Genomic DNA, 55813 nt, shown 5'->3' with positions numbered 1-55813 from the left:
ACCCCCTCCTCGAAAGGATCTCCGCCGCATGAACGCCCTGCGTGGCATCAAATGGCCGTACGCGCTGATCGCGCTGGTCGCCGTGGCCGCAGCCGCCTTCGGCCTGCTGCACCCGGCCGCCGCAGCATCGTCCGCCAAGAAGAAGAAGCCCGGGGCCACGGCGCGGATCAAGCAGAGCCCGCCGCCCCAGCTCTTCACCGACGCCGAGATCGCCAAGATCGGCAAGGCGGCCTCCGACCAGCGCAAGAAGGCCGACGCGCTCTTCGCCAAGTGGAAGGCCGAGCACGGCACGGGCCGCGACGACAAGGCGTTCGCCGCCTGGGTCGCGCAGCAGGTCCCGGCCGGGCCGTCCGCCGACCAGCGCAAGGCCGAACTCAAGGACGTCCAGGCCCTGGCCAAGACCCGCACGGCCGCCGGCAAGAACGCCGCGACCTGGCTGGAGCTGCACGGCAAGAAGGACATCTGGAAGCTCTACCTCCACGACCAGCGCGAACTGATCCCCGCCGCGCAGGGCAAGGCGGAGAAGGCCCAGCTCAAGGCCGCCCTGAAGCTGGCCAAGACCGTCAGTGACCAGGTCGCCGCCAAGGACAAGCAGCCGGCGCCGTTCGTCATGGACCCGACCCTGCGCCCGGAGAAGCACATCAAGCCCGGCGCCAAGGGCCCGTACTCCTACCCGTCCCGCCACGCGGCCCGCTCCGCCGCCGCCGTCACCTTCCTCAGCGCCCTCTCCCCGCACCGCGCCGAGGACTACGAGTGGATGCGCGCCGAAGTCCTGTACTCCCGCCTCTACATGGCCGGCCACGTCAACAGCGACCTCACCGCCGGCACCCTCCTCGGCGACCTGATCGGCGACTACGAACTCGCGATCAACGGCCACTGACCGACTCCGTCGGCCCGGCGGCATCCCCCTTGCGCGTAACGCGGTTCGGGGGGTGCCGCCGACGCGTATGCCGGTCCCGGGTGCGCCGCGTAGACATGAAAGGAGACATGAAAACGGCGGAGCCCGAAGGCCCCGCCGAACAATGTGACGCCCTGTAATCCCGGCTCAGGGCCACACCAGGCAGTACGCCTGGTGGCCCGCGTCGTGCAGGCGGTGGCTGAAGTCCTGCCATTCGTGGAGCAGTTGGTACACATTGAACGCGTCGCGCGGGCCGCCGCGGTCCGGGACCGTCGACCAGATGAACGCCGCCGCGCCCACGGCCTCCTCGCCCACGCCGCGCAGCGGGTCGACGACCGTCATCGGGAGCTTCACGACGGCGTAATCGGGGTGCAGGACGACCAGTTCGAGCGGGGGCACCTTGTGCAGGGGTATGCCCTCGATGCCGGTGAGGACCATCGCGGCCATCGTCTCCGGCTTGATCTTGGTGAACATGCCGCCCATGCCCAGCTCGTCACCGCCGAGCTCCTCGGGACGCATCGAGATGGGGACGCGGGCCGCCGTGGCGCCGTCGGGCGCGCCGAAGTATTTGTACGTCACCCCCACCCGGCCACCATTCCTGCCCCCGGTCCCGCCCTGTGTCTGCTCCGCGCCCGCATCCCCCGCTGCTGCTGCCGCTGCCGCCTCCGCGTCGCGCCGGTGCTTTCCGCGCCGGGCACGCCGGGGGCCCAGATCGCCGGTCCCCTCGCCCAGTCCGCCACCGCGATGCATATCTCCACCCGACTGCTTTTCCAGGGCGCCTCGCCCCTTTTCTAGGCCGCGCGGTCAGCACCGCGCAACCCGATCATCGTGTCAGTGACCTCCCCCACGGTCACTCGCCGAAACGTGCGGCGGAACACCTGCGGGCAGGGGCACGAAACCCATGCCGGCGCCGACGTGAACCGTCCGCGAGCCGCCCTCCTCCGGGGAGTTTAGGTAGTCGGTTCGCGCCGTGGCCAGAAATGCAGGCGATGAGCCATCCCGGGGGTCCGGTTCGCGCCAGAAGGACGTGGAGGAAGGGGACGGGGACGTGCGGGGGGAGTGGGTGAGACGTGCGTGATGAGTGGGGGGAGGAGGGGAGGGGGAGGGGCGCGTGCGGTGGTGGGCCGGTACGCGCGCCGGGTGTGAGGGCGCGGCGCGCCGGGCCGCGAGGCTGAGGTGGGCCGGGAGGTGGGCAGAACCCAAGGCTCCGGTAAATCGGGACGTGGGACGGACGCGAGGGCGCGGCGGGACCGGGACCCAAAGGCGACGGCGACCCGGGACGCAAGGCGGCGGCGAGCCGAGGCGTGCGCCGGACCAAGGCCCCGGCGGGCCCGAACCCGCGCCCGACCCAACCCACCCCCCCGGACCAGAACCCCCGCCCGACCCAACCCACCCCCCGGACCAGAACCCCCCGGACCAGAACCCCCGCCCCCGCCCACCCCCGACCCGTCCGGCGTGGACCCGCGAAAGCCTGCCCGTACGCTGAGAGGCATGGCAGAGGCGAACAACATCCCCGGGTCCGCGGCACCTAGCTCGGGCGCGACCGCACCGTACCCCTATGAAGCACCGGTCTCGCAGGGTCTCTTCGACCGCGCGGCCCTCGTGACCCCGGGCGGCGTGAACTCGCCCGTGCGCGCGTTCCGCGCCGTGGGTGGGACGCCCCGGTTCATGGTGTCCGGCACCGGTCCCTACCTGACCGACGCCGACGGCCGCGAGTACGTCGACCTCGTCTGCTCCTGGGGGCCGATGATCCTCGGCCACTCCCGCCCCGAGGTCATCGCCGCGGTCCAGGAGGCCGTCGCGCGCGGCACGTCCTTCGGTACGCCGGGCGAGGGCGAGGTCGCGCTCGCCGAGGAGATCGTCGCGCGTATCGCGCCGGTCGAGCAGGTGCGGCTCGTGTCCTCCGGGACCGAGGCGACCATGTCCGCGATCCGGCTCGCCCGCGGCTTCACCGGCCGCGCGAAGATCGTCAAGTTCGCCGGCTGCTACCACGGGCACGTGGACGCGCTGCTCGCCGCCGCAGGTTCGGGCGTCGCGACCCTCGGGCTCCCCGACACCCCGGGCGTCACCGGCGCCCAGGCCGGCGACACCATCGTCGTCCCCTACAACGACCTCGACGCCGTGCGCGCCGCGTTCGCCGCGAACGAGGGCCAGATCGCCTGCGTCATCACCGAGGCCTCGCCCGGCAACATGGGCGTCGTCCCGCCGGTCGCCGGCTTCAACCAGGGCCTCGCGGACCTGTGCCGCGCGAACGGAGCGCTGTACATCTCCGACGAGGTCATGACCGGTTTCCGCACCTCGAAGGCCGGCTGGTTCGGCGTCGACGGCGTGGTGCCCGACCTGATGACCTTCGGCAAGGTCATGGGCGGCGGCTTCCCCGCGGCCGCGTTCGGTGGCCGCGCGGACGTCATGGGGCACCTCGCCCCGGCGGGCCCGGTCTACCAGGCGGGCACGCTCTCCGGGAACCCGATCGCCACGGCGGCCGGCGTCGCCCAGCTCCGCCTCCTCGACGACGCGGCCTACGCGAAGATCGACGCGGTATCCGAGGAAGTACGCACGCTGGTGAGCGCCGCGCTGACCAAGGAGGGCGTCGCCCACCGCGTACAGACCGCCTCGAACATGTTCTCCGTGTTCTTCACCGAGAACGAGGTCCGCAACTACGACGACGCGAAGCGCCAAGAATCCTTCCGCTTCACCGCGTTCTTCCACTCGATGCTGGAGCAGGGCGTGTATCTGCCGCCGTCGGCCTTCGAGTCCTGGTTCGTCTCGACCGCCCACGACGAGCGGGCGGTCGAACGTATCGCCGCCGCGCTCCCCGGTGCCGCCCGCGCGGCTGCGGAGGCGACGCAGGCATGACCACTGCCGACAAGCCCGCCCGGTCCGACAAGGACATCACCGTCGTCCACGTGATGCGGCACGGAGAGGTGCACAACCCGGAGGGGATCCTGTACGGGCGGCTGCCCGACTACCACCTCTCCGAGCTCGGCCGGCAGATGGCCGACCGGGTCGCCGAGCACCTGTCCTCGCGTGACGTGACGCACGTCGTGGCCTCGCCGCTCGACCGGGCGCAGGAGACGGCGACGCCGATCGCGAAGGCGCACGGCCTCGACCTGGCGACCGACGACCGCCTCATCGAGGCGGGCAACGTCTTCCAGGGCAAGACCTTCGGCGTCGGCGACGGCGCGCTGCGCAGGCCGGAGAACTGGAAGCACCTCGTCAACCCGTTCAAGCCGTCCTGGGGCGAGCCCTACCTCGAGCAGGTCGTGCGGATGATGGGCGCGATCGACGCGGCGAAGGACGCGGCGCGCGGCCACGAGGCGGTGTGCGTCAGCCACCAGCTGCCGATCTGGATCGTGCGCAGCTTCGTGGAGAAGCGGCGCCTGTGGCACGACCCGCGCAAGCGGCAGTGCACGCTGGCCTCGCTCACGTCGTTCACCTACCTCGGCGACAAGATCGTGTCCGTCGGCTACTCGGAGCCCGCGCGGGATCTCGTGCCGGCTCATCTCCTCGCGGGCGCCAAGCCGGTGAAGGGGAAGGACAAGGCTTTCGGCGCCTGACGCACCGTCAGGACATGGGTTCCTCTGTACGCGCGCATTGCCCAAATTTGTGTGACTTGCAGGAACCCCCCTGTTCGTCGCGCCCTCTAAGGGTGTGTCCCTCCCGCCAGGGGATCGGGGCGCGACGAATGGGGCTGTGGAATGCCGGCGATCTCGCGGCGAGGACTGATCGGGCTCGGGGCAGGCGCGGCGGCGGCCGCCGCGCTCTCCGGGTGCGGTACCGACAGTGGCCAAGGCGGCGGTGGGTCCATCCCTCCGGGTGCCAAGGCGAAGGGCGGCGGCGCGGGGATGCCCGAGAAGCCCCAGGGCCGGCTGATCGGTGACGGCTCGACATCCTTCACCGGCAAGCAGCCGAACCAGCCTGCCGCGCCCGTCCCCCTCGAACCCGGCCAGACGCCGCCGCAGTTCGTCGTCTTCTCCTGGGACGGCGCGGGCGAAGTCGGCAACGGACTCTTCCCGCGCTTCCTGAAAGCCGCCGAGGAGACCGGCGCGCACATGACGTTCTTCCTCTCCGGCCTCTATCTGCTGCCCGAGGCGAAGAAGCGGCTCTACCGCCCGCCGAACAACCACGTCGGCGCCTCGGCCATCGGCTACCTCACCGACACCCACCTCGAGGAGACGCTGAAATGCGTCCGCCAGGCGTGGCTCGCCGGCCATGAGATCGGCACGCACTTCAACGGCCACTTCTGCTCGGGCTTCGGCTCCGTCGCGCACTGGACCCCGGCGCAGTGGCACAGCGAGATCGACCAGGCCAAGTCCTTCGTCAAGGAATGGCGCACGAACACGGGCCGCTACGACCTGCCTTCGCTGCCCTTCGACTACGAGAAGGAACTCGTCGGCGGCCGCACCCCCTGCCTGCTCGGCCAGAACAACCTGCTGCCCACGGCCGCCAAGCTGGGCTGGCGCTACGACGCCTCGTCGCCGGGCGGCAAACAGCGCTGGCCGTCCAAGCGGCTCGGTGTGTGGGACCTGCCGCTCCAGTCCGTGCCGTTCCCCGGGCGCAAGTTCGAAGTGCTGTCGATGGACTACAACATGCTGGCCAACCAGTCGGTGCACACGACCAAGGCGCCCGCTTACAACTACCCGGGCTGGCGCAAGCAGTCGGCCGAGGCCTACATCGCCGGCTTCCACCGGGCATACGAGACAAACAGGGCGCCCTTCTTCATCGGCAACCACTTCGAGAAGTGGAACGGCGGGATCTACATGGACTCCGTCGAGCACGCGCTGCGGCACATTGCCGGCAAGAAGGACGTACGCCTCGTGTCCTTCCGGCAGTTCGTCGACTGGATGGACGTCCAGGACCCGAAAGTGCTTGACAAGCTCCGCACGCTCGATGTCGGCGTTCGCCCCCACGGTGGCTGGAACCGCTTCCTCAGCGCCACGGCGTGAGCGACACGCCAGACTCCATTTGACCCCCGCTGAAATGGGCTTTTCCGTACCCAAGGGGGGTGCGGAAGATCCCCTAAACAGACATGCGAAACTTTTCACATGAGTGCCGCCTGCCGCGTTCCCCACCTCGCTGCAACCAAGCGCCGTACCGTCTTCCTCGCCGCAGGAGCCGCCGTCGCTGCGCTGACGCTCTCCGCCTGCAGCTCCGGCGGGACCTCGGGCGGCGGCAACAACACCAACTTCGTGACGAACTCCGGCGGCATCTCCACCGCTGCCAAGGCGGAGCGTCAGCCCGCGCCGAAGCTCGACGGCAAGGACCTGGAGGGCAAGCACCTCGACCTCGCCGACTACAAGGGCAAGGTCGTCGTCCTGAACGTCTGGGGCTCCTGGTGCCCGCCCTGCCGCGCCGAGGCCGACTACTTCGCCAAGGTCTCGAAGGAGACCCAGGCCAAGGGCGTCCAGTTCATCGGCATCAACACCCGCGACGCGCAGACCGAGCCGGCCCTCCAGTTCGAGAAGGACCACGGGATTCCCTACCCGAGCTTCTACGACCCCTCGGGCAAGCTGATGCTTCGCTTCGCGAAGGGCACGCTCAACCCGCAGTCCATCCCCTCCACGCTCGTCATCGACCGCGACGGCAAGATCGCCGCCCGCTCGCTGCGCGCCCTCAGCGAGGACAAGCTGCGCGAGATGATCGACCCCGTGATCGCGGAGAAGTGAGCGACGGTGACCCCCACGTTCACCGATCTCGCCGCTGACGGAGTGAACAGCACAGTCGAAACCGGCACGCTCCTGCTCGCCCTCCCGATCGCCGCGCTCGGCGGTCTGCTCTCGTTCTTCTCGCCCTGCGTCCTGCCCCTCGTGCCCGGCTACCTGTCCTACGTGACCGGGGTCAGCGGCACCGACCTGGCGGACGCCCGCCGGGGCAGGATGGCGCTGGGCGCCACGCTCTTCGTCGCGGGCTTCACCGCCGTCTTCGTCTCCGGCGGCGCCCTCTTCGGCTACTTCGGCCAGACGCTCCAGGAGTACCAGGACACCCTGACCAAGATCCTCGGAGTCCTCATGCTCCTCATGGGGGTCTTCTTCATGGGGCTGATGCCCTGGCTCACCCAGCGCGAATTCCGCTTCCACAAGCGGCCGGTGACCGGGCTGATCGGCGCGCCCGTGCTCGGTGCGCTGTTCGGGATCGGCTGGACCCCGTGCATCGGACCGACGCTGGCCTCCGTGACCGTGCTCTCGTTCAACGAGGCGAGCGCGGGCCGCGGGGCCATACTGACCGTTGCGTACTGCGCCGGGCTCGGCATTCCCTTCGTGCTCGCCGCCGTCGCCTTCCGCAAGGCCCTCGGCGCCTTCGGCTGGGTCAAGAAGCACTACGCCTGGGTGATGCGGATCGGCGGCATCATGATGATCTTGACCGGAATTCTGCTGCTCACAGGAGCCTGGGACATCCTCGTCCAGCAGATGCAGACCTGGTCCGACGGCTTCACGGTGGGAATCTGATCCATGAGCACGACTGAATCCGGCAAGACGAGCGAGGCCGGCGAGACCCGCGAGGCCGGCGAGACACGCGCGGCGGACGACGCGGACGACGCGGGCGACGCGGGCCAGGTGACCGCCGACGAACTCGGCGCAGCCGGCTCGCACCTGTCCACCGCCCCGGAGGAGGACTCCGAGGACCGCGGCCCCAACCTGCCCCGCCTCGGCGTCATCGGCTGGGCCCGCTGGTTCTGGCGGCAGCTCACCTCGATGCGCGTCGCGCTGATCCTGCTCTTCCTGCTGTCGCTCGGCGCGATCCCCGGCTCGCTCATCCCGCAGTCCGGGACCGACGAGCTGAAGGTGCAGACCTTCAAGGACGCGCACACCACGCTCGCGCCGGTCTACGACAAGCTCGGCCTCTTCCACGTCTACAGCTCGGTGTGGTTCTCCGCGATCTACATCCTGCTGTTCATCTCCCTCATCGGCTGCATCGTCCCGCGCACCTGGCAGTTCGTCGGCCAGCTCCGCGGCCGCGCGCCCGGCGCCCCCAAGCGCTTCACGCACCTGCCCGCCTCGACCAGCTGGCGCACCGACGTCGAGCCCGAGGAGGTCCGCGCCGCCGCGCTCGCCCTGCTCAAGAAGCGCCGCTTCCGCGCCCACGCCGAGGGCGACGCCGTCTCCTCGGAGAAGGGCTACCTGCGCGAGGCCGGCAACCTGGTCTTCCACGTCGCCCTGATCGTGATGCTCATCGCCTTCGCCTGGGGCCAGCTCTTCAAGTCCGAGGGCGGCAAGCTGATGGTCGAGGGCGACGGAGGCTTCTCCAACGCCCTGCCGATGTACGACGACTTCAAGTCCGGCAGCCTCTTCGACGCGGACACCGACCTCACGCCGTTCAGCTTCCAGCTCGACAAGTTCGTCGGGACGTACGAGCGGAGCGGGCCGAACAAGGCCACCCCGCGCACCTACCGCGCCGACGTCACCTACAGCGTCGGGGCCGAGGGCAAGGACCAGAAGACCGCGATCGAGGTCAACAAGCCCCTCGAGATCGACGGCACCAAGGTCTACCTCAACGGCCACGGCTACGCGCCCACCGTCACCGTCCGGGACGGCCGCGGCAAGATCGTCTCCCGCCAGGCCGTCGCGCTGCTGCCCATCGACTCGAACGTCACCTCCACCGGTGCCATCAAGGTCATGGACGGCTACCGCGACAAGAACGGCAAGAAGGAACAGCTCGGCTTCAACGCCTTCTTCGTGCCGACCTTCGCGGGCTCCGGCAAGGGCGACATGTTCTCCCAGTTCCCCGCGCTCGACTACCCCGTCCTCGCGCTGTCCGCGTACCACGGCAGCCTGGGTGTCGACTCGGGCATCCCACAGAACGTGTACCAACTGGACACCTCCAAGATGAAGAAGTTCACGGACTCCAAGGGGGAGCTGCTCAAGACGCGGCTGCGGCCCGGCGAGACCATGCAGCTTCCGAACGGTGCCGGGTCGATCACGTTCGACAAGGACATCAAGCAGTGGGCGAGCTTCCAGATCACCGACCAGCCCGGCACCGGCTGGGCCCTCACCGGAGCGATCGCCGCCATCGCGGGCCTCGCCGCCTCCCTGTTCATCCAGCGCCGCCGCATCTGGGTGCGGGCGGTGAAGGGCGCCGACGGAGTCACCCTCGTCGAGATGGGCGGCCTCGGCCGCAACGAGTCCTCGAAGGTGGCCGAAGAGCTCGGCGATCTGGCCGCACACCTCCACGAACAGGCGCCCAGCGCCGCCGATCCCGAACCTGTTCCTGCCGAAGGGGCTGAGAAGTGAATCTCGCCGCCGCAACCAACGAGAATCTCGCGAGCATCAGCAATGTGCTGATCTACTCGTCGATGGCCGTGTACCTCCTGGCCTTCTTCGCGCACATGGCCGAGTGGGTCTTCGGCAGCCGCAGCAAGGTCGGCCGCACAGCCGCCGCGCTGACCCAGCAGAAGGGCGACGCGGCAGCCGCGACCGGCACCGTGAAGGTGCAGGTCAAGGGGAAGGACGGCGGCACCAAGACCCTGGAGCGGCCCGCCGTCGTGACCCGCGCCGTGGCCGGCGCGCGTGACGTCCCGGACGGCCCCGGCGCCTCCGGCGGCGACGCGCAGGGCGACCTCTACGGCCGTATCGCCGTGTCTCTCACCGTGCTCGCGTTCCTCGTCGAGGCCGGTGGTGTCCTCACCCGCGCGCTCTCCGTGCAGCGCGCGCCGTGGGGCAACATGTACGAGTTCAACATCACCTTCTCCACCGTCGCCGTCGGTGTGTACCTCGGCTTCATGCTGGCGAAGAAGAACATCGGCTGGCTCGGCCTCCCGCTGGTCACCACGGTCCTCCTCGATCTCGGCCTCGCTGTCACTGTCTTGTACACCGCCAGCGACCAGTTGGTTCCCGCCCTCCACTCGTACTGGCTGTACATCCACGTCTCCACCGCGATCTTCTGCGGCGCCGTGTTCTACGTCGGAGCGGTCGGCACGCTGCTCTACCTCTTCCGCGACGCGTACGAGAGCAAGCTGGCGAGCGGCGGACAGCCCGGCAAGTTCGCGACGTCCGTCATGGAGCGGCTGCCCGCCGCGGCCTCGCTCGACAAGTTCTCGTACCGCGTGAACGCGGCCGTCTTCCCGCTGTGGACGTTCACGATCATCGCGGGCGCGATCTGGGCCGGCGACGCGTGGGGCCGCTACTGGGGCTGGGACCCCAAGGAGACCTGGTCCTTCATCACCTGGGTCGCGTACGCCTGCTACCTGCACGCCCGCGCCACCGCAGGCTGGAAGGGCCGCAAGGCCGCCTACCTGGCCCTCATCGCCTTCGGCTGCTGGCTCTTCAACTACTACGGCGTGAACATCTTCGTCACCGGCAAGCACTCCTACGCCGGAGTCTGAGCCGGCGGGGTGCGAGCGGCGCGCGGGCGGGCCAGCCTGGAGGTATGAGCCAATCCGCCGCGCCCGTCGAACCCGGCACGAGCAGGACCGAGGGTGATACGCACACCCTCCATTTCACGATCGGTCTGCCCCACCCCGTGGAGCAGGTCTGGGCGGCGGTCGCCACCCCGGAAGGACTTCCGGGATGGCTGGCCGCCGCCGACGTGTTCGAGCCCCGGCTCGGCGGGGCGGTCACGCTGCGGTGGCTCAACAACGGAGGCGCCCACCGAGGCAACGTGACGGCCTGGGACGGCGAGCGCGTCGCCGAGTACACCCTCGAAGGGCTCCACGGCAGGATGCGGTTCCATCTGGAGCCGGACGGCCGGAGCGCGACGACCCTGCGTTTCACGAACGAGTTCGACGGCGACGATGCCCTGCGCCTCGACTGTCTGGCCGGCTGGCACGACCACCTGGAACACCTCGTCGCCGCGCTCGACGGCCACCCGACGGACGAACAGGCCTGGGCGGCCTGGACCCCGGAACGGTGGCAACAGCTCAGGGACTGGTACGTCGCCGCCGCGGGGCGGGATCCGAGCTGAGGCGCAGGGAGCGCGGTACGCGGCCGCAGCTCAAGGCGCCAGCGACCGCCAGATCCGGTCCGGCAGGACCCGCGCCGCCTCGGCGAGATCCACGTCGTCGACGCCGGACAGCCAGCGCCGCGCCACTCCGACGACCGGTCCCAGCACCAGCGCCTCGATCAGCGGCATCGGCAGCGCGGCCACCTCGCCGGACTCGACGCGCGGCCGCAGCCACTCCGCCATCGGCGAGAGCCGGGCCTCCTGCGCGTCCCGCAGCTCCCGCCCCCGCGCCATGCCCGCCCGGTCCGCGAAGGAGGAGTGCATGAGGCGGGACGCGTCCGGGTACTCCTGGACGAAGTCCAGATACGCACGCACGAGAGCCCGTACGCCGGTCCGTGCCGTACGGGACCGGACCAGGGCCGCCGCCAGCTCGTCGAGGAGACGTCCCAGCCAGCGCATCACCAGGGCGCTCATGAGCCCGTCGACGCTGCCGAAGTGGTGGTAGAGGCTGCCGAGACTGACGCCGCTCGCCTTGGTGAGAGCACTGACGGTGATGCCCTGCTCGCCCTCTTCGGCATACACCCGCAGGGCGGCGTCCAGGAGTCGGTCGGCTGTTGCCGCGCCGCGCTGTTGCTTGGGAGCCATGGTGGAAACCAGCCTAGGGCACGCGGATTTATCCGGAGAATCCCCGGAAGCGTGGTTCGTCCCGGCTGGTGCGGGCAGCTCCCGGAGTGAAATGGTTTTCTAGAAAGAACTACCACTCCGAACGGCGGATGGGTCAGACTGTTCCGAGTGTCCGGGCTGATGTCGGTCCGTGCGGACCGGGGGGATCGCACGGCCGGCGACGGTCCGGTCGCGGGCCGGTGAACGGGGAGAGTGTGGGACGGGGGGCCACCCCGGCCAAGGCCGTCGAGCGGAACGGGGGGCCGCTCGACGGCAACCGTTCCCGTACGTTCCCCGGGGCGTCGCTACTCCCCGATGTCCTCGTTCCACAGCTCGGGCCGCGCCGCGATGAACTCCCGCATCAACGCCACGCACTCGGCATCGTCGAGCACCAGAACTTGAACCCCATGTTCCGCCAGCCAGTCATGGCCGCCGTGGAACGTACGCGCCTCACCGATGACCACCCGCGAGATCCCGAACTGCCGTACAAGCCCCGAGCAGTACCAGCAGGGCGAGAGCGTCGTCACCATCGTCGTGCCCCGGTACGAGCGCTGCCGGCCCGCGGAGCGGAACGCGTCCGTCTCGCCGTGCGCCGACGGATCACCGTCCTGCACACGGCGGTTGTGCCCGCGCCCGAGGACCCGCCCGTCCGCCGAGTAGAGCGCCGCGCCGATCGGGATGCCGCCCTCGGCGAGCCCGGCCCGCGCCTCCGCCACGGCCGTCGCCAGCCACTCGCGCGCGAGTTCGGGCCCGAGCGTGCTCACGCCTGTCCCCAAGGCGGACCCACCCGCTCCGGAGAAAAGCCGCCGCTCACGCCTGCTCGCCCCCCTGCTCCCGCTCCCGCTCACGCCGCTTCAGTTCCTCCTCGCGGCGCCGCAGATCGGCCTCCCAGTCCTTCAGGAGCGACTCGTCCTTCTTGTTCTCTTCCCTGAGGGACTGGAGGAACTCGGGATTGTCGTCGGGCGCGACGAACGTGGTGCGGTGGTTGCGGTGCCACTCGGAGGGCGTCGCTCCGCCCGCGGGCGCGCGCCGGTACCGGCCGGCGACGAGCCAGGCGATCGGGCCGACGAGCACCTCGCCGAAGAGCAGGATGATGATCACCCACACCACCTTCGGCAGGCCCCTGACCTCTTCCTCCGGGGTGTTCAGGCAGTCGATGAAGGCGTAGATCCACAACGCCAGGACCAGCAGGAACGGGATGTAGCGCAGCATGGTGGCGGGATCCCCCAAGGAACGGCGTGGAGGCGACGCGGGCCCCCGGTGACCGGGCCAGGGTAGCGGGTGCTCGATACTGGGAGGCATGGCTTACGACGATCTTCGCTCCCTCCTCCGGGCGCTGGAGCGCGAGGGTGACCTGAAGCGCATCAAGGCCGAGGTCGACCCTTATCTGGAGGTCGGTGAGATCGTCGACCGCGTACAGAAGGCAGGCGGTCCCGCCCTCCTCTTCGAGAACGTGCGCGGCTCCTCGATGCCCCTCGCGATGAACGTGTACGGCACCGACCGCCGCCTCCTGAAGGCGCTCGGTCTGAAGTCGTACGACGAGATCAGCGAGAAGATCGGCGGGCTGCTCAGGCCCGAGCTGCCGCATGGATTCGTGGGCGTGCGCGAGGCGTTCGGGAAGCTCGGCTCGATGGTGCACGTACCGCCGAGGAAGGTGAAGGAGGCTCCGGTCCAGGAGGTTGTCCTCACCGGGGACGACGTCGATCTCGACGCGCTGCCCGCGCTGTTCACGTGGCCGCAGGACGGCGGCTCGTTCTTCAACCTCGGCCTGACGCACACCAAGGACCCCGAGAGCGGCATCCGTAACCTCGGTCTCTACCGCCTCCAGCGCCACGACAAGCGCACCATCGGTATGCACTGGCAGATCCACAAGGACAGCCGGAACCACTACCAGGTGGCCGCCCGCAAGGGCGAGAAGCTGCCGGTCGCGATCGCCTTCGGCTGCCCGCCGGCGGTGACGTACGCGTCGACGGCCCCGCTGCCCGGTGACATCGACGAGTACCTCTTCGCCGGGTTCATCCAGGGCAAGCGGATCGAGATGGTCGACTGCAAGACCGTGCCGCTCCAGGTGCCGGCGAACGCCGAGGTCGTGATCGAGGGCTGGCTGGAGCCGGGCGAGATGCTTCCGGAGGGTCCCTTCGGTGACCACACCGGTTTCTACACGCCGCAGGAACCGTTCCCCGCGCTGAAGATCGACTGCGTGACGATGCGGAAGCGTCCGCTCCTCCAGTCGATCGTCGTGGGGCGCCCGCCGACGGAGGACGGTCCGCTCGGACGCGCGACCGAGCGTTTCTTCCTGCCGCTCCTCAAGATCATCGTGCCGGACATCGTGGACTACCACCTGCCCGAGTCGGGCGGCTTCCACAACTGCGCGATCGTCTCGATCGACAAGAAGTACCCGAAGCACGCCCAGAAGGTGATGCACGCCGTGTGGGGCGCCCACATGATGTCGCTGACCAAGCTGATCGTGGTCGTCGACTCGGACTGCGACGTGCACGACCTGCACGAGGTCGCGTGGCGCGCGCTCGGCAACACGGACTACGCGCGTGACCTCACGGTCGCCGAGGGCCCGGTCGACCACCTCGACCACGCCTCGTACCAGCAGTTCTGGGGCGGCAAGGCGGGGATCGACGCGACGAAGAAGTGGCCCGAGGAGGGCTACACCCGGGACGGCGGCTGGCCCGAGATGGTGCTGTCGGACCCGGAGACGGCGGCGACGGTCGACCGCCGTTGGAAGGAGTACGGCCTGTGACCAGCGCCTCCGCCGCGATTCCGCAGCCGGGCCGGACGAAGGCGTTCCTGCGCCTCGTCATGATCGAGCACTCGGTGTTCGCGCTGCCCTTCGCGTACATCGCCTCGCTGACCGCGATGTACGAGCTGGACAGGGACATCCACTGGGGGCGGCTGCTCCTGGTGACGATCTGCATGGTGGGCCTGCGCACGTTCGCGATGGCGGCGAACCGGATCATCGACCGTGAGATCGACGCCCGTAACCCGCGCACCGCGCACCGCGAGCTGGTCACCGGCGCCGTGTCCGTGAAGTCGGCGTGGACCGGCGCGCTGATCGCCCTGGTGATCTTCCTCGGCGCGGCGGCCCTGCTGAACCCGCTCTGCCTCGCCCTGGCCCCCATCGCGGTGATCCCGATGGTCGTCTACCCGTACGGCAAGCGGTTCACGAACTTCCCGCAGGCCATCCTGGGTCTCGCGCAGGCGATGGGCCCGGTCGGCGCGTGGATCGCGATCACCGGGTCGTGGTCCTGGGAGGCGGTGATCCTCGGGCTCGCGGTCGGCATCTGGATCGGCGGCTTCGACCTGATCTACGCCTGCCAGGACGTGGAGACGGACCGCGAGGTCGGCGTGAAGTCGGTCCCGGCCCGCTTCGGCATCCCCGCCTCCATCTGGGGCGCCCGCGCCTGCCACACGGTCACCACGGCCCTGTTCGTCTGGTACGCGCTGGCGACCGGCGCCGGGGTGTTCTTCTGGATCGGCCTCGTCATCGTCGCGGGCGCCTTCCTGTACGAGCACACGATCGTGCGCCCGCACGACCTGTCCCGCCTGAACCGGGCCTTCTTCCAGGTCAACGGATTCATCGGGATCGCGCTGTTCGTGTGCGCCCTGCTGGACCTGCTCGTACGCGGCCTGACTGTCTGACAGTGAGGGCGTGCCGGATAGGCTCGATGGCATGACCGCAGGAGAAAATGGGCGCCGGCCTTGGATCGTGGGGGTCTCCGGTGCGTCCGGGACCCCGTATGCGGCCGCCGTGCTGCGCGCGCTGCTGGAGGCCGGCGAGAGCGTGGACCTCGTCGTGTCGCGGGCCTCACGGCTGACGCTGCTCGACGAGACGGGCATCGCCTTCCGGGACGCGCACTGGCAGGCGGACCTGGGGGAGTGGCTGGCGCGCGGGGCGGACGGGAAGCCGGGCGCCTACGTGGTGGGCGACGCTCTCGACGACGTGCGGTACTGGGCCGCGGGGGATCTCGCGGCCGGGCCGTCGTCCGGGTCGTATCCGGCGAAGGGGATGATCATCGTGCCCGCGTCCACGGCGTGCGTGGCGGGGGTGGCCCTCGGTCTGTCGAAGGACCTGCTCCAGCGCGCGGCGAGCGTGACGCTCAAGGAGGGGCGCAAGCTGGTGGTGGCGGTGCGCGAGACGCCGCTGAACGGGCAGACGCTGAAGCATCTGGTGGCGCTGGACGAGGCGGGCGCCGTGGTGCTGCCCGCCTCTCCGGCGTTCTACGCGGGGGCGACGCACATCCAGGATCTGGTGGACTTCGTCGCCGGGCGGGCGCTGGACGCGGTGGGTGTGCCGCATCGGCTCTACCGCCGGTGGGAGGGAGAGCTGGGTGGCGGCTCTCCGGACCGCTAGGGCTTCGTGCCTGGCGGGACCGCTGAGGCTTTGCGCCTAGGGACCGCCAAGGCTTTGTGTCTAGCGCTTCTTGGCGCGCTCGGCCCGCTTCCGCGCGGCGCGCGCCTTGAGGATGGACCGGTGGGCACGCGAGCGGTTGGCCTCGTCCTGCAGCTCGCGCATACGGGCGTGGACCATCTCGATCGTGTACACGGTGACAGCGCTCCTGAATGATCGTCTTGATCGGTAGTTGAAGATCGTTTGAGTGATCAGTCGAAGGTGAGACGACCGTTCGACTGAAAGGTTCCCAGGGCGAGTACCCTGTGTGCCTTAGATTCTACAGGTAAATTCGTTCAACTCGCAACAATGAAAGGCATGGACCTATGGACGCCGTCGATCGGCAGCTCATCCAGGCCCTGCGCGAGAACGGCCGCGCCTCGTATGCCGAGCTGGGACGCCTCGTCGGCCTGTCCGGCCCCAGCGTCACCGACCGCATCAACCGCCTCGAAGCGGCCGGTGTCATCACCGGTTACCGCGCGACCGTCGACGCGGCCTCGCTCGGCCTCGGTGTCACCGCCCTGATCGGCATCTCGCTCTCCGACGCCGCCGACCACGAGGACGTGGCGCGCCGGCTCAAGGACCTGCACGAGATCGAGGACCTGTGGTTCATCGCGGGTGACGACTCGTACATGCTCAAGGTGCGCTCCAACGACGTGGACGGGCTTGAGCGAACGATCCGCCGGCTCAGCGGTACGAAGGGTGTGTCGCGCACCCGGACCACGATCGTGCTCTCCACCAAGTGGGAGAACCGGGTGGGGGAGCTGCCCGAGGAGGAGTAGGGGAACCGGGTGGGGCTGCCCGAGGGGGAGCAGGGCGGGCCCGACATGCCCGATGAGGGCCCATCAGGCCCGGGGAGTACCGTTACCCGCAGTCTTTGGTGAGGAGCAATGGCAATGGACGTAGGGCTCAAGCGCGAGCTGGAGCAGAAGGTGCGGGACGGCGAGCGGCTGTCCTGTGAGGACGGCATCGCGCTGTACGAGTCGGACGACCTGGCCTGGCTGGGCGGTCTCGCCCACGAGGTGCGGACCCGTAAGAACGGCGACGTCGTCCACTTCAACGTCAACCGTCACCTCAACATGACGAACGTGTGCACCGCGTCCTGCGCGTACTGCTCGTTCCAGCGCAAGCCGGGCGAGAAGGACGCGTACACGATGCGTATCGAGGAGGCCGTCCGCCTCGCCAAGGCGATGGAGAACGAGAACCTCACCGAGCTGCACATCGTCAACGGCCTGCACCCGACGCTGCCCTGGCGCTACTACCCGCGCTCCCTGAAGGCCCTCAAGGAGGCGCTGCCGAGCGTCGCCCTGAAGGCGTTCACGGCGACGGAGATCCACCACTTCGAGAAGATCTCGGGGCTCTCCGCCTCCGAGATCCTCGACGAGCTGATCGACGCCGGCCTGGAGTCGCTGACCGGCGGCGGCGCCGAGATCTTCGACTGGGAGGTCCGGCAGCACATCGTCGACCACGACACCCACTGGGAGGACTGGTCGCGGATCCACCGTCTCGCGCACGAGAAGGGTCTCAAGACCCCGGCGACGATGCTGTACGGGCACATCGAAGAGCCCCGTCACCGCGTCGACCACGTGCTGCGCCTGCGTGAACTCCAGGACGAGACCAACGGTTTCCAGGTCTTCATCCCGCTGCGCTACCAGCACGACTTCGTGGACATGAAGGACGGCAAGATCCGTAACCGCCTTCAGGCCCGTACGACGATGGCGACCGGTGCCGAGTCCCTGAAGACGTTCGCGGTCTCGCGCCTCCTGTTCGACAACGTGCCGCACGTGAAGTGCTTCTGGGTCATGCACGGCGTGCAGACCACGCAGCTCGCGATGCAGCACGGCGCCGACGACATGGACGGCTCGGTCGTCGAGTACAAGATCACGCACGACGCGGACAATTACGGCACGCCGAACAAGCTGACCCGTGAGGATCTGCTCGACCTGATCCGGGACGCCGGTTTCCGTCCCGTCGAGCGCAACACGCGCTACGAGATCATCCGCGAGTACGAGGGCCCTGACCCTGCGCGCCGCGATGCGCCGCAGGCGATGCGGGTTTGATCTTTTCGCCGTAGGGGTTTCGGCTGTGGGCGGCTGCGGGTGATCCGTGGCCGCCCGCGCCGTTCCCCGCGCCCCTGAAATACGCGCTGGGGGAAGGCGCGGCGAAGCCGCGAGCCTTCAGGGGCGCGGGGAACTGCGCGACCCGCCACGACGAGACCCGCACCCGCAGCACGGCGCGCCGTCAGCCAGTTCCGAGCGGCAGCATCATGTGCACGTCGTCCCGGTCGTCACCCGGGGCCACCCGGATCGCCCCCGGAACCCGGCCCACCTCCTTGTACCCGCAGGCCTCGTAGAAGCGGTCCGCGCCCGTGCCGCCCCGGCACGTGAGACGGATCGCCTCGATGCCGTCGAACCCGCGCGCGGCCTCCGCTGCCGCGGCCATCAGCTCACGGCCGTACCCCTTGCCCTGATGCTTCGGGTGGACCATCACCGTGTAGAGCCAGATGTGGTGCTGCATCAGGCGGTGCTGGCTGAAGGAGAAGAAGGCTGTGGCCGCCACGGCGCCCTCCTCGTCGCGTCCGGCGAGCAGCCGGAAGCGGCCCTCCGCCATCTCCGCAAGGTGCTTGACCAGCGACGGGCGTATGTCCTCGGTCGTCACGGGCGGGACGAAGCCGACCGCGCCGCCCGCGTTCGACACATCCGCCCAGAGAGCGAGAACGCCTTCCCGCAGTGCGGGGTCGACGGCCGGGTCCAGCTGAAACGTAAGGGTCATAGGTCGACCCTAGCCCTTACGGGTCATGCCGCTCAATAGCGCCCAGGCGGCACGTGCTTCACTGGGACGAGACCGATTAAGGAACGGAAGAGTGGATTGACATGCTCCGCTACACGCTGATGCGCTTCGGGATCTTCGCGGGCTGCTTCCTCGTCGTCTGGGGCTTCGCCTCGACCGGCATCGTGCCCCGCGGCGTCGGCGGTTCCTACTTCCTGTGGATCGCCCTGCTGGCTCTCGCCATCTCCGCGCCCATCAGTTACGTCGTGCTGCGCAAGGCGCGCGACCGGGCCTCGGCCCAGATCGTCGCCCGCGTCGACCGCGCGAAGGCCGGCTTCGAGGCCAACGCAGCGCAGGAGGACGTCGCCGACGACGCCGCCCGCGCGCAGAGCGCCTCCTGAGGACCCCTGAGGGTCCCTAAGGGGTCCTCAGGGTCTCTGAGGGTTCCATAAAGGTCTCGTAAGCTTCGTCACAGTAAAGATGGCCCCGGCATCGATCGATGCCGGGGCCACCTGCGTTTTTACGGGTCGAGGCGCCAAAAGGCATCATCTTTCCCCCAAAGAAGCCCTTTGATGTTCTCAAAGTATGAGTGTTAACGTCATCGGCATGAAGACATCCGCAGCCCGCCGCCGCTTGAGCGTTCCGCTCGTGGCGCGTCTGCATGTCGATCTCTGCCGTTGCATGTCCGCGGCCTGTCGCCTCTGACGCGACCCCCTCGATGCAGCGGCGCCCCTGGTTGTTCCACCCGTGGTGGCCGCTTCCTTAACGTCCAACCCCCATCCGCGCGTCATCACTGGAGTGTGTCCGTGTCCGCGAACACCGCGTCCACGTCCGAGAAGCAGAAGCCCGGCTTCCGGATACCCATCCCGTTCTGGGCCCAGGTCCTGCTCGGCCTCGTCGTCGGCCTCGTGCTCGGCTTCGTCGCCCGCACCTACGACGTCTCCTGGCTCGGCACGACCCTCGACAAGGTCGGCGGCATCTTCGTCCAGCTCCTGAAGCTGGCCGTCGCCCCGCTGGTCTTCTTCGCGATCATGGTGTCGATCACCAACCTGCGGAAGGTCAACAACGCCGCACGGCTGGCCACCCGCACCCTGCTCTGGTTCATGATCACGTCCCTGATCGCGGTCGTCATCGGTCTCGCGATCGGCCTGATCACCAACCCGGGCAACGGCTCCAGCCTCACCCCGGCCGACGGCTCCAAGCCCGACCACGCCGGCTCCTGGCTGGACTTCCTGACGGGCATCATCCCGACGGACATCATCACGCCGTTCACGCAGCTCAACGTGCTGCAGATCGTCTTCATGGCCGTCGTCGCCGGTATCGCCGTCCTGAAGATCGGCCCGAAGGCCCAGCCGCTCCTCACGCTCTCCGAGTCCGTCCTGGAGCTCCTGCAGAAGGCCCTGTGGTGGGTCATCCTGCTCGCCCCGATCGGCTCCGCCGGCCTCATCGGCCGCGCCATCGTCCAGTACGGCTGGGACCTGCTCGGCAACTACGCGACGTTCACCGTCGACATCTACGTCGGCTGCGCCATCGTCCTCTTCGGCGTCTACCCGCTGCTCCTCGCGACGGTCGCCAAGCTGAACCCGCTCCAGTTCTTCAAGGGCGCCTGGCCCGCGATCCAGCTGGCCTTCGTCTCCCGCTCCTCGGTCGGCACCATGCCGGTCACGCAGCAGTCGGCGATCCGCCTCGGTGTCCCGAAGGACTACGCCTCCTTCGCCGTGCCGTTCGGCGCGACGACCAAGATGGACGGCTGCGCCGCGATCTACCCGGCGATCTCCGCGATCTTCGTCGCCCAGATCTTCGGTGTGCACCTCGGCATCAAGGAGTACATCCTCATCGCGTTCGTCTCGGTCATCGGCTCCGCCGCGACCGCCGGTCTCACCGGCGCCACGGTCATGCTGACCCTGACCCTGTCGACGCTCGGCCTCCCGATGGAGGGCGTGGGCCTGCTCCTCGCCATCGACCCGATCCTGGACATGATGCGCACCGCCACCAACGTGGCCGGCCAGGCGCTCGTCCCGGTCATCGTCTCGGCCCGCGAGAACATCCTGGACCGCACGAAGTACGACCACGCGACCGCTTCCCCCGTCGAGCTCGAAGAACTCGCCGACGAGCCGCAGGCAGTGCCCGCCGCCGCCTGATCCCTCTTGCCACCCGCCAAGGGTGGACGAACAGAGGACCGACGCCCTGAAGCGCTTCGACCTACGGGTCGATGCGCTTCAGGGCGTCGGCGTTTGCGAATCCTTTGCCTCCGCAGGCGCGTCTCTCGTAAAGTTGCCGAGACGATCACGTACGGGGGAGGAATCGTGACTGACGGTGATGCGCCGCCTGGGGCGGCAGCGCCGACGCAGATGTACCTGAACCGCCTGGCCCCTCTCGACGGCGGCGGTGGAGGTACGGCAGCGGGCAAGGACCTCGTGTCGACTCCGGCGCAGAAGAAGAAGGCGGCCGAGGCGATCGAGAAGCACCTGGAGCCGGACACCCGCAAGGCCGGGGCGCAGGCTCGCGAGAGCACCGGAGCCGCGGTCAAGGAGTTCGGGCCACGCGATGGCGAGGGATGGCTCAGCGGTCCTGCTCTGAAGGCCGCGCGCAAGACATGGGGCGAGTCGTTGACGACCCTGATGAATCGTCTCGGGTCGGAGAAGGCAGCCCTCCGGGCCACCAACACGCTGTTGCAGGGCGCTGACACGGGTGTGGGGCTGGGCGTCCGGAAGTCTTCCGCGCTCGACGCATTGTGACGCCCCGCCCCTTCGAGTCCACCTTTGCCGAACTGCGAATCCGCCGAACGGAGTTCAGTCGTGGCGACGTATTACGAGATCCTGTCCACCGATCTGTCGAAGCTCACCACAGCGGCCGGCGACTGGGATGCGATGGCCGAGGACTTCGACAAGCTCGCGGGGAGTTATGAGAAGGAAGTGCACGGTATCTCCCTGGGGGACACCTGGGTGGGTCTCAGCGCGAACGCCGGCTCCGCACGCTTCGAGGTGACGCTCGAGGAGTACCGGGGCGCACAGAGCGAGGCGAAGGCCGTGGCGAAGCTGATCCGGGACGCGCACACCGAGTTCACGAGGCTGCGGAAGAACATCGAGGGCGTCCGGGACGACGCGGTGAAGGCCGGTATGCGGGTGTCGGAGCGCGGTGCCGTCGCCTTCGACACGTCCAAGCTCGACCGTGGAGCGTACGTCGCCTACGTGCATGACCCCGGCTATCAGGAGAGCGCCCGTACGACGGCGGCCGGCTGGGGAGACCAGATCGATGTGGCTGTGAAGGCGGTGAACGACGCCGACGAAGGGTTCAAGCTCGCCCTCGCCTCCTTGACCCAGGACTCGGACTTCCTGGACGGCACAATGGGCGGCTTCAACCGGGATCCGAAAGAGAACCCCTACCCGTCCCTGGAAGAGATGGCGAAGGCCCGGCACATCCCCAAGGGCAAGCGGGCGGTCGCCGAGTGGTGGCACGGTCTTGATCCGGTCACCCGCGCGCTCCTCCTCCAGGAGAAGGGGGACGAGCTGCGGAAGGCCGGCGTCATGAGCCCGCTGTACAAGTGGCACGCGGCAGACGAGGGCTCCGGTGCGTTCAACACCGAGGACCCCACGGCCAAGGACCTGTTGTTGCTGGCCCGCGCGCAGGCCATCGCCGCCGGTGGCGACTTCACCGGGGAAAACGCGGCGTCACGCAACATGGAACACTATCTGGGCAAGACCGGGGAACCGCTCGACCTGGACGTCGACCAGATCCTTGAGGACGACTCCAAGTTCCGTACAGACGTCTCGACCCACATCGCCAAGAATCAGGACGTGTGGCGTCAGCAGGGGCTCGACGCCTTCGAGAAGGCCGGCGGCGACAAGACAGTCGTCGTGCCTGTGGAGAGCGAAGCGGTCGGCAGGACCTTCGGCAGTGACGAGTGGTTCCACGCGGTCGGCTCTCACCAGCAGAACGTTTCGGGAATGGTGACCGTCAGCCCCGGTGAGGACGGCAAGCCGAAGGTCTCGCTCGACTACCAGGCCAACGTCTGGGACCGGTACAACTGGGACGCTGGGAAGGTGACCAATTTTCCTGTCATCGGTGATGTCCCCGACTCCGAGATGGGCCGTCTGCACAAGACAGGTCTCGCCCAGGAGTTCGACATGAGGGGCAGCAGCTCCACCTACACGTACGACCTGAACAGTGACACGCCCTCTGCGGTGCACCCACCCGACCAGGGGCGCGAAGGTACCCGCGGAGACGTGTCCCGCGGTGATGAGGAGAACCGTTGATGATCCGACGTGCCGCCCGCATCTTCGTGGCGCTGGCCGGCGTCCTTCTCGTCGGCTCGTGCTCCGGCTCGGACGCGGGCGATCGGCGCGTGACCGAGGGGCGCGACTGGCACTGGGACAAGACGGCGGGCGTGACCGAGGCTGCCGCGTTCATGAACGTGGCGGTGCCCGAGGGCGCCACGCAGGCCAAGGGTGCCGTCCAGGTCAATCCTCAGGAGGACGTCTACCTGCTGTCCTTCGTCACCAGCGGGAAGAACGCCGAAGACATCGCCCACGATCTGCACTCCGAACACCCACTCAAGGCACGGAAGAAGGACTTCGCCCCCGAGGGAGAGCGCTTCGGGCACTTCGGGCTGCCCGAGCCGCAGACGCTCAAGAGTGTTCGCTCGGCAGGAGTGTGCCCTCCGTGCGTGAAGGACGCCCGCCGCAAGAACGTGCAGTGGATCGACATCTACGTACAGGCGGTCGGCGCCGGTCAGGCGAGGGTCTATCTCCAGGCGTTCTGACTCCGTACCCCAAGGCGCATTTGCTTCGGGCGGGGCGCGGGGTGTGGGCGTTTTTTCGGGGATCGTACGCTTGCCGGGTACGGGGGTGCGGAGAAAGGCGGTCGGCCGGGGTGGGCGAAGTGAGGGCGAAGCGGATGCCGCGCGCCGAGCGGGAGCGCGAGATGATGGCCGCCGCGGTGCGGGTGTTCGGCGAGCGGGGGTACCGGGCCGCGTCGATGGACGACATCGCCGAGCTGGCCGGGGTGTCGAAGCCGCTGGTCTATCTGTATCTGAACTCCAAGGAAGAGCTCTTCTCGGCGTGCATCCGGCGTGAGTCGGAGGCCCTGATCGCGGCCGTGCGCGAGGGGACCATCGGCACCGGTGACGCCGACCGGCAGCTGTGGACCGGGCTGACGGCGTTCTTCACGCACACGGCCGGCAACCCCGATGGCTGGGCGGTCCTGCACCGCCACGCACGGACGGGCGGTGAGCCGTTCGTCGCCGAGGTCACGGCGATGCGGGAGGAACTCGTCGCGTTCGTGACCGGCCTGATCGTCGAGGCGGCCCGCGAGGCCCACGGCGACCCCGAGCTGCAGGAGCGCGAGGTGGCCGGGCTCGCCCAGGCGCTGGTCGGGGCCGCGGAATCGCTGGCGGGCTGGGCCAACACGGACGAGTCGGTCACGGCGAAGGAGGCGGCGGCGACGCTGATGAACTTCGCTTGGGCGGGGCTCGGGAACTTGATGGAGGGCCGGCGGTGGTCGCCGGAGGCCGGGGCGTAGGGCTTCGCCGGTGACGGTGGAGGGGCCGGCGTCGGACGCCGGCCCCGGTGCGTAGCGGCTACGGCTCACCGACCCCCGGCCCGCAGTACCTCCCCCGTCACATGCGTTCGGTCCGAGCGGAGCTCGAATGCGGCGCCCTGGGATGCGTACGTCACCGTGGCCGGCAGGAGTACGGGGGCGCGGAACTGGGCGCTGACCTGGACTTCTCCGTGGGCGCCGCCGTGTTCCGCGAGGCAGCGGGCTACCGTCCACATGCCGTGGGCGATGTGGCGCGGGAAGCCGAAGAGGCGGGCCGTGAGCGGGTGCAGGTGGATCGGGTTGCGGTCGCCGGACGCGGCGGCGTAGCGGCGGCCGAGGTCGCCGGGCAGGGTCCACTCGGCGACGGCGGGCAGGGGATCCGGCCGCGCTCCGCCGGTCGTCGAATCGGCCGGGGCGTCCGTGCGGTGGCGTGCCAGATACGTGCTCGACGACGACCACGCGCGTGTGTCGCCCGCCCGCAGCTCCGTCACGACCGTGGCCTCCGTGCCGCGCCGGTGCGGGGTCAGCTCCTTGACCTGCACGGACAGTTCGTACGTCTCGCCCATCGGCAGGTCGTGCCCCTGCGTGACGGTCAGGGACGTGTGGACGAGGCCGAGCAGCGGCAGCGGGAAGCGTCGCTCCGCCATGATCCGCATCGCCAGCGGGAAGCCGAGGACGTGCGGATACGTGACTGGCAGGAAGGCCGACTCCGCGTCGAAGCCGCACACCTCGCGGTACTTGGCGAGGCGGGCGTGGTCGGCGCGGGCGTTCGGCAGGACGAGGCGCGTCGCGGGGGCCTCGGCGCCGGGGCCCGGCCGCTTGAGCGGCGAGAACAGGGCGCCGCGGGCCAGGAGGGGAGGCAGCGCGGGGGCTGCGTTGAGGGTGACGGTGGTCATGGTCGTCACGCCCCCAGCAGGCTCTGGCCGCAGACGCGGACGACCTGGCCGTTGACGGAACCGGAAGCCGGGTGCGCGAACCACGCAGTCGTCTCGGCGACGTCCACCGGCTGCCCGCCCTGCCCGAGCGAGTTCATGCGGCGGCCGGCCTCGCGGATGAACAGCGGGACGGCGGCCGTCATCTTCGTCTCGATGAAGCCGGGGGCCACCGCGTTGACCGTGACGCCGTGGTCGGCGAGGGCCCGGGGCGCGAGGGAACGGGTCATTCCGGCGATACCGGCCTTGCTGGCCGCGTAGTTCGTCTGCCCGGCGTTGCCCGCGAGGCCCGCGATGGAGGCGGTGGCGACGATGCTGCCGCCGCGGTTGAGGGCGCCGGCCTTGAGGAGGGCGTCCGTGGTGGTCAGGACGCTCGCGAGGTTCACGTCCATGACCGAGGCCCAGCGGTCGGCGGGCATCTTGGCGAGGGTGCGGTCCCGGGTGATGCCCGCGTTGTGGACGAGGGTGTCGAGGGAGGGGACCGCGTCCATGATCCGCTCGGCCGCGTCGGCGGCCGTGATGTCGAGGGGCAGCGCGGTCCCGTCGAGCCGGGCCGCGAGCGCCTCCAGATCCTGCCGCGCGGACGGTACGTCGAGCAGCACCAGGCGTGCGCCGTCCCGCGCCAGGACCTCCGCGACGGCCGCGCCGATACCCCGGGCGGCGCCCGTGATCAGCGCGGTCCGGCCGGCCAAGGGACGCGCCCAGTCGGCGGGCGCCGTCGTCTCGGCGGCGGTCACCTCGATGACCTGGCCACTCACGTACGCGGACCGGGGCGAGAGCAGGAAACGGAGCGTCGACTCGGCGGCGGCCACGGGCCCTTCGACGCGGACGAGGGTCACCGTGCGGCCGCGGCCTATCTCCTTGCCGAGCGAGCGCGTGAACCCTTCGAGTGCCTGCTGGGCGGCGGCCTGGTGGTGGTCGTCGCGGGAGACGGGGGAGCCGAGGACGACGATCCGGCCACTCGCCGCGACCGTGCGCGCGACGGGGTGCAGGGCGGCGTGGACCTGCGCGAGGCCGGTGACGTCGGCGACGGCGGTGGCGTCGAGGACGATGGCGGCGGGACGGGCAGCGCTCTCGCTGGGGCCCTCCACCTCGGCCCGCACGTCGAGACCCGTCCGCACGTCGAGACCCGTCCGCACGTCGAGACCCGTCCGCACATCGAGCCCGGTCCGCCCAAGCACCTCCGCCAGCTCCGCCGAGTGCTTCGGCTCGCCCGCCGTCAGGTGGAGCACCACGCCTTCGAAAGAGGGGTACTCGGCGCTCCAGCGGCGCAGCTCGGCCGGCTGAGGAAGGCCCAGGCGGCGGGTCAGGAAGCGGCCCGGGGCCGTGCCGGTGAAGTTCAGATAGCGGTCGGCCATTGTCCAACTCCCTGGTCGGTCGGTAATTTACTTATGAGTAAGGTTACTCAACAGTCAGGAGTTGGTCGAGATGGAACGCCCCGCCCGTCCGGTCCGCGTGGACCTGCCGCGCCGCGTCGCCGTCGTCGGCGGCAGCCGTACCCCCTTCGCCCGCTCCGACGGCCCGTACGCGACCGCCTCGAACCAGGACATGCTGACCGCCGCACTCGACGGCCTCGTCACTCGCTATGACCTCCAACAGCCGGGCGCCGTGGGCGAGTTCGTCGCCGGAGCCGTCCTCAAGCACAGCCGCGACTTCAACCTCGCCCGCGAGACCCTCCTCGGCTCCGCACTCGACCCCCGCACCCCCGCGTACGACATCCAGCAGGCGTGCGGAACCGGCCTCCAGGCCGTGATCGCCGCCGCCAACAAGATTGCGCTCGGGCAGCTCGACAGCGCGATCGCCGGCGGCTCGGACACCGCGAGCGACGCGCCTCTCGGCGTGAACGACTCCCTGCGCCGGATCCTCCTCGAAGCCCGCCGTGCCAAGTCCGTGCCCGCGCGCCTCAAGGCCCTCGCCAAGGTCCGCCCCCAGCACCTCGTACCGGACATCCCGCGCAACGCCGAGCCGCGCACCGGCCTGTCCATGGGCGAGCACGCCGCCGTCACCGCCCGTACTTGGGGCATCGCCCGCGAGGCGCAGGACGAACTCGCCGCCGCCAGCCACCAGCGCCTGGCCGCCGCCTACGAGCGCGGATTCCTGGACGACCTCGTCGTCCCGTTCCGCGGACTCGCCCGCGACCAGAACCTGCGTCCCGGCTCCACCGTGGAGAAACTCGCCACGCTCAAGCCGGTGTTCGGTGTCGACGGCCCGAACCCGACGATGACGGCGGGCAATTCGACCCCGCTGACCGACGGCGCGGCCGTGGTCCTGCTCGCGAGCGAGGAGTGGGCCGCCGAACGGGGCCTGGAACCACTGGCGTTCCTGACCGCGTACGAGACCGGAGCGGTGGACTTCGTGGGCGGCGACGTCACCGGCGGCGAGGGCGACGGCCTCCTCATGGCCCCCGCGCACGCCGTGCCCCGGATGCTGGAGCGCGCCGGTCTCGGCATCGAGGACTTCGACCTCTTCGAGGTCCACGAGGCCTTCGCCTCCCAGGTCCTCGCCACCCTCGCGGCCTGGGAGAAGCAGGGCCTGGCCCCGGTCGACCGGGACCGTCTCAACACCGCCGGCTCCTCCCTCGCCACCGGCCACCCGTTCGCCGCGACGGGCGCCCGCATCGTCGCCACCCTCGCCAAACTCCTGAGCGAACAGAACGGCCCGTCCCGCGGCCTCATCTCGATCTGCGCGGCGGGCGGCCAGGGCGTGACGGCAATCCTGGAACGAGCCTGAGGGGCTAAGGGCTCAGACGGAAGAACGGGCTCAGGCCTGCGCGGCGCGGGCCGCCGGATCGAGGCGGAGCATCGCCGCCTCGTCCGGCGTACCGGGCCTGGCCTGATACGTCACAAGGCGCTGCCCGCCCGTCCGGGCCAGCTGCATGACCTCGTACGTGAGGGTCATCCGGCCGACCTTGGGATGCGCGAACGTCTTCGTCCCGCCGCCGCGCTCAAGCACCTCGTACCGGTCCCAGATGCGCGCGAACTCCGGTGATTTGAGGAGCAGTTCACCCACGAGCGCGGTCAGCCGGGGCGAGTCGGGGTCCTTGCCGCCCACCGCGCGCAGGTGCGCCACGGACTGGGTGACCGTCTCCTCCCAGGGCTCGTAGAGCGTGCGGCCCACCGGGTGCAGGAACAGATAGCGCGTGACGTTGCGCTCCTCCTCCGGCCAGTCCCACAGACCCGGCATGAGGCGCCGCCCCGCCGGATTCGCCGCCAGCATGTAACTGTGCGGGCTCGTCACGTACGCGGGCAGCGGACTGAGCGCGTCCAGGACCCGCAGGACCGACTCGCGGACGGTCTCCTCGGTCGTGGGGTGCGGCTCGGTGAGGCGGCCCGAGGCGAGTTCGGCCAGGTCGTGCAGCCGTTCGTGGGCGTCGCCGCACAGTCGTAGCGCCCGGCTGATCGCGTCGATCACTGCGGTGGAGGGGTTCGTCTCGCGGCCCCGCTCCAGGCGCGTGTAGTAGTCGACGCTGACCCCGGCGAGCGTCGCCAGCTCCTCACGGCGCAGGCCCGGGGTGCGCCGGATCCCCGCGCCCGCGGGCAGCCCCGCGTCCGCCGGACTCACCAGCGCGCGCCGCGCCTTCAGATACCTGCCCAGCTCAGTGCCCTCGTGTGCCGCTCCACCAGCCATACGCCCATTGTCCCCGCCGGGCCATGTCCGTGGGGGGCCGTGTCAGGGCCAGGAACGCCGCACCCCGGTGCGACGCGCCCTGCCGGTCGGAGCCGGAAGCCAGCAGAGTGGTGCCCGTTGCGGGTGGCCCGGCCACTGCGGACCCAGGGGGTGCACGGCACCGGGCCGCGGCCGCGGTGGCCTGAGCCGCCCGCACGAAGCCGAACCGGCGTCGCCCTACCCCAGGGCCGCAACGACGCCCGCCCTGCCCCGAGTTCACGACCGTGAGCCCGGGGAGTTCCGACCCGCACCCGAGGAGTCCCGTATGCCGAGCACCGCCCGCCGCCCCGACCGGCAGAACCCGGACCGCGCACTGAACGCGGACCGCGCCCAGGTCTCCGACCGCGAGCGAATCCCGGACCGCCCCGAGAACCAGGACCACCCACAGACCCCTGAGCACCCACAGACCTCTGACCGCCCACAGACCTCTGAGCACCCACAGACCTCGGACCGTCCACACACCTCTGGCCGCCCACAGACCTCGGACCGTCCACAAGTCTCCGACCGCGCACGCAGCCCCGCGCCGCCTCCCCCGAACACGGCCGGACGGCCCGCGGCCGGGTTCGCCCTGGTCGCCGCCCTCCTGGGCTTCACCGTCATCTCCATCGACGTGTCCGCCGTGAACATCGCGCTGCCCGCGATCCGTTCGTCGCTGCACGGGGGCATCACCGGCCTGCAGTGGATCGTCGACGCATACACCCTGATGTTCGCCGCCCTCATGCTCTCGGCGGGGGCGCTCGCCGACCGGGCCGGTGCCCGGCGCGCGTACGCCTGGGGCGTCGTCCTTTTCACCGCCGCCTCACTCGCCTGCGCTCTCGCGCCCGGTATCGGCACGCTCGTCGCGGCCCGCGTCGTCCAGGGCAGCGCCGCCGCCGTCGTCATGCCGGCCTCGCTCGCGCTGATCCGCCAGGCCTACGACGACGCCGGCCGCCGTGCGCGGGCCATCGCCCTGTGGACGGTGGGCGGTTCGGTCGCCATGGCCGTCGGCCCGGTGCTCGGCGGCGCGCTCACCGAGGCGGCCGGCTGGCGCGCCGTGTTCTTCCTCAACCTGCCCGTCGGCGCGCTCATCCTGGGGCTCCTCACCCGCGTCCCGCGCTCGGAGCGCCGTCCCGCCCCGCTCGACCTGGCCGGCCAGGCCGCCGCCGTGCTCACTCTCGCCTCACTCGCCTTCGCCGTCATCCAGGGCGGCCACGCGGGCTGGACCGCGCCGCCCGTCCTCGCGGCCCTCGCGGTCACCGTCGCCGGTGCCCTCGCCTTCCGCACCGTCGAGCGGCGCCACCGCGCACCCGTGGTCCCGCCGGCCCTGCTGCGCCGCCGCGAGGTGAGCGTCTCCCTCGCCGTCGGCTTCGCGGTGAGCGCGGGCTTCTACGGCACGATCTTCCTGCTCGGCCTCTACTACCAGCAGCTGCTCGGCATGTCCGGTACGGAGGCGGGCCTGATGTTCGTACCGATGGCGGCGATCATCACGTCGACCAACCTGATCTCCCCGCCGATGGCCGAACGCTTCGGCCGCCGTCCCGTCATCGTGACCGGGCAGGCCGTCCTCGCCCTCGGCATGTTCAGCCTCCTGCCACTGGCCGCGCACACTCCGGTGTGGCTGATCATCGTGCTGCTGATTCCCACGGCCATGGGCGGCGCGTTCGCGGTGCCCGCTCTCACCGCGCTGCTCATGGACAGCGTGCCCGCCGACCGCGCGGGCACGGCCTCCGGTCTCCTGAACGCCCTCCGCCAGACCGGCGGAGCGCTCGCCGTCGCATTGTTCGGCTCGCTGGTCGCGGGCGGCGCGGGGGACGGCTTCTCGCTGCACGGTATGCGGGTGAGCCTCGTCGTCGCGGGCGGAGTCCTGTGCGTGACCGCGGGACTGGCGGCCTGGGGTCTGCCCCGCAAACGCTGACGGCCTACGGGGTCAGCGCGTTCTGGAGGCAGTGGGTCAGGGCGCGGCGTCTGAATTCGGCGTCCTCGCCCAGGAGTTCCAGCATCTGCTTGCCGTAGGCGCGGGTCGCGGCCGACATACGGAAGGTGCCGGGCGGGCCGGGGGTGAGGAGGGAGTGGTTCGCGAGGCCGTCGAACGCGAGGACGAGGTCGTCCGGGGGCAGGCGTTCGTCCGCGCACACCGTGAGGGCGTCGTCCCGCGTGAACGGGCCGGTGAAGACGCCGGCCCGCGCCCACAGCAGCCGTTCGCCGGGTGAGCACAGCCGTACGCTCCAGCACAGCGAGCCGCGCAGGGTGCGGAGCCGGTAGGGGAGTCCGGGCATCGGGGCGGGCAGGTCGAGGAGCTGGTCGGGGCGGCCGATGAGCGTGAGCAGGTCGTCGGCGTCCCGGTGCGCGAGCTGGCCTCCGGCGATGCGCAGGGCGAGCGGCAGACCGTCGAGGGCCGCGCAGATCCGGCGCGCCAGGTCGGGGTCCGGATCCTCGGTCGCACCCGCCTCCCGCGCGGCAGAGGTGAGCAGTTGGACGCCGGTGTCGGGCGCAGGTGAGGCCAGCGGGAACGTGTCCGAGGCGGCCAGCGGGATCCTGCTCGTCGCCAGTACGTGCAACGCCGGGCACGCCTCCACCAGTTGGGCCAGCGTCTCGCCGCACTCCTCGGCCCGGCGGTCGCACGTGTCCACGACGAGCAGCATCGGGCGCCGCCCGATCGCGTCGGCCAGCGCGGGAAGTTGGGGCAGCGCGGTACTGCCGTCGATCCGCAGGGCACGGGCGAGGCTGTGGGGTACGAGACCGGGGACGTCGAGCGGCGCCAGATCGGCCGTGCCGGCGGCGGCCCACGGTTCGTCCAGCAGGCGTCCCCCGACCTGCGCGGCGAGCGCGGTCTTGCCGACACCGCCGGGTCCGACGACCGTCACCAGGCGTTTCTCCCGCAGCAGCGACTCCAGTTCGGCCGCGGCGCTCTCCCTGCCGATGAGTCCTGCGGACCGGGTGTCCAGGAGCTGCCGCATGTGTCTGGTGCCTCCGTCGTGCTGCGTTTCGTCGGACGCGGCCAGCATGTGCCGGGCAGGCTTCCCCCGGCATCGGCCGATGCCCGGAATCGGTATACCTACCTGCGCCGAATCCGGTCGGTGACGCGGGGGCGATCACAGTAGCGAGCGATCCTGTGAAGTCGGCCCGCGTGATCGTTCGGGTCTGTTATCGACTCCTATAGGGCGCGATGCGTTCACCCGGGGCTGCGGCGGAGACGCTATTCGTCCGGGCGGGACCGAATTCTCGCGTGTTCGCCCTGCGTGACGGCGGGGCGTACCGCTCTGACCGGCAAGGAGTTCCCCACGGGCCGCCGAGGCGCCCCCCGCGGACCGGCGAGCGCGTGCCCCGCGGGCCGGCAGGCGAGCACCCCGTGGACCAGCAAGCCGCACCCCGCGGAGTGCAAAGGCAGGAGCCCCGTCCCCTCCCTGTGCCTGGGCACTTGGAGGAGCGGGGCTCCTTGGGTACTGCATCCGTTCCGGAGTCACGACGTCCCCTGGGGGAAACCCGGGGACGCCCCAATTACATGGGGGTGACGTTCTCCGCCTGCGGACCCTTGGGGCCCTGCGTGACGTCGAAGCTCACGGCCTGGTTCTCCTCGAGGGAGCGGAAGCCGTTTGCGTTGATCGCGGAGTAGTGGACGAAGACGTCCGGGCCGCCGCCTTCCTGGGCAATGAAGCCAAAGCCCTTTTCAGCGTTGAACCACTTCACGGTTCCGGTAGCCATAAGCCCTCCTTGGGCCAAAGGGTCGCCCTGCTCCAGAACCTGCAAATGCACTTGCGAACAACTGCAAAAGTCTGAAAACGACGAGAGCCCGCGGTCACATGCTCCGCAGGCTCTGTACTGCAAGGGAAACCAAACTGCAACTTGCGGCGAGCCTAGCACGCAGGCACCGGAATGCAATAGAGGGCAAGATCACGTCACCCGGAGGTTTGACCGGGGGTGAGGAAGGGTTGACAGGGCGGGTGTGATGACCCGCCCGGAAGTCAATGAGGGGCTCTGTCAGACGCTCCCCGGGGACCGGCTCGTACGCCTCTCGGGGACCCTGAAGCCTGCACCGTACCGCATGGGGTCTAGCCTCGCGATGTGGACAATTCTCCCGAGACCCCGCATCGCGTACGGCCGCGCGTCGGCCACATCCAGTTCCTCAACTGCATGCCCCTCTACTGGGGGCTCGCCAGGACGGGAACGCTTCTCGACCTCGAGCTCACGAAGGACACCCCGGAGAAGCTCAGCGAGAGCCTTGTGCAGGGCGACCTCGACATCGGCCCCATCACCCTCGTCGAGTTCCTCAAAGCCTCCGACCAGCTCGTCGCCTTCCCTGACCTCGCGGTCGGCTGCGACGGCCCGGTCATGTCCTGTGTGATCGTCTCGCAGGTACCGCTCGACCAGCTCGACGGGCGCCGCGTCGCCCTCGGCTCCACGTCGCGCACCTCCGTGCGCCTCGCGCAGCTGCTGCTCGCGGAGCGCTTCGGCGTACAGCCCGAGTACTACACGTGCCCGCCCGACCTGGGCCTGATGATGCAGGACGCGGAGGCGGCCGTCCTCATCGGTGACGCCGCGCTGCGCGCCAACCTGCACGACGCCCCGCGCCTCGGCCTCCAGGTGCACGACCTGGGCGCCCTGTGGAAGGAGTGGACGGGCCTGCCGTTCGTCTTCGCCGTGTGGGCCGCGCGCAAGGACTACGTGGAGCGCGAGCCGCTCATCACGCGCAAGGTCCACGAGGCGTTCCTCGCCTCCCGTGACGTGTCCCTGGAAGAGGTCTCCAAGGTCGCCGAGCAGGCCGCCCGCTGGGAGGTCTTCGACGAGGAGCTTCTGGAGCGCTATTTCACGACGCTCGACTTCCGCTTCGGCGCCCGGCAGCTGGAAGGCGTCACCGAGTTCGCCCGCCGCGTGGGCCCGACGACCGGCTTCCCGGCGGACGTACGGGTGGATCTGCTGCAGCCGTGACGAGCTGACGCCCACAGCTACTGGAAGGCGTACGGGAATTCCGCTTCGGGAATTTCCTGTACGCCTTCTGCGTACGGTCCCTCTCGGGTGCGGGCAATTCCGGCTATCCGGGAAACAACGGGCTCCTCGGGGTGGCTGTCGGAGCGTCCTGAGAATTTCACCGGTGAAGCATTTTTGGAATACCGAATGCGATCCGGGGCCGCGGTCATTCGGAATGATCCATTCCATCCGAGCTGTCACACCCGTCTGTCACAACGGGGGACTAACCTGGCCCGACCGAAGCGTGGGCACAGGGGGAGGGGCCAGGCCATGCAGCCGCTGGAAGCCGGCGAGCCGACCGCGATCGGGCCCTATCGGCTGCTCGGGCGGCTCGGTTCGGGCGGAATGGGCCGGGTCTATCTGGGGCGCAGCGCCGGCGGCCGTACCGTCGCCGTGAAGGTCGTCCATCCCCACTTCGCGCTCGACGAGGAGTTCCGGGCCCGCTTCCGGCGCGAGGTCGACGCCGCGCGGCGCGTCGGGGGCGCCTGGACCGCGCCGGTCCTCGACGCCGACCCGGAGGCGTCCGTTCCATGGGTGGCGACGGGGTACGTCGCCGGGCCTTCCCTGGCGCAGGCCGTGAAGGAACACCCCTTGCCCGACCACTCCGTACGGGTCCTCGGGGCCGGGCTGGCCGAGGCGCTGTCGGCGGTGCACGGGCTCGGGCTCGTCCACCGCGACGTGAAGCCGTCGAACGTCCTGCTGACGGTGGACGGCCCACGCCTCATCGACTTCGGCATCGCCCGCGCGACCGACGTAACGGCCTCCCTTACTTCCACTGGCGTCTCCATCGGGTCGCCCGGATACATGGCGCCCGAGCAGATCCTCGGCAAGGGCGTCACGGGCGCCGCCGATGTCTTCTCGCTCGGCGCGGTCCTCGTCTACGCGGTGACCGGCACGTCCCCCTTCCCCGGCGACTCGTCCGCCGCGCTCCTCTACAAGGTCGTGCACGAGGAACCCGAACTGGGCCTGGCGAGCGGGGAGCTGCGTGAGGTCGCGGCGGCGTGCCTGGCCAAGGACCCGGCCGCGCGCCCTGCCCCGGACGAGGTGGCGCGGGCCCTCGCACCGCAGGGCGCGGCCTCGCTCGTGGCGGCGGGGTGGCTGCCGGGCGCGCTGGTCGAGCAGGTGGGGCGGGGCGCGGTGGCGCTGCTCGATCTGGAGGGCGGGGTGCCGGGGAAGGGTGGAGGGCTTTCGGGGCCGGTGGCGTTCAGCCAGCCGTCGGTGGGCGAACCGTCGGTGGGCGAACCGTCGATGGGCGCGCCGTCGATGGGCGCGCCCTCGGTTGCCGGGGCGTCGGGGGGCGGGCCGCCCGCCGGGGTGTTCGGGCCGCCCGATCCCGCGTACGGGCCGCCGCCCGCGTGGACTTCGGCGGCCGTTCCGGCGGCACGCGCGGACGCGGCGCCCACGGAAACCTCCGCCCCGGGCAAACTCTCCGCCCAGGGCAAGCTCTCCGTCAGCGTGGCCGCGACGTCGACCCCGGGTGCCAACGGGCGTGGGCGCAAGCTCAGTTGCACGGTGGCCCTCGGTGTCGCGGGCGCGCTGGCCGCCGTAACCCTCGGTTCGGCGTTCCTTTTCGACTTCTGGCCGGGGTCGTCCAAGGGCAGTGACACGGCGGGCGGCCGGCCGCCGGCGGCCACCGCCTCAGCGGCTCCCCCGGGCGACTCGGTCCCGGTGAAGGAAGCGGTCCCCGCCGCGTATGTCGGCACGTGGGAAGGTCCCGCCACCGGCCTCGGCGGCAAGCTGCCGATGGGCACCTTCCGCGTCACCGTCGACAAGGGCGCGATCGGTGAGGAGTTCGGCATGTTCCACCAGACCGACCCGATCGGCGCGGTCTGCGAGGACGTTCTCGTCCTGAAGAAGGTGGAGAAGGACCGGATCGTCGCCACGAGCATCGCCGAGAAGTCGAACGGCGCCCAGTGCACCACCGGCCGCCACGAGGTCCGCCTCACCCTGTCGAAGTCGGGCGACCGCCTCACGTATGAGACGGACAACCCGCGCGCGGGCGACCCCGTCGCCACGATGCGGCGCGTCGACTGATGGTGGCCCTGGTCGTGGCTGCCGCGGTGTGGGGCGCCGTCGCCGGACTGCTGCTCGTGCCGCGCGCCGCGTACCGGTTCTCCGTCGAACCGGAAGAGGACTGGCGGAGCACCTGCCCGGACGGGCATCCGCTGCCGGGCGGGGTGCGCGGCTGGGTGGGGCGCGGACGGTGCGGGGTGTGCGGCCGCACGCTCGGACCCGGCGACCACGTGGGCGGCACGCTCGGACCCGGCGACCACGTGGCCGGACCCGGCGCCCTCCTCACCCCAGCCCTCACCGCCGCCGTCTGCGCCGCCCTCGCCGCCGCCACCGGCACCCGGCCCGAACTCGCCGTCTGGCTGCTGCTCGCCCCCGTCGGCGTACTCCTCGCCCTCGTCGACGCGCGCGTCAAACGCCTGCCCGACCTCCTCACCATCCCGCTCGCCGTGGCCGCCCCCGCCCTGCTCGGCCTGGCCGCGCTGCTGCCCGAAGCGGGCGGCGACTGGCTCGCGGCGCTCCTCGGTGCGGTCCTCCTCGGCGGCGGCTACTTCGTCCTCTTCCTCATCAGCCCCCAGGGCCTCGGCTTCGGTGACGTGAAACTCGCCGTCGGTCTGGGCGCGATGCTCGGCTGGTACGGGTGGGGCGTCGCGTTCATCGGCACGTTCGCCGGGTTCCTGTTCGCGGCGCTTTACGGCGCCGGCCTCGTGCTCGCCCGGCGCGCGGGCCGCCGCACGGCCATCCCCTTCGGCCCGTTCCTGCTGGCGGGCGCCCTGGTGGGCGTATTGATGGGCGCGTACGCCGCCTGACGTCAAGGGAGTCAGTGCCCTGGCGTACGCTGGTTCGGTCTGTCCACAACCCTGATGAAAGGGACGCCCGGTGACCGAGAAGGCCGACCTCCAGCCCATCCTCGACCGCGCCGCCGCAGGTGGGCGGATCACTCCGGAGGAGGCGCTCGACCTCTACCGCGACGCCCCGCTGCACGCGCTCGGCGCCGCCGCCGACGCCATCCGGCGCCGCCGTTACGCCGGCACCGAGCACATCGCGACGTACATCATCGAGCGGAACATCAACTACACGAACGTCTGCGTGACGGCGTGCAAGTTCTGTGCCTTCTACGCCGCGCCCAAGGACACCGACAAGGGCTGGACGCGCGACCTCGACGACATCCTGCGCCGCTGCGCCGAGACCGTCGAACTCGGCGGCACGCAGATCATGTTCCAGGGCGGCCACCACCCGGACTACGGCGTCGAGTACTACGAGGAGCACTTCTCCGCGATCAAGAAGGCGTTCCCGCAGCTCGTCATCCACTCCCTCGGCGCGTCCGAGATCGAGCACATGGCCCGTATCTCGAAGGTCTCCGTGGAGGAGGCCATCCAGCGGATCCACGCCGCGGGCCTCGACTCCTTCGCCGGCGCCGGCGCCGAGCTGCTCCCGGAGCGCCCCCGCAAGGCGATCGCTCCGCTGAAGGAGTCCGGCGAGCGCTGGCTGGAGATCATGGAGATCGCCCACAACCTGGGCGTCGAGTCGACGTCCACGATGCTGATGGGCACCGGCGAGACCAACGCCGAGCGCATCGAGCACCTGCGCATGATCCGCGACGTACAGGACCGGACGGGCGGCTTCCGCGCGTTCATCCCGTACACGTACCAGCCGCAGAACAACAAGCTGAAGGGCCAGACGCAGGCCACGCTCTTCGAGTACCTGCGCATGATCGCCATCGCGCGGATCTTCCTCGACAACGTGGCCCACATCCAGGGTTCCTGGCTGACCACCGGCAAGGAGGTCGGCCAGCTGTCCCTGCACTACGGCGCGGACGACCTCGGCTCGATCATGCTGGAGGAGAACGTCGTCTCCTCGGCCGGTGCCCGGCACCGCTCCAACCGCATGGAGATCATCGAACTCATCCGCAAGGCGGGCCGCGTCCCGGCGCAGCGCGCCACGACGTACGAGCACCTCGTCGTGCACGACGACCCGGCGAACGACCCGGTCGACGACCGCGTCCAGTCGCACATCTCGTCGACCGCGCTCGAGGGCGGCACGGCGCACCCCGAGCTGAAGCTCGTCTCCACCAACTGAGGCCCCTGTGCTGACGATCCACGTGGCCGAGGCCTCCCCGGAGGCCTCGGTCCTCATCGACGGCGACTCCGTGTCCGCCGTCGGCCCGTACGAGGACCTGGTCGCCGTCCGGCCCGAGGCGCGGGTGCGGCGCTGGCCCGGCATCCTCACGCCCGGACTGCTCAACCCGTTCGGGCCCGAGATCCTCGAGGCCACGTACCACCCGGACCCGCGCGAGGCCGACGAGTTCGGCACCCGGCCGATCGTCGGGGAGCGCGCGCGGGAGATCTTCAGCGCCGATCCGTCGCGGGTCGGCGCCAGTGCGCGGCGCGGCATCCAGCAGCTGTTCGCGCACGGCACGGTCGCCGTGGCGGGGGAGCTGCGGTCCCGCGTCGTGGTGGACGCGGTGCGCAGGGCCGGGCTCGCGATCGGGCAGCGCCCGGAGAACCAGCCGGGGCCCGTGTCGTTCTCGCCGGTCCCGCTCGTGCTGCTGCCCGCGCTGGTGCCGGGAGGGCCCGCGCGGTTCGCCGTGTTCGACGTACCGGACCGGCTCGCGCTCGTCCGGCGCGGGGCGTCCACGTGCGTGGCGACGGTCGTCGACGGACGGCTCGTGTACCGGCGCCGCTGAGTCTGCGGCTGTTTGTCTCGGAGGCGCCGGTTCCCGACCGGCGCCCTGCCGAACCGGCCCCGGCGCGTACTGCCACAATGGTCATGTGACCCGCGCATCCCTGGACAAGCAGCCGCACGAAGTCGCCTCGATGTTCGACGACGTGGCGGCGAACTACGACATCACCAACGACGTGCTCTCGCTCGGCCAGGCCCGGCTCTGGCGCAAGGAGGTCGCGAAGGCCGTCGACGCGCGCCCCGCGCAGAAGGTCCTCGACCTCGCGGCCGGTACGGCGACGTCCTCCCAGCCGTTCGCGCAGGCCGGCGCGTATGTCGTGCCGTGCGACTTCTCGATCGGGATGCTCCAGGTCGGCAAGCAGCGCCACCCGTGGATGCCGTTCACGGCGGGCGACGCGACGAAGCTGCCGTTCAAGGACGACACGTTCGACGCCGTCACCATCTCCTTCGGGCTGCGGAACGTGCAGGACACGGACACGGCGCTGCGTGAGATGTACCGGGTGACGAAGCCCGGCGGACGCGTAGTGATCTGCGAGTTCTCGCAGCCGACGTGGACGCCCTTCCGCACGGTCTACACCGAGTACCTGATGCGCGCCCTGCCGCCGGTCGCCCGCGCGGTGTCGTCGAACCCGGACGCGTACGTCTATCTCGCCGAGTCCATCCGCAGCTGGCCCGACCAGCCGGCGCTCGCCGCGCGGCTCCAGAAGGCGGGCTGGTCGAAGGTGGCGTGGCGCAACCTGACGGGCGGCGTGGTGGCGCTGCACCGGGGCGTGAAGTAGCCGTCGGCGTCGGCCAGTTGTGACCGGCTCCCGCCACGGGTAGCCCGCCTCGGGGGAACCGGTCACTCCGCTGCCGGTCGCTACACCCCGGCCACCGAATACGGCTCCCCCGGCTCGTCCAGCTCCCGCTGCATCCCGCCGCCGCGCGGCCCCGGCATCCGGGGCTCGTGCACCCCGGCGCCTCCGCCGCCGTCACCGTCGGGCAGATCGAACCAGACGGTGACGACGGCGCCGCGGGGCACCTCGGTGTCGGGCAGTGGGTACTGGCGTACGACGTAATCGACCACGGTGAGACGGAAGTCGGGGCGGTCGGGGGCGGCAAGCAGTACGCCGCGCGCCGCCGCGGCCTCGCGCGCGTCGACGGCCATCAGGCCGACCAGCTTCGGTACGCGCACCTCGGGCGTCTTGGGTGTAATGCGCACAGACTTCACCCCCAGCGGTACCCGAAGGGTAGCTCTGGCCGGGGCCGGACCGGAAGCTTGCTACAGGTCGAGCCTGAAGCAATGCCCCGTACGCGCGGCACCCGGCACGGTGAACGTCTCCGACCGCTCCATTCCGAGCCGCCGTGTCACCGCTATGGACCGTTCGTTGCGGGCGTCGACCATCGCGACGACGCTGCGCACGCCGGTGGCCCGTACGCGTTCCAGGGTCGCGAGCGCGGCGGCCGTCGCGTAACCGCGCCCCCAGTGCGCGCGCCCGAGCCGCCACCCGATCTCGACCTCGCCCGCCGGGCCCCACGCGTGCGGCCACGGCTGGGCGCCCGTGAAGCCGATGACCTCGCCGTCCGCGTCGGTCATCGTCCACAGGCAGAAGCCCAGTTCCGCGTCGTGCCGGCGCTGCCGGGCGGTCAGCTCCTCGTACACGGACAGCTCGGCCGGGGCCCCGCCGTGGAACTCCATGACCTCGGGGTCGGCGAAGACGCGGTGCCACGCGAAGGCGTCCTCGTCGGTGGGGACACGGAGCCGTACATCAGGCAGAGCTCGGTTCACAGGGCGGCCCTTCGGCTGGGTGATCGGTACCGCTGCATAGACTGCCCATATCCGGTGCCACGCAGCACGCAGATTTCGAGTCTTACGGGAGAACCCGCCGTGACCGAGCCCCTCTCCGAGCACAGCGCAGATGTGATCGTCGTCGGGGCCGGGCCAGCCGGCTCGACGACCGCGTACTACCTGGCCAAGGCCGGACTCGACGTCCTCCTCCTGGAGAAGACCGCGTTCCCGCGCGAGAAGGTGTGCGGCGACGGCCTCACCCCGCGCGCCACCAAGCAGCTCGTGTCGATGGGCATCGACATCTCCGAAGAGGCGGGCTGGCTGCGCAACAAGGGCCTGCGGATCATCGGCGGCGGCGTCCGCCTCCAGCTGGACTGGCCGGATCTCGCCTCCTACCCGGACTACGGACTCGTCCGTAAGCGCGACGACTTCGACGAGCAGCTGGCCCGCCAGGCGCAGAAGGCGGGCGCCCGCCTGTACGAGCGCTGCAACGTCGGCGCCCCGATCCTCGACGACCGCACGGGCCGCATCATCGGCGTGAACGCCAAGCTGGGCGAGGAGAAGCGCGAAGTCACCTTCCACGCGCCCCTCGTCGTCGCCGCCGACGGCAACTCGACCCGCCTGTCCCTCGCGATGGGCCTGCACCGGCGCGAGGACCGCCCGATGGGCGTCGCGGTGCGCACGTACTTCGAGTCGCCCCGCCACGACGACGACTACCTGGAGTCCTGGCTGGAGCTGTGGGACCGCCGCGGCGCCCAGGACCGGCTGCTGCCGGGCTACGGCTGGATCTTCGGCATGGGCGACGGCACGTCGAACGTCGGCCTCGGCATCCTCAACTCCTCGCAGGCCTTCCGTGAGCTGGACTGGCGCGAGGTGCTCAAGGCCTGGTGCGCGTCGATGCCGGAGGACTGGGGCTACACGCCGGAGAACATGACGACGCCGATCCGCGGTGCCGCCCTGCCCATGGCCTTCAACCGCCAGCCGCACTACACCAAGGGCCTGCTGCTCGTCGGTGACGCGGGCGGCCTCGTCAACCCGTTCAACGGCGAGGGCATCGCGTACGCGATGGAGTCCGGCCAGATCGCGGCCGACGTCATCGTGCAGGCCCACGCCCGCGCGACCGACGCCCAGCGCGAACTCGCCCTCCAGCGCTACCCGAAGGTCCTCAAGGACACGTACGGCGGCTACTACACGCTGGGCCGCGCCTTCGTGAAGATGATCGGCAACCCGAAGGTCATGAAGATCGCGACGCAGCGCGGCCTGACGCACCCGGTCCTGATGAAGTTCACGCTGAAGATGCTGGCCAACCTGACCGACCCCACGGGCGGCGACGCGATGGACCGCATCATCAACGGCCTGAGCAAAGTGGCGCCGAAGGCGTAGCCGGCCGACCTGGTCACACCGGGCGCCCGCCTCCTGGATCTCCGGGAGGCGGGCGCTCCGGCATGTGGCGTCCCGTGGAGCGCGACTTCAGGGGCTGATGGCAGCAAAGGGCCACCACTCCCGCACATGGGAAGTGGTGGCCCTTTGTCAGCTATGACGCGAAATGCGAGTCCGCTCAGAGAAGGCGGACCGCGCCGGTCGCCGGGTAACCGGAGAGGTCCTGGATGACGACGCCCTTCGAGGGGTTCGCGGCGTCCAGGTACTGGCCGTTACCGATGTACACACCCACGTGGTACGCCGAGCCCGCGGCGCCCCAGTACAGGAGGTCGCCCACCTGGAGGTTGGACAGCGAGACCGGGGTGCCGGCCGTCGACTGGTCCTGCGAGACGCGCGGGAGGCTCACGCCGGCCTGGCGGAACGCGGCCTGCGTCAGACCCGAGCAGTCCCACGAGTTGGGTCCCGTGCCGCCCATGACGTACGCGTCGCCCAGCTGCGCCTTCAGGAAGGCGATGACGGACGCGACGCTGCCGCTGGCGGGCGCCGAGACGTTCGCCGCGGCGGAGACGGTGGCGAGGGTCGTGCGCTGGGCGGAGCGCGACGCACGCGCTTCCTCGGCCTTGCGCTGCGCCTCGGCCTCGGCCTTCTTCTTGGCCTCCGCCTTCTGCTGGGCGTCTGCCTGGTCCGCCTTGGCCTGCTTCGCGGCCTTTGCGATGGCCTGGTCCTGCTCGGCCTGCAGCGCCCACGAGTTCGCGGCCTCCTGCGTGGCGTACGCGGACTCCGCGACCTGGGTCGAGAGGTCGGCCGTGATGGTCGGCATCTCGATCGTCTCGGTCACCGGCTCGGCGGCACTCGCCGGGGCGGACGCACCGGCGACTGCCAGGGTGCTGAGGACGCCACCGGCAACTCCGGCTCGCAGGGCGATTTTCGACGCGCTGCGACGGGGCTTCCGGTGGCTGGGTATGTGAGCGGTGAGGGACATGAGTACAACCGCTATCAGGGCCTCCATGGTTCCTTCAAGAAACGTGTGGTGCGCCACAGTTGCCGATTGAACGATCGAACTCCGGGCGCGTCGACCTTTATTGACGCCGTAACGGGCAATCCGGACACCGGTGATCAAGCCTGTGATCACTGGCTTTCCGCGAAAAGCCCGAATTGCCCGCGACCTACCACTCGTTGGTACCGATGGCCAAGCCCGGTTTCTAAAAGGTAACGGCCCATGTGACGCAGGTCACGAAGTGGGCGGCCCTCGGGGTCGGTCGCCGCGGGCGCGGATGCGCGCACGTCCACTTACGTACGCGCACCTCCCCCTGATGTGTGAACGCCGTTCACTATCAGCGAGTCGTGTCCAGCGCCAATTTGCCCGTACGGACTGTCTCTTGATAGTGGGTCAGCGCTTCTACCTGCGATAACGGACCAAGATGTCACCTCTCGTGATCACTCAGGTGCTTCGCGTATGAAGATCACTGCTCATCCGGCTTCATGATCCTTCGTCTGGTGGTGGAGATCACAAAGCCGCTGTCGGTAGCCGTGTCGCAGATCACAGACCGGCGGGCATAGACTGCGAAGCAGTTGGGCTTGTGACCTGCTTCACATGGGGGCGATCTTCCTGAGGATCGGCCGCGCGGAGTTGGGGAGCGGGTCCGACCCAACCGCCAGCAGTCAGTGCCGACTGAGAGGAGCGAGGAGCGGTGAACGCGTATGCGCCCATCCTCGTACTGGGAGCCCTCGGGGCAGGCTTTGCGATCTTCTCCGTGGTCATGGCCACGCTTATCGGTCCAAAGCGGTACAACCGCGCCAAGCTTGAAGCCTACGAGTGCGGCATCGAGCCGACCCCCACGCCGGCCGGCGGCGGGCGCTTCCCCATCAAGTACTACCTGACGGCGATGCTCTTCATCGTCTTCGACATCGAGATCGTCTTCCTCTACCCCTGGGCCGTCACCTTCGACGCCCTGGGTGTTTTCGGGCTCGTGGAGATGCTGCTCTTCGTGCTCACCGTCTTCGTCGCGTACGCGTACGTATGGCGGCGCGGCGGCCTGGAATGGGACTGAGGGGCCTTAAGCCATGGGACTCGAAGAAAAGCTGCCGAGCGGCTTTCTGCTGACCACCGTCGAACAGGCCGCGGGCTGGGTGCGCAAGTCATCCGTTTTCCCGGCCACGTTCGGCCTCGCGTGCTGCGCCATCGAGATGATGACGACGGGCGCGGGCCGCTACGACCTGGCGCGCTTCGGCATGGAGGTCTTCCGCGGCTCACCGCGGCAGGCCGACCTGATGATCGTCGCCGGACGCGTGAGCCAGAAGATGGCGCCCGTCCTGCGGCAGGTCTACGACCAGATGCCGAACCCCAAGTGGGTCATCTCCATGGGCGTGTGCGCCTCGTCGGGCGGGATGTTCAACAACTACGCGATCGTGCAGGGCGTCGACCACGTCGTCCCTGTGGACATCTACCTCCCCGGCTGCCCGCCGCGGCCCGAGATGCTGATGGACGCGATTCTCAAGCTCCACCAGAAGATCCAGACCTCCAAGCTCGGCGTGAACGCCGAGGAGGCGGCCCGCGAGGCGGAGGAAGCGGCGCTCAAGGCGCTCCCGACGATCGAGATGAAGGGGCTGCTGCGATGAGCGACGCGAACAGCGAAGGGGTCAACCCCGAGAAAGACCTCAGCGCGGCCAACCTCCCGGGGATGCGCGGCGACCAGGGCGAGGAGATCCGCGTCCAGCGCGGCATGTTCGGCGCCAACAACGGCGGCGACACCTCGGGTTACGGCGGCCTCGTCCGCTCCGTACGGCTGCCGGGCGCCGCGTCCCGGCCGTACGGCGGCTGGTTCGACGAGGTCGCGGACGAGCTGGAGGGTGCCCTGGAGGAACAGGGCCTCGTCCCCGAGAACGCCATCGACAAGACCGTCGTCGACCGCGGCGAGATCACCTTCCACATCGAACGCGAGTACCTCGTGGTCGTCGCCCAGACCCTGCGCGACGACCCTGCCCTGCGCTTCGAGCTCTGCACGGGCGTCAGCGGGGTGCACTACCCGGACGACAAGGGCCGCGAGCTGCACGCCGTCTACCACCTGCGCTCGATCACCCACAACCGCCTGATCCGCCTCGAAGTCAGCGCCCCCGACGCGGATCCGCACGTCCCCTCGCTGGTCAAGGTCTATCCGACGAACGACTGGCACGAGCGCGAGACGTACGACTTCTTCGGCCTGGTCTTCGACGGCCACCCGGCGCTGACGCGGATCATGATGCCGGACGACTGGCAGGGCTTCCCGCAGCGCAAGGACTACCCCCTCGGCGGCATTCCCGTCGAGTACAAGGGCGCCCAGATCCCGGCTCCGGACCAGCGGAGGTCGTACTCCTGATGTCTACTCCTTCTGCATCGCCCCGCGAGACGACCGAGGGGACCGTATATACGGTCACCGGCGGCGACTGGGACGAGGTCGTCCAGTCCGCGGCCAAGGCCGACGACGAGCGCATCATCGTCAACATGGGCCCGCAGCACCCGTCCACCCACGGTGTGCTCCGCCTGATCCTGGAGATCGACGGCGAAACGGTCACCGAGGCCCGCTGCGGCATCGGCTACCTGCACACCGGCATCGAGAAGAACCTCGAGTACCGCACGTGGACGCAGGGCACCACGTTCGTGACGCGCATGGACTACCTGACGCCGTTCTTCAACGAGACGGCGTACTGCCTCGCCGTCGAGAAGCTGCTCGGCATCGAGGACCAGATCCCCGACCGGGCGTCGATCATCCGGGTGCTCCTGATGGAGCTGAACCGGATGTCGTCGCACCTCGTCGCCATCGCCACCGGCGGCATGGAACTCGGCGCCACGACGATCATGATCTACGGATTCCGTGATCGTGAACTCATTCTCGACATCTACGAGCTGATCACCGGCCTGCGCATGAACCACGCGTACATCCGGCCCGGCGGACTCGCCCAGGACCTGCCGCCCGGCGCGGTGGACCAGATCCGCGAGTTCGTGAAGAAGATGAAGAAGAACCTTCCCGAGTACGACAAGCTCGCCACCGGGAACCCCATCTTCAAGGCCCGTATGCAGGACGTCGGCTATCTCGACCTCACCGGCTGCATGGCCCTCGGCGCCACCGGACCGATCCTGCGCTCCGCCGGCCTCCCGCACGACCTGCGCAAGGCGCAGCCGTACTGTGGATACGAGACCTACGACTTCGAGATCCCGACCGCCGACACCTGCGACTCCTACGGGCGCTTCCTGATCCGCCTGGAGGAGATGCGCCAGTCGCTGCGCATCGTCGAGCAGTGTCTGGACCGGCTGGCTCCGGGCCCGGTCATGGTCGAAGACAAGAAGATCGCCTGGCCGGCGCAGCTCGCGCTCGGCCCGGACGGCCTGGGCAACTCGCTCGACCACATCAAGAAGATCATGGGCACCTCCATGGAGGCCCTGATCCACCACTTCAAGCTGGTGACCGAGGGGTTCCGGGTCCCCGCCGGGCAGGCCTACGCCGCCGTCGAATCACCCAAGGGAGAGCTCGGGGTGCACGTCGTCTCCGACGGCGGAACCCGCCCCTACCGGGTCCACTACCGGGACCCGTCCTTCACCAATCTGCAGGCCATGGCGGCGATGTGCGAGGGCGGCCAGGTCGCCGACGTCATCGTCGCCGTCGCGTCCATCGACCCCGTGATGGGAGGCGTCGACCGGTGACCACCACTCCTTCCGAACAGGGCCAGGGCGTCAGCCTGGGTATGCCGCAACTGCCCGCGCCCGACTACCCGGACGACGTACGCGCACGTCTGGAGGCGGACGCGAAGGAGATCATCTCCCGCTACCCCGGCTCCCGCTCCGCGCTGCTGCCGATGCTGCACCTCGTGCAGGCGCACGAGGGCCATGTCACGCGCACCGGTATGCAGTTCTGCGCGGACATGCTCGGCCTGACCACCGCCGAGGTGACGGCCGTCGCCACCTTCTACACGATGTACCGGCGCGGCCCCAGCGGCGACTACCAGGTCGGCGTCTGTACCAACACGCTGTGCGCGGTGATGGGCGGCGACGCCATCTTCGAGTCCCTCCAGGAGTACCTGGGCGTCGGCAACGGCGGGACGACCGAGGACGGCAAGGTCACCCTCGAACACATCGAGTGCAACGCGGCCTGCGACTTCGCCCCCGTCGTGATGGTCAACTGGGAGTTCTTCGACAACCAGACCCCCGAGTCCGCCAGGCAGCTCGTCGACGACCTGCGCGCGGGGGCGCCGGTGTCACCCACCCGCGGTGCCCCCCTGTGCACCTTCAAGGAGACCGCGCGGATCCTGGCCGGCTTCCCGGACGAGCGCGAGGGCGCCGTCGAGGCGAGCGGCAGCGCCGGACCCGCGTCCCTGATCGGGCTCCGGCTCGCCAAGGGCGAGACGGCAGCCGGCGCGCGCGTGGTCCATCCGCGCGACGAGGCCCCCGGAGACGAGTCAGCAGCGGGCCGACCCGGTCAGGAGGGGGAGTGATGACCTTGGCAGCCGAGATCGACAACAACGACACCAGCCCGGAGAAGCTGCTGGCGCCGGTGCTTTCCGCGTTCTGGGACGAGGAGAAGTCCTGGTCCCTCGACGTCTACCGGCGGCACGACGGCTACGAGGGCCTGCGCAAGGCACTCGCCATGTCGCCGGACGACCTCATCGCCTATGTGAAGGACTCCGGCCTCCGCGGACGCGGCGGCGCCGGATTCCCCACCGGCATGAAATGGCAGTTCATCCCGCAGGGCGACGGCAAGCCTCACTATCTAGTTGTCAACGCCGACGAGTCGGAGCCTGGGACCTGCAAGGACATCCCGCTCCTCTTCGCGAACCCGCACAGCCTCATCGAGGGCATCGTCATCGCGTGCTACGCGATCCGTTCGTCGCACGCGTTCATCTATCTGCGTGGTGAAGTCGTCCCCGTGCTGCGCAGGCTGCACGAGGCCGTGCGCGAGGCGTACGCGGCGGGCTTCCTCGGCGAGAACATCCTGGGCAGCGGACTCGACCTCGAACTCACCGTGCACGCGGGCGCGGGCGCGTACATCTGTGGTGAAGAGACCGCACTGCTCGACTCGCTCGAAGGCCGCCGTGGCCAGCCGCGACTCCGTCCCCCCTTCCCTGCCGTCGCGGGCCTCTACGCGTGCCCCACTGTTGTCAACAACGTCGAGTCCATCGCGTCGGTTCCCGCGATCCTGAATCGCGGCAAGGACTGGTTCAAGACGATGGGCAGCGAGAAGTCCCCGGGCTTCACGCTGTACTCGCTCAGCGGGCACGTCACCAACCCCGGCCAGTACGAGGCGCCGCTCGGCATCACGCTGCGCCAGCTCCTCGACATGAGCGGCGGCATCCGTGCGGGCCACCGCCTCAAGTTCTGGACCCCGGGCGGCAGTTCGACACCGATGTTCACCGACGAGCACCTCGACGTGCCCCTCGACTACGAGGGCGTCGGCGCCGCCGGATCGATGCTCGGCACCAAGGCGCTCCAGTGCTTCGACGAGACGACCTGCGTCGTCCGGGCGGTCACCCGCTGGACCGAGTTCTACGCCCACGAGTCCTGCGGCAAGTGCACGCCGTGCCGTGAAGGGACGTACTGGCTCGTGCAGTTGCTGCGCGACATCGAGGCCGGCAAGGGCTCGATGAGCGACCTCGACAAGCTGAACGACATCGCCGACAACATCAACGGCAAGTCGTTCTGCGCGCTCGGCGACGGCGCCGCGTCCCCGATCTTCTCCTCGCTCAAGTACTTCCGCGAGGAGTACGAGCAGCACATCACGGGCAAGGGCTGCCCCTTCGACCCCGCCAAGTCGACGGCTTGGGCGGACCAGCGCACGGAGGTGAACGCATGACGGTAACCACAGGCGCTCCCTCCGGGGGCGGCGAAGCGGCGGCGGTGCCGGAAGATCTCGTCTCGCTGACCATCGACGGCATCGAGATCAGCGTGCCCAAGGGCACCCTGGTCATCCGCGCCGCCGAACAGCTCGGCATCGAGATCCCCCGCTTCTGCGACCACCCCCTCCTCGACCCCGCCGGCGCCTGCCGCCAGTGCATCGTCGAGGTCGAGGGCCAGCGCAAGCCGATGGCGTCCTGCACCATCACCTGCACCGACGGCATGGTGGTCAAGAGCCAGCTCAGCTCGCCCGTCGCCGAGAAGGCGCAGCGCGGTGTGATGGAGCTGCTCCTCATCAACCACCCGCTGGACTGCCCGGTCTGCGACAAGGGCGGCGAGTGCCCCCTGCAGAACCAGGCCATGTCGCACGGCCAGGCCGACTCCCGTTTCGAGGGCAAGAAGCGGACGTACGAGAAGCCCGTCGCGATCTCGACGCAGGTGCTGCTCGACCGTGAGCGGTGCGTGCTGTGTGCGCGCTGCACCCGGTTCTCGAACCAGATCGCGGGCGACCCGATGATCGAGCTGATCGAGCGCGGCGCGCTCCAGCAGGTCGGCACGGGCGAGGGCGACCCCTTCGAGTCGTACTTCTCCGGGAACACGATCCAGATCTGCCCGGTCGGCGCGCTGACCTCGGCGGCGTATCGCTTCCGCTCCCGTCCGTTCGACCTCGTGTCGTCGCCGAGCGTGTGCGAGCACTGCGCGGGTGGCTGCGCGACGCGCACCGACCACCGGCGCGGCAAGGTCATGCGCCGCCTCGCGGCCAACGACCCCGAGGTCAACGAGGAGTGGATCTGCGACAAGGGCCGCTTCGGGTTCCGTTACGCGCAGAAGCCCGACCGGCTGACCACGCCGCTCGTCCGCAACTCTGAGGGTGTCCTGGAGCCCGCCTCCTGGCCCGAGGCCCTGGAGATCGCGGCCCGCGGACTCACCTCCGCCCGCGGCCGTGCCGGAGTCCTCACCGGCGGCCGGCTCACCGTCGAGGACGCGTACGCGTACAGCAAGTTCGCGCGCGTGGCGCTCGCCACGAACGACATCGACTTCCGCGCGCGCGTGCACAGCAGTGAAGAGGCCGACTTCCTGGCCGCGCGGGTCGCCGGACGCGGGCGTGACCTTGACGGCGTCGGTGTCACGTACACCTCCCTGGAGAAGGCGCCCGCCGTCCTTCTGGTCGGGATCGAGTCCGAGGAGGAGGCGCCCGGCGTCTTCCTGAAGCTGCGCAAGGCGTGGCGCGGGCACGGTCAGCGGACGTTCGGGCTCGCCCCGTTCGTGACGCGCGGCCTGGAGAAGGCGGGCGGCACGCTGCTGCCGGCGGCTCCGGGCACCGAGACCGAGTGGCTGGACGCGCTCGCCTCCGGCTTCGGCCTGGAGGAGGGCGGCGCGGAGGCGGCCGAGGCGCTGCGCGGCGAAGGCGCCGTGATCGTCGTCGGCGAGCGGCTCGCCGCGGTGCCGGGCGCCCTGACCGCCGTCGTACGGGCCGCGACCGCGACCGGCGCCCAGCTCGTCTGGATTCCGCGCCGGGCCGGTGAGCGCGGCGCAATCGAGGCGGGCGCGCTGCCGTCGCTGCTGCCCGGCGGACGCCCGGCCACCGACCCACGCGCGCGTGAGGAGGTCGCCGCCGCCTGGGGCGTGTCCGAACTCCCGCACCGCTACGGGCGCGACACGGGCCAGATCGTCGAGGCCGCCGCGGGCGGCGAGCTGCGGGCTCTGGTCGTCGCCGGTGTTGAGATCGCGGATCTGCCGGACCCGGCACGCGCGCGTGAGGCGCTGCGCGAGGTCGCGTTCGTCGTCTCCCTGGAGCAGCGCCCCAGCGAGGTCACCGACCGCGCGGACGTCGTGCTCCCGGTGGCCGCGGTCGCCGAGAAGGCGGGCACGTTCCTCAACTGGGAAGGCCGGGCACGGCTGTTCGAGGCCGCGCTCAAGCCCGACCAGATGACGCGCACCCTGGCGCCCACCGACGCGCGCGTGCTGCAGATGCTCGCCGACGCCATGGACGTACACCTCGGGCTGCCCGATCTGCGGTCCGCGCGCGGTGAGCTGGACCGGCTCGGCGGCTGGACCGGGCCGCGCGCCACCGAACCGCAGGAGACCGCGGCGCAGCTGCCGCGGCCCGCAGGCGGCGAGGCCGTCCTCGCGGGGCACCGGCTCCTGCTCGACCAGGGCCGCCTCCAGGAGGGCGACGACGCGCTCGCCGGGACGCGGCACGCGGCCCACGCGCGCGTGTCCGCCGCGACGGCCGCCGAAGTGGGCGTCAAGGACGGCGACGAACTCGCCGTCACGGGACCGGCCGGAACGGTACGGCTCCCGCTCCAGGTCACGGAGATGCCGGACCGCGTGGTGTGGCTTCCGCTGAACTCCACCGGCGGAGGCGTCGCCTCCGACACGGGAGCCGTCCCGGGCGAACTCGTCCGGATCGGCGCCGCGGGCATCGACGAGGCCAAGGAGGTGCAGTCATGATGCCGCTCGCTCTCGAAGACCTCTCGCTCTTCGGCCGCGACCCCTGGTGGCTGGTCGCGATCAAGGCGGTCTTCTGCTTCGCCTTCCTGATGGTGACCGTGCTCTTCTCCATCGTGTGGGAGCGCAAGGTCGTCGCCTGGATGCAGCTGCGCGTCGGCCCGAACCGCCACGGCCCCTGGGGAATGCTCCAGTCGCTCGCCGACGGCGTGAAGCTGATGCTCAAGGAAGACGTCATCGTCAAGCGCGCCGACAAGGTCGTCTATGTCCTGGCGCCCGTCGTCGCGGCCATCCCGGCCTTCATGGCGATCGCTGTGATCCCCTTCGGGCCCGCCGGCAACGAGATCTCGATCTTCGGCCAGCGCACGACGATGCAGCTCACCGACCTGCCGATCGCGATGCTCTACATCCTCGCGGTCGCCTCGGTCGGCATCTACGGCATCGTCCTCGCGGGCTGGAGCTCCGGATCCACGTACCCGCTCCTCGGCGGTCTGCGGTCCTGCGCGCAGATGATCTCGTACGAGATCGCGATGGGCGCCGCCTTCGCCTCGGTGTTCCTGTACTCGGGGTCGATGTCCACGTCGGAGATCGTCGCCCAGCAGCACGACCGCTGGTACGTGATCCTGCTGCCGGTCTCGTTCGTGATCTACATCATCACGATGGTCGGCGAGACGAACCGCGCCCCCTTCGACATGCCGGAGTCCGAGGGCGACCTCGTCGGCGGCTTCAACACCGAGTACTCGTCGATCAAGTTCGCCCTGTTCATGCTCGCCGAGTACGTGAACATGGTGACGGTCTCGGCCGTGTCGGTGACGCTCTTCCTGGGCGGCTGGCGGGCCCCATGGCCGGTGTCGACGTTCTGGGAGGGCGCGAACCACGGCTGGTGGCCGATGCTCTGGTTCGTCATCAAGGTCCAGCTCCTGCTGTTCTTCTTCATCTGGCTGCGCGGCACGCTCCCGCGTGTGCGCTACGACCAGCTGATGAAGCTGGGCTGGAAGGTCCTCATCCCGGTCTCGGTGGTCTGGCTGATGCTCGTCGCCACCGTGCGGACCCTGAAGAACCAGAACTACGACTTCGCCTCGATCGCCCTGTACGTGGGCGGCGGAGTCCTCACCCTGCTGCTGCTCTCGTTCGTCGTCGACATGTTCCGCGACCGCGGCGCCAAGGAGCGCGCGGGGCGGGAGGCGTCCGCCGAGCCCCCGGCCTTCGACCCGATGGCGGGCGGTTTCCCGGTCCCGCCGCTGCCCGGCCAGACCCCGCAGGCCGTGCCGCGCCGACGCCCGCGCAGCGAGCGCGAGTTGATTGTCAGTGGTGGACCGGATACTGACAGTGACGGAAATGGTGACGGATCTCGTGACGGAAAGGAGGCGTCCCATGGCTGAGGAATCCAAGGAGGGCGGGCGGACCGAGCCCGGTTTCCAGAATCCCGTGGCCGGCTTCGCTGTGACCTTCAAGGCCATGTTCAAGAAGCGGCTGACGGAGCAGTACCCGGAGCAGCCCAAGACCACGGCCCCGCGCTTCCACGGCCGGCACCAGCTCAACCGTCATCCGGACGGCCTGGAGAAGTGCGTCGGCTGTGAGCTCTGCGCGTGGGCGTGTCCCGCCGACGCGATCTACGTGGAGGGCGCGGACAACACCGACGAGGAGCGCTACTCGCCGGGCGAGCGGTACGGCCGCGTCTACCAGATCAACTACGCCCGCTGCATCCTCTGCGGGCTGTGCATCGAGGCGTGCCCCACGCGCGCGCTGACGATGACGAACGAGTTCGAACTCGCCGACAGCAGCCGCGAGAACCTGATCTACACCAAGGAGCAGCTGCTCGCCGGCCTGGAGGAGGGCATGGTCGACACGCCCCACTCGATCTTCCCCGGCACGGACGAACAGGACTACTACCGGGGCCTGGTGACCGAGGCCGCGCCCGGCACGGTGCGTCAGGTCGCGGTCTCCAAGGGCGAGAAGCCCGAAGCGGAGAAGCCGGAGAACGAGGGGGCGGACGCATGAGCCGGCTCGCCGCCGCGGCGACTCTCGCGGCCGACGCCTCCACCGGTGAGGCCGTCCAGTTCTGGGTCCTCGGCACCGTCGCCGTCATCGGCGCGCTGTGCACGATCCTGATGAAGAAGGCCGTGCACAGCGCGCTGTGCCTCGCCGCGACGATGATCGTCCTCGCGATCTTCTACCTGGCCAACGGCGCCTACTTCCTGGGCGTCGTCCAGATCATCGTGTACACCGGCGCGATCATGATGCTGTTCCTCTTCGTGGTCATGCTCGTCGGTGTCACCGCCGCCGACTCCCTCACGGAGACCATCAAGGGCCAGCGCTGGCTGGCCCTGCTGTGCGGACTGGGCTTCGGGATCCTGCTGATCGCGGGCATCGCGAACGCCTCGCTCCACCAGTTCAACGGCCTCGGCAAGGCGAACGCCGGGGGGAACGTGCAGGGCCTCGCCGCCCTCCTCTTCACGAAGTACGTCTTCGCCTTCGAAATCACCGGCGCCCTGCTGATCACGGCCACCGTCGGAGCGATGCTGCTCACGCACCGCGAGCGCACCGAGCGGGCCAAGACCCAGCGCGAGCTGGCCGAGCAGCGCGTGCGCGAGGGCAAGCACCTGCCGCCGCTGCCGGCCCCGGGTGTCTACGCCCGGCACAACGCGGTGGACATCGCGGGCCTGCTCCCCGACGGCACCCCGTCCGAGCTCACGGTCAACGCGACGCTGCGCCAGCGCGGCCAGATCCGCGACGTGTCCGATGAAGCCATCGGCGACCTGAAGGCCCTGGAGCAGCGCTCTGCCGAGCGCCTTGAGAGGACCGAGGAGGCGTCGAAGTGAACCCGGTCAACTACCTGTATCTCGCCGCCCTGTTGTTCACGATCGGCGCCACCGGCGTGCTCATCAGGCGGAACGCGATCGTTGTGTTCATGAGCGTCGAGCTGATGCTCAACGCGTGCAACCTCGCGTTCGTCGCGTTCTCCCGGATGCACGGCAATCTCGACGGCCAGATCATCGCCTTCTTCACGATGGTCGTCGCCGCCGCGGAGGTCGTGGTCGGGCTCGCGATCATCGTGTCGCTGTTCCGTTCCCGCCACTCGGCCTCGGTCGACGACGCCAGCCTGATGAAGCTGTAAGGGGTCGCTGCACAGTGGAAAACCTGATCGCGCTGCTGGTAGCGGCGCCACTGCTCGGAGCGGCCGTACTGCTGTGCGGCGGACGGCGGTTGGACCGTACGGGCCACCTCCTCGGCACGCTGTTCGCGGCCGCCTCCTTCGTCATCGGTGTCGTCCTCTTCGTCGACATGCTCGGCAAGCCGGCCGACGACCGCACCTTCACCCAGCACCTGTACACCTGGATCCCCGTAGAGAGCTTCCAGGCCGACGTCGCCTTCCAGCTGGACCAGCTGTCGATGACGTTCGTGCTCCTGATCACCGGTGTGGGCACGCTGATCCACATCTACTCGATCGGTTACATGGAGCACGACGAGCGGCGCCGCCGCTTCTTCGGCTACCTGAACCTGTTCCTCGCGGCGATGCTCCTCCTGGTCCTCGCCGACAACTACCTGCTCCTGTACGTCGGTTGGGAGGGCGTGGGCCTCGCCTCGTACCTCCTGATCGGCTTCTGGCAGCACAAGCCCAGCGCGGCCACCGCGGCGAAGAAGGCCTTCCTGGTCAACCGCGTCGGCGACATGGGCCTTTCGATCGCCGTCATGCTGATGTTCACCACGTTCGGGACGTTCGCCTTCGCGCCGGTCCTGAAGGCGGCGGACGCGCATCAGGGCGGCAGCGCCACCCTGACGGGCATCGCCCTGATGCTGCTGCTCGCCGCGTGCGGCAAGTCGGCCCAGGTGCCGCTCCAGTCCTGGCTCGGTGACGCGATGGAGGGCCCGACCCCGGTCTCGGCCCTCATCCACGCCGCGACGATGGTGACCGCCGGCGTCTACCTGATCGTCCGCTCCGGCACGATCTTCAACGCGTCGCCGGACGCCCAGCTGGTCGTGGTCGTCGTGGGCGGCGTCACGCTCCTCTTCGGTGCGATCGTCGGTTGCGCGAAGGACGACATCAAGAAGGCGCTGGCCGGCTCGACGATGTCGCAGATCGGCTACATGGTGCTCGCCGCGGGCCTCGGTCCCATCGGCTACGTCTTCGCGATCATGCACCTCGTGACGCACGGCTTCTTCAAGGCGGGCCTCTTCCTCGGCGCCGGTTCGGTCATGCACGGCATGAACGACGAGGTGGACATGCGGAAGTACGGCGCCCTGAGGAAGTACATGCCGATCACGTTCGCCACGTTCGGGCTCGGCTATCTCGCGATCATCGGCTTCCCCGGTCTGTCCGGCTTCTTCTCCAAGGACAAGATCATCGAGGCGGCGTTCGCGAAGGGCGGCACGGAGGGCTGGATCCTCGGCGCGGTGACGCTGCTGGGCGCGGCCATCACCGCGTTCTACATGACCCGCGTGATGATCATGACGTTCTTCGGCGAGAAGCGCTGGCAGCCCGACGCGGACGGCCACGAGCCGCACCCGCACGAGTCCCCGTCGAACATGACGATCCCGATGATCATCCTCGCGTTCGGCTCGGTCTTCGCGGGCGGCTTCTTCGCCATCGGCGACCGCTTCGTGAACTGGCTGGAGCCCGTCACCGGTCACTCCGAGGGGAACTCGCCGCTCAGTGCGGCCGCGGTCACCGGCGCCACCATGGTGTGCCTGGTCATCGGCGTCGCGATCGCCTGGGTCCAGTACGGTCGCCGCCCGGTCCCGGTCCTCGCCCCGCGCGGCTCGCTGCTCACCCGGGCCGCCCGCCGCGACCTCCTCCAGGACGACTTCAACCACGTGGTCCTGGTCCGCGGCGGCGAACACCTGACGCGCTCGCTCGTCTACGTGGACCACACCCTGGTCGACGGGGTGGTGAACGGCACGGCCGCTTCCATGGGCGGACTCTCCGGCCGGCTGCGCAAGCTCCAGAACGGCTACGCCCGCTCGTACGCCGTCT

Annotated in this window: 56 protein-coding genes (2 of these 56 cut by a window edge); 42 read left to right on the top strand and 14 right to left on the bottom strand. The window is 69.8% G+C overall.

Annotated features, from left to right (window positions below; genetic code table 11):
• Both ABZ893_RS25695 and ABZ893_RS25690 read left to right on the top strand, forming a co-directional pair.
• A protein-coding gene (locus ABZ893_RS25695) for a polyphosphate polymerase domain-containing protein (RefSeq protein ID WP_361407705.1) crosses the window boundary here: on the top strand, positions 1–32 show its end. Its footprint begins 823 nt before the window's first position; the window shows 32 of its 855 coding nt (coding positions 824–855); its start codon lies beyond the left edge, outside the window; it ends in the stop codon at positions 30–32.
• Positions 29–880: a phosphatase PAP2 family protein gene (locus tag ABZ893_RS25690; protein ID WP_361407703.1), complete on the top strand. Its 852-nt coding sequence runs from the start codon at positions 29–31 to the stop codon at positions 878–880. Before ABZ893_RS25695 ends, ABZ893_RS25690 begins: the two co-directional genes overlap by 4 nt.
• 165 nt (positions 881–1045) lie before the next feature.
• Here ABZ893_RS25690 and ABZ893_RS25685 read toward each other — a convergent pair whose 3' ends face one another.
• On the bottom strand, positions 1046–1648 hold the full coding sequence (locus ABZ893_RS25685) for a hypothetical protein (RefSeq protein ID WP_361407701.1): 603 nt from the start codon (positions 1646–1648) through the stop codon (positions 1046–1048).
• A 741-nt stretch (positions 1649–2389) separates the two neighbouring features.
• On the opposite strand from ABZ893_RS25685, the gene hemL reads away from it, so the two are divergent.
• The 8 genes from hemL to ABZ893_RS25645 all read left to right on the top strand — a co-directional run bounded on the left by hemL (position 2390) and on the right by ABZ893_RS25645 (position 10795).
• Positions 2390–3754 carry a glutamate-1-semialdehyde 2,1-aminomutase gene (gene hemL / locus ABZ893_RS25680; protein WP_361407699.1) on the top strand — a complete coding sequence of 455 codons (1365 nt, stop codon included), beginning with the start codon at positions 2390–2392 and terminating at the stop codon, positions 3752–3754.
• Positions 3751–4455 carry a histidine phosphatase family protein gene (locus ABZ893_RS25675; RefSeq protein WP_361407697.1) on the top strand — a complete coding sequence of 235 codons (705 nt, stop codon included), beginning with the start codon at positions 3751–3753 and terminating at the stop codon, positions 4453–4455. Before hemL ends, ABZ893_RS25675 begins: the two co-directional genes overlap by 4 nt.
• Before the next feature lie 141 nt (positions 4456–4596).
• The gene (locus tag ABZ893_RS25670; RefSeq protein ID WP_361407695.1) at positions 4597–5844 is read left to right on the top strand and encodes a hypothetical protein; all 1248 of its coding nucleotides are present in this window, start codon (positions 4597–4599) and stop codon (positions 5842–5844) included.
• 99 nt (positions 5845–5943) lie between these two features.
• Positions 5944–6564 (top strand): TlpA disulfide reductase family protein, encoded by a 621-nt coding sequence (locus tag ABZ893_RS25665; protein WP_361407693.1) that lies wholly within the window; start codon positions 5944–5946, stop codon positions 6562–6564.
• A gap of 6 nt (positions 6565–6570) precedes the next feature.
• Positions 6571–7344, top strand: coding sequence for a cytochrome c biogenesis CcdA family protein (locus ABZ893_RS25660; protein WP_361407691.1), 774 nt, complete (start codon positions 6571–6573; stop codon positions 7342–7344).
• 3 nt (positions 7345–7347) lie between these two features.
• The gene (locus ABZ893_RS25655) at positions 7348–9126 is read left to right on the top strand and encodes a cytochrome c biogenesis protein ResB (RefSeq protein ID WP_361407689.1); all 1779 of its coding nucleotides are present in this window, start codon (positions 7348–7350) and stop codon (positions 9124–9126) included.
• The gene (ccsB, locus tag ABZ893_RS25650; protein ID WP_361407687.1) at positions 9123–10217 is read left to right on the top strand and encodes a c-type cytochrome biogenesis protein CcsB; all 1095 of its coding nucleotides are present in this window, start codon (positions 9123–9125) and stop codon (positions 10215–10217) included. The genes ABZ893_RS25655 and ccsB overlap by 4 nt, the downstream gene beginning before the upstream one ends.
• A gap of 44 nt (positions 10218–10261) precedes the next feature.
• Entirely contained in the window at positions 10262–10795 is a 534-nt protein-coding gene (locus ABZ893_RS25645) for an SRPBCC domain-containing protein (protein ID WP_361407685.1), read from the top strand.
• A 30-nt stretch (positions 10796–10825) separates the two neighbouring features.
• Here the strand turns inward: ABZ893_RS25645 and ABZ893_RS25640 are convergent, their stop codons facing one another.
• The 3 genes from ABZ893_RS25640 to ABZ893_RS25630 form a co-directional block, all read right to left on the bottom strand.
• Entirely contained in the window at positions 10826–11419 is a 594-nt protein-coding gene (locus ABZ893_RS25640) for a TetR/AcrR family transcriptional regulator (protein WP_361407683.1), read from the bottom strand.
• A gap of 323 nt (positions 11420–11742) precedes the next feature.
• Positions 11743–12201 (bottom strand): nucleoside deaminase, encoded by a 459-nt coding sequence (locus ABZ893_RS25635; protein ID WP_361407681.1) that lies wholly within the window; start codon positions 12199–12201, stop codon positions 11743–11745.
• 46 nt (positions 12202–12247) lie between these two features.
• Positions 12248–12649, bottom strand: a complete 402-nt coding sequence (locus tag ABZ893_RS25630) for a PLD nuclease N-terminal domain-containing protein (RefSeq protein WP_361407679.1) — start codon at positions 12647–12649, stop codon at positions 12248–12250.
• Positions 12650–12737: 88 nt separating this feature from the next.
• Between ABZ893_RS25630 and ABZ893_RS25625 the strand changes: the two genes are divergently transcribed.
• Genes ABZ893_RS25625 through ABZ893_RS25615 form a run of 3 tightly spaced genes read left to right on the top strand, consistent with a single transcriptional unit; the run spans position 12738 to position 15800 of the window.
• Positions 12738–14189: a menaquinone biosynthesis decarboxylase gene (locus ABZ893_RS25625; protein WP_361407677.1), complete on the top strand. Its 1452-nt coding sequence runs from the start codon at positions 12738–12740 to the stop codon at positions 14187–14189.
• Positions 14186–15088 (top strand): menaquinone biosynthesis prenyltransferase MqnP, encoded by a 903-nt coding sequence (gene mqnP, locus ABZ893_RS25620; protein WP_361407675.1) that lies wholly within the window; start codon positions 14186–14188, stop codon positions 15086–15088. Before ABZ893_RS25625 ends, mqnP begins: the two co-directional genes overlap by 4 nt.
• A 31-nt stretch (positions 15089–15119) precedes the next feature.
• Positions 15120–15800, top strand: coding sequence for a UbiX family flavin prenyltransferase (locus ABZ893_RS25615; protein WP_361407673.1), 681 nt, complete (start codon positions 15120–15122; stop codon positions 15798–15800).
• A 60-nt stretch (positions 15801–15860) separates the two neighbouring features.
• On the opposite strand, the gene ABZ893_RS25610 is transcribed toward ABZ893_RS25615, so the two are convergent.
• On the bottom strand, positions 15861–15992 hold the full coding sequence (locus ABZ893_RS25610) for a hypothetical protein (RefSeq protein WP_361407811.1): 132 nt from the start codon (positions 15990–15992) through the stop codon (positions 15861–15863).
• Between the two features lie 170 nt (positions 15993–16162).
• Between ABZ893_RS25610 and ABZ893_RS25605 the strand changes: the two genes are divergently transcribed.
• Positions 16163–16618: an Lrp/AsnC family transcriptional regulator gene (locus ABZ893_RS25605; RefSeq protein ID WP_361407671.1), complete on the top strand. Its 456-nt coding sequence runs from the start codon at positions 16163–16165 to the stop codon at positions 16616–16618.
• 114 nt (positions 16619–16732) lie between these two features.
• Positions 16733–17896 (top strand): aminofutalosine synthase MqnE, encoded by a 1164-nt coding sequence (gene mqnE, locus ABZ893_RS25600; protein ID WP_361407669.1) that lies wholly within the window; start codon positions 16733–16735, stop codon positions 17894–17896.
• A gap of 181 nt (positions 17897–18077) precedes the next feature.
• On the opposite strand, the gene ABZ893_RS25595 is transcribed toward mqnE, so the two are convergent.
• Complete coding sequence (locus tag ABZ893_RS25595) at positions 18078–18608, bottom strand: GNAT family N-acetyltransferase (protein ID WP_361407667.1); 531 nt, start codon at positions 18606–18608, stop codon at positions 18078–18080.
• Between the two features lie 101 nt (positions 18609–18709).
• On the opposite strand from ABZ893_RS25595, the gene ABZ893_RS25590 reads away from it, so the two are divergent.
• From ABZ893_RS25590 to ABZ893_RS25565, 6 genes are all read left to right on the top strand, one after another.
• Complete coding sequence (locus ABZ893_RS25590; protein WP_361407665.1) at positions 18710–19006, top strand: DUF4229 domain-containing protein; 297 nt, start codon at positions 18710–18712, stop codon at positions 19004–19006.
• 405 nt (positions 19007–19411) lie between these two features.
• Complete coding sequence (locus ABZ893_RS25585; RefSeq protein ID WP_361407663.1) at positions 19412–20746, top strand: dicarboxylate/amino acid:cation symporter; 1335 nt, start codon at positions 19412–19414, stop codon at positions 20744–20746.
• A gap of 165 nt (positions 20747–20911) precedes the next feature.
• Complete coding sequence (locus ABZ893_RS25580) at positions 20912–21343, top strand: hypothetical protein (RefSeq protein WP_361407661.1); 432 nt, start codon at positions 20912–20914, stop codon at positions 21341–21343.
• Between the two features lie 60 nt (positions 21344–21403).
• The gene (locus tag ABZ893_RS25575) at positions 21404–22861 is read left to right on the top strand and encodes a hypothetical protein (protein WP_361407659.1); all 1458 of its coding nucleotides are present in this window, start codon (positions 21404–21406) and stop codon (positions 22859–22861) included.
• A complete protein-coding gene (locus tag ABZ893_RS25570; RefSeq protein ID WP_361407657.1) occupies positions 22861–23367 on the top strand; it encodes a hypothetical protein in 507 nt (168 codons plus the stop codon). Before ABZ893_RS25575 ends, ABZ893_RS25570 begins: the two co-directional genes overlap by 1 nt.
• A 110-nt stretch (positions 23368–23477) precedes the next feature.
• Positions 23478–24125, top strand: a complete 648-nt coding sequence (locus ABZ893_RS25565) for a TetR/AcrR family transcriptional regulator (protein WP_361407655.1) — start codon at positions 23478–23480, stop codon at positions 24123–24125.
• Between the two features lie 65 nt (positions 24126–24190).
• Here the strand turns inward: ABZ893_RS25565 and ABZ893_RS25560 are convergent, their stop codons facing one another.
• Together ABZ893_RS25560 and ABZ893_RS25555 are read right to left on the bottom strand one after the other, a co-directional pair.
• Positions 24191–25039 carry a MaoC/PaaZ C-terminal domain-containing protein gene (locus ABZ893_RS25560; RefSeq protein ID WP_361407805.1) on the bottom strand — a complete coding sequence of 283 codons (849 nt, stop codon included), beginning with the start codon at positions 25037–25039 and terminating at the stop codon, positions 24191–24193.
• Between the two features lie 5 nt (positions 25040–25044).
• Complete coding sequence (locus ABZ893_RS25555; protein WP_361407653.1) at positions 25045–26433, bottom strand: 3-oxoacyl-ACP reductase; 1389 nt, start codon at positions 26431–26433, stop codon at positions 25045–25047.
• Between the two features lie 70 nt (positions 26434–26503).
• Here ABZ893_RS25555 and ABZ893_RS25550 point away from each other — a divergent pair, with 70 nt between their 5' ends.
• On the top strand, positions 26504–27805 hold the full coding sequence (locus ABZ893_RS25550; RefSeq protein WP_361407651.1) for an acetyl-CoA C-acetyltransferase: 1302 nt from the start codon (positions 26504–26506) through the stop codon (positions 27803–27805).
• Between the two features lie 30 nt (positions 27806–27835).
• On the opposite strand, the gene ABZ893_RS25545 is transcribed toward ABZ893_RS25550, so the two are convergent.
• On the bottom strand, positions 27836–28702 hold the full coding sequence (locus tag ABZ893_RS25545; protein ID WP_361407649.1) for a helix-turn-helix domain-containing protein: 867 nt from the start codon (positions 28700–28702) through the stop codon (positions 27836–27838).
• Between the two features lie 304 nt (positions 28703–29006).
• On the opposite strand from ABZ893_RS25545, the gene ABZ893_RS25540 reads away from it, so the two are divergent.
• Complete coding sequence (locus ABZ893_RS25540; RefSeq protein ID WP_361407647.1) at positions 29007–30635, top strand: MFS transporter; 1629 nt, start codon at positions 29007–29009, stop codon at positions 30633–30635.
• A 4-nt stretch (positions 30636–30639) separates the two neighbouring features.
• On the opposite strand, the gene ABZ893_RS25535 is transcribed toward ABZ893_RS25540, so the two are convergent.
• Positions 30640–31677 carry a hypothetical protein gene (locus ABZ893_RS25535; RefSeq protein ID WP_361407645.1) on the bottom strand — a complete coding sequence of 346 codons (1038 nt, stop codon included), beginning with the start codon at positions 31675–31677 and terminating at the stop codon, positions 30640–30642.
• A gap of 541 nt (positions 31678–32218) precedes the next feature.
• Positions 32219–32422: a cold-shock protein gene (locus ABZ893_RS25530; RefSeq protein ID WP_006138897.1), complete on the bottom strand. Its 204-nt coding sequence runs from the start codon at positions 32420–32422 to the stop codon at positions 32219–32221.
• 360 nt (positions 32423–32782) lie between these two features.
• On the opposite strand from ABZ893_RS25530, the gene ABZ893_RS25525 reads away from it, so the two are divergent.
• The 6 genes from ABZ893_RS25525 to ABZ893_RS25500 all read left to right on the top strand — a co-directional run bounded on the left by ABZ893_RS25525 (position 32783) and on the right by ABZ893_RS25500 (position 39156).
• Positions 32783–33646, top strand: coding sequence for a menaquinone biosynthesis protein (locus ABZ893_RS25525; RefSeq protein ID WP_361407643.1), 864 nt, complete (start codon positions 32783–32785; stop codon positions 33644–33646).
• Positions 33647–33955: 309 nt separating this feature from the next.
• The gene (locus ABZ893_RS25520; protein ID WP_361407641.1) at positions 33956–35719 is read left to right on the top strand and encodes a serine/threonine-protein kinase; all 1764 of its coding nucleotides are present in this window, start codon (positions 33956–33958) and stop codon (positions 35717–35719) included.
• Complete coding sequence (locus ABZ893_RS25515; protein WP_361407803.1) at positions 35716–36504, top strand: A24 family peptidase; 789 nt, start codon at positions 35716–35718, stop codon at positions 36502–36504. The genes ABZ893_RS25520 and ABZ893_RS25515 overlap by 4 nt, the downstream gene beginning before the upstream one ends.
• Positions 36505–36574: 70 nt before the next feature.
• Positions 36575–37774, top strand: coding sequence for a cyclic dehypoxanthinyl futalosine synthase (gene mqnC / locus ABZ893_RS25510; protein ID WP_361407639.1), 1200 nt, complete (start codon positions 36575–36577; stop codon positions 37772–37774).
• 7 nt (positions 37775–37781) lie between these two features.
• Complete coding sequence (locus ABZ893_RS25505) at positions 37782–38381, top strand: hypothetical protein (RefSeq protein ID WP_361407637.1); 600 nt, start codon at positions 37782–37784, stop codon at positions 38379–38381.
• Between the two features lie 85 nt (positions 38382–38466).
• A complete protein-coding gene (locus ABZ893_RS25500; RefSeq protein ID WP_361407635.1) occupies positions 38467–39156 on the top strand; it encodes a demethylmenaquinone methyltransferase in 690 nt (229 codons plus the stop codon).
• A gap of 80 nt (positions 39157–39236) precedes the next feature.
• On the opposite strand, the gene ABZ893_RS25495 is transcribed toward ABZ893_RS25500, so the two are convergent.
• The gene (locus ABZ893_RS25495; protein ID WP_361407633.1) at positions 39237–39578 is read right to left on the bottom strand and encodes a PASTA domain-containing protein; all 342 of its coding nucleotides are present in this window, start codon (positions 39576–39578) and stop codon (positions 39237–39239) included.
• A 60-nt stretch (positions 39579–39638) separates the two neighbouring features.
• A complete protein-coding gene (locus ABZ893_RS25490; RefSeq protein ID WP_361407631.1) occupies positions 39639–40145 on the bottom strand; it encodes a GNAT family N-acetyltransferase in 507 nt (168 codons plus the stop codon).
• 99 nt (positions 40146–40244) lie between these two features.
• On the opposite strand from ABZ893_RS25490, the gene ABZ893_RS25485 reads away from it, so the two are divergent.
• Positions 40245–41528 (top strand): geranylgeranyl reductase family protein, encoded by a 1284-nt coding sequence (locus tag ABZ893_RS25485; RefSeq protein WP_361407629.1) that lies wholly within the window; start codon positions 40245–40247, stop codon positions 41526–41528.
• Between the two features lie 175 nt (positions 41529–41703).
• On the opposite strand, the gene ABZ893_RS25480 is transcribed toward ABZ893_RS25485, so the two are convergent.
• Positions 41704–42534, bottom strand: coding sequence for a C40 family peptidase (locus tag ABZ893_RS25480; RefSeq protein ID WP_361407628.1), 831 nt, complete (start codon positions 42532–42534; stop codon positions 41704–41706).
• A 682-nt stretch (positions 42535–43216) separates the two neighbouring features.
• On the opposite strand from ABZ893_RS25480, the gene ABZ893_RS25475 reads away from it, so the two are divergent.
• The 12 genes in view from ABZ893_RS25475 to nuoL are tightly spaced (at most 14 nt apart) and all read left to right on the top strand, a layout consistent with a single transcriptional unit that may run on beyond the window.
• Positions 43217–43576: an NADH-quinone oxidoreductase subunit A gene (locus ABZ893_RS25475; RefSeq protein WP_007383963.1), complete on the top strand. Its 360-nt coding sequence runs from the start codon at positions 43217–43219 to the stop codon at positions 43574–43576.
• A 13-nt stretch (positions 43577–43589) separates the two neighbouring features.
• Positions 43590–44144 (top strand): NADH-quinone oxidoreductase subunit B, encoded by a 555-nt coding sequence (locus tag ABZ893_RS25470; RefSeq protein ID WP_016640165.1) that lies wholly within the window; start codon positions 43590–43592, stop codon positions 44142–44144.
• Positions 44141–44881 carry an NADH-quinone oxidoreductase subunit C gene (locus ABZ893_RS25465; RefSeq protein ID WP_361407626.1) on the top strand — a complete coding sequence of 247 codons (741 nt, stop codon included), beginning with the start codon at positions 44141–44143 and terminating at the stop codon, positions 44879–44881. Before ABZ893_RS25470 ends, ABZ893_RS25465 begins: the two co-directional genes overlap by 4 nt.
• Complete coding sequence (locus ABZ893_RS25460) at positions 44881–46203, top strand: NADH-quinone oxidoreductase subunit D (RefSeq protein ID WP_361407624.1); 1323 nt, start codon at positions 44881–44883, stop codon at positions 46201–46203. Before ABZ893_RS25465 ends, ABZ893_RS25460 begins: the two co-directional genes overlap by 1 nt.
• Positions 46200–46991 (top strand): NADH-quinone oxidoreductase subunit NuoE, encoded by a 792-nt coding sequence (nuoE, locus tag ABZ893_RS25455; protein ID WP_361407622.1) that lies wholly within the window; start codon positions 46200–46202, stop codon positions 46989–46991. The genes ABZ893_RS25460 and nuoE overlap by 4 nt, the downstream gene beginning before the upstream one ends.
• Positions 46988–48346 (top strand): NADH-quinone oxidoreductase subunit NuoF, encoded by a 1359-nt coding sequence (gene nuoF / locus ABZ893_RS25450; protein ID WP_361407620.1) that lies wholly within the window; start codon positions 46988–46990, stop codon positions 48344–48346. Before nuoE ends, nuoF begins: the two co-directional genes overlap by 4 nt.
• The gene (locus tag ABZ893_RS25445) at positions 48343–50841 is read left to right on the top strand and encodes an NADH-quinone oxidoreductase subunit G (protein ID WP_361407618.1); all 2499 of its coding nucleotides are present in this window, start codon (positions 48343–48345) and stop codon (positions 50839–50841) included. Before nuoF ends, ABZ893_RS25445 begins: the two co-directional genes overlap by 4 nt.
• Positions 50838–52220, top strand: a complete 1383-nt coding sequence (gene nuoH, locus ABZ893_RS25440; RefSeq protein ID WP_361407616.1) for an NADH-quinone oxidoreductase subunit NuoH — start codon at positions 50838–50840, stop codon at positions 52218–52220. Before ABZ893_RS25445 ends, nuoH begins: the two co-directional genes overlap by 4 nt.
• A complete protein-coding gene (gene nuoI, locus ABZ893_RS25435; RefSeq protein WP_361407614.1) occupies positions 52213–52839 on the top strand; it encodes an NADH-quinone oxidoreductase subunit NuoI in 627 nt (208 codons plus the stop codon). The genes nuoH and nuoI overlap by 8 nt, the downstream gene beginning before the upstream one ends.
• Positions 52836–53660, top strand: a complete 825-nt coding sequence (locus tag ABZ893_RS25430; RefSeq protein ID WP_361407612.1) for an NADH-quinone oxidoreductase subunit J — start codon at positions 52836–52838, stop codon at positions 53658–53660. The genes nuoI and ABZ893_RS25430 overlap by 4 nt, the downstream gene beginning before the upstream one ends.
• Entirely contained in the window at positions 53657–53956 is a 300-nt protein-coding gene (gene nuoK / locus ABZ893_RS25425) for an NADH-quinone oxidoreductase subunit NuoK (protein ID WP_361407610.1), read from the top strand. The genes ABZ893_RS25430 and nuoK overlap by 4 nt, the downstream gene beginning before the upstream one ends.
• Positions 53957–53970: 14 nt before the next feature.
• Positions 53971–55813: the 5' portion of an NADH-quinone oxidoreductase subunit L gene (gene nuoL, locus ABZ893_RS25420; RefSeq protein WP_361407608.1), read on the top strand. Its footprint extends 59 nt past the window's final position; the window shows 1843 of its 1902 coding nt (coding positions 1–1843); it begins with the start codon at positions 53971–53973; the stop codon falls past the right edge of the window.

Origin of the sequence: Streptomyces sp. NPDC046821 (assembly GCF_040645335.1) — a bacterium.
Taxonomy (GTDB): domain Bacteria; phylum Actinomycetota; class Actinomycetes; order Streptomycetales; family Streptomycetaceae; genus Streptomyces.
The sequence above is the reverse complement of the archived record's forward strand: the minus strand, read 5'-3'. Positions and strand labels throughout refer to the sequence as shown.

Excerpts from the sequence above, each read along its gene's own strand:
- ABZ893_RS25470 (WP_016640165.1), top strand. The coding sequence starts at position 43,590 with ATGGGACTCGAAGAAAAGCTGCCGAGCGGCTTTCTGCTGACCACCGTC.
- ABZ893_RS25570 (WP_361407657.1), top strand. The coding sequence starts at position 22,861 with ATGATCCGACGTGCCGCCCGCATCTTCGTGGCGCTGGCCGGCGTCCTT.
- ABZ893_RS25605 (WP_361407671.1), top strand. The coding sequence starts at position 16,163 with ATGGACGCCGTCGATCGGCAGCTCATCCAGGCCCTGCGCGAGAACGGC.
- ABZ893_RS25540 (WP_361407647.1), top strand. The coding sequence starts at position 29,007 with ATGCCGAGCACCGCCCGCCGCCCCGACCGGCAGAACCCGGACCGCGCA.
- ABZ893_RS25560 (WP_361407805.1), bottom strand. The coding sequence starts at position 25,039 with ATGACCACCGTCACCCTCAACGCAGCCCCCGCGCTGCCTCCCCTCCTG.
- ABZ893_RS25675 (WP_361407697.1), top strand. The coding sequence starts at position 3,751 with ATGACCACTGCCGACAAGCCCGCCCGGTCCGACAAGGACATCACCGTC.
- ABZ893_RS25530 (WP_006138897.1), bottom strand. The coding sequence starts at position 32,422 with ATGGCTACCGGAACCGTGAAGTGGTTCAACGCTGAAAAGGGCTTTGGC.
- ABZ893_RS25685 (WP_361407701.1), bottom strand. The coding sequence starts at position 1,648 with ATGCATCGCGGTGGCGGACTGGGCGAGGGGACCGGCGATCTGGGCCCC.
- ABZ893_RS25555 (WP_361407653.1), bottom strand. The coding sequence starts at position 26,433 with ATGGCCGACCGCTATCTGAACTTCACCGGCACGGCCCCGGGCCGCTTC.
- ABZ893_RS25465 (WP_361407626.1), top strand. The coding sequence starts at position 44,141 with ATGAGCGACGCGAACAGCGAAGGGGTCAACCCCGAGAAAGACCTCAGC.
- hemL (WP_361407699.1), top strand. The coding sequence starts at position 2,390 with ATGGCAGAGGCGAACAACATCCCCGGGTCCGCGGCACCTAGCTCGGGC.
- mqnE (WP_361407669.1), top strand. The coding sequence starts at position 16,733 with ATGGACGTAGGGCTCAAGCGCGAGCTGGAGCAGAAGGTGCGGGACGGC.
- ABZ893_RS25640 (WP_361407683.1), bottom strand. The coding sequence starts at position 11,419 with ATGGCTCCCAAGCAACAGCGCGGCGCGGCAACAGCCGACCGACTCCTG.
- nuoI (WP_361407614.1), top strand. The coding sequence starts at position 52,213 with ATGGCTGAGGAATCCAAGGAGGGCGGGCGGACCGAGCCCGGTTTCCAG.
- ABZ893_RS25645 (WP_361407685.1), top strand. The coding sequence starts at position 10,262 with ATGAGCCAATCCGCCGCGCCCGTCGAACCCGGCACGAGCAGGACCGAG.
- ABZ893_RS25690 (WP_361407703.1), top strand. The coding sequence starts at position 29 with ATGAACGCCCTGCGTGGCATCAAATGGCCGTACGCGCTGATCGCGCTG.
- ABZ893_RS25670 (WP_361407695.1), top strand. The coding sequence starts at position 4,597 with ATGCCGGCGATCTCGCGGCGAGGACTGATCGGGCTCGGGGCAGGCGCG.
- ABZ893_RS25625 (WP_361407677.1), top strand. The coding sequence starts at position 12,738 with ATGGCTTACGACGATCTTCGCTCCCTCCTCCGGGCGCTGGAGCGCGAG.
- ABZ893_RS25480 (WP_361407628.1), bottom strand. The coding sequence starts at position 42,534 with ATGGAGGCCCTGATAGCGGTTGTACTCATGTCCCTCACCGCTCACATA.
- ABZ893_RS25665 (WP_361407693.1), top strand. The coding sequence starts at position 5,944 with ATGAGTGCCGCCTGCCGCGTTCCCCACCTCGCTGCAACCAAGCGCCGT.
- ABZ893_RS25615 (WP_361407673.1), top strand. The coding sequence starts at position 15,120 with ATGACCGCAGGAGAAAATGGGCGCCGGCCTTGGATCGTGGGGGTCTCC.
- ABZ893_RS25595 (WP_361407667.1), bottom strand. The coding sequence starts at position 18,608 with ATGACCCTTACGTTTCAGCTGGACCCGGCCGTCGACCCCGCACTGCGG.
- ABZ893_RS25545 (WP_361407649.1), bottom strand. The coding sequence starts at position 28,702 with ATGGCTGGTGGAGCGGCACACGAGGGCACTGAGCTGGGCAGGTATCTG.
- ABZ893_RS25430 (WP_361407612.1), top strand. The coding sequence starts at position 52,836 with ATGAGCCGGCTCGCCGCCGCGGCGACTCTCGCGGCCGACGCCTCCACC.
- ABZ893_RS25550 (WP_361407651.1), top strand. The coding sequence starts at position 26,504 with ATGGAACGCCCCGCCCGTCCGGTCCGCGTGGACCTGCCGCGCCGCGTC.
- ABZ893_RS25460 (WP_361407624.1), top strand. The coding sequence starts at position 44,881 with ATGTCTACTCCTTCTGCATCGCCCCGCGAGACGACCGAGGGGACCGTA.
- ABZ893_RS25445 (WP_361407618.1), top strand. The coding sequence starts at position 48,343 with ATGACGGTAACCACAGGCGCTCCCTCCGGGGGCGGCGAAGCGGCGGCG.
- ABZ893_RS25535 (WP_361407645.1), bottom strand. The coding sequence starts at position 31,677 with ATGCGGCAGCTCCTGGACACCCGGTCCGCAGGACTCATCGGCAGGGAG.
- ABZ893_RS25520 (WP_361407641.1), top strand. The coding sequence starts at position 33,956 with ATGCAGCCGCTGGAAGCCGGCGAGCCGACCGCGATCGGGCCCTATCGG.
- ABZ893_RS25630 (WP_361407679.1), bottom strand. The coding sequence starts at position 12,649 with ATGCTGCGCTACATCCCGTTCCTGCTGGTCCTGGCGTTGTGGATCTAC.
- ABZ893_RS25590 (WP_361407665.1), top strand. The coding sequence starts at position 18,710 with ATGCTCCGCTACACGCTGATGCGCTTCGGGATCTTCGCGGGCTGCTTC.
- ABZ893_RS25655 (WP_361407689.1), top strand. The coding sequence starts at position 7,348 with ATGAGCACGACTGAATCCGGCAAGACGAGCGAGGCCGGCGAGACCCGC.
- nuoH (WP_361407616.1), top strand. The coding sequence starts at position 50,838 with ATGATGCCGCTCGCTCTCGAAGACCTCTCGCTCTTCGGCCGCGACCCC.